The organism is bacterium, assembly GCA_035528375.1.
Taxonomy (GTDB): Bacteria; RBG-13-66-14; RBG-13-66-14; order RBG-13-66-14; family RBG-13-66-14; genus RBG-13-66-14.
In genome coordinates this window covers 1-57,671 of the sequence record DATKYS010000073.1, presented here as the reverse complement: position 1 = coordinate 57,671, position 57,671 = coordinate 1, and the positions used below count along the sequence as shown (strand labels likewise).

Annotated in this window: 47 protein-coding genes and 1 tRNA gene (1 of these 48 running past the window's edge); 25 read left to right on the top strand and 23 right to left on the bottom strand. The window is 64.9% G+C overall.

The features are described from left to right. The 11 genes from rpoB to VM054_05785 all read left to right on the top strand — a co-directional run. Nucleotides 1-891 carry the 3' portion of a DNA-directed RNA polymerase subunit beta gene (rpoB, locus tag VM054_05835; GenBank protein ID HUT98583.1) on the top strand. The gene continues 3,132 nt to the left of window position 1, outside the view, so only the last 891 of its 4,023 coding nucleotides appear in the window; its start codon lies off the left edge, out of view; it ends in the stop codon at nucleotides 889-891. Nucleotides 892-972: 81 nt separating this feature from the next. Next, nucleotides 973-5,205 carry a DNA-directed RNA polymerase subunit beta' gene (gene rpoC / locus VM054_05830; protein HUT98582.1) on the top strand — a complete coding sequence of 1,411 codons (4,233 nt, stop codon included), beginning with the start codon at nucleotides 973-975 and terminating at the stop codon, nucleotides 5,203-5,205. Nucleotides 5,206-5,301: 96 nt separating this feature from the next. After that, nucleotides 5,302-5,925: a ribosome biogenesis GTP-binding protein YihA/YsxC gene (yihA, locus tag VM054_05825; GenBank protein ID HUT98581.1), complete on the top strand. Its 624-nt coding sequence runs from the start codon at nucleotides 5,302-5,304 to the stop codon at nucleotides 5,923-5,925. Nucleotides 5,926-6,002: 77 nt separating this feature from the next. Further along, the gene (locus VM054_05820) at nucleotides 6,003-6,863 is read left to right on the top strand and encodes a right-handed parallel beta-helix repeat-containing protein (protein ID HUT98580.1); all 861 of its coding nucleotides are present in this window, start codon (nucleotides 6,003-6,005) and stop codon (nucleotides 6,861-6,863) included. Between the two features lie 168 nt (nucleotides 6,864-7,031). After that, nucleotides 7,032-7,613, top strand: coding sequence for a hypothetical protein (locus VM054_05815; protein ID HUT98579.1), 582 nt, complete (start codon nucleotides 7,032-7,034; stop codon nucleotides 7,611-7,613). Between the two features lie 378 nt (nucleotides 7,614-7,991). Continuing rightward, complete coding sequence (gene sucD / locus VM054_05810; GenBank protein ID HUT98578.1) at nucleotides 7,992-8,906, top strand: succinate--CoA ligase subunit alpha; 915 nt, start codon at nucleotides 7,992-7,994, stop codon at nucleotides 8,904-8,906. 30 nt (nucleotides 8,907-8,936) lie between these two features. Then, nucleotides 8,937-9,713 carry a citryl-CoA lyase gene (locus VM054_05805; protein HUT98577.1) on the top strand — a complete coding sequence of 259 codons (777 nt, stop codon included), beginning with the start codon at nucleotides 8,937-8,939 and terminating at the stop codon, nucleotides 9,711-9,713. Nucleotides 9,714-9,833: 120 nt separating this feature from the next. Further along, nucleotides 9,834-10,373: an HD domain-containing protein gene (locus VM054_05800; protein HUT98576.1), complete on the top strand. Its 540-nt coding sequence runs from the start codon at nucleotides 9,834-9,836 to the stop codon at nucleotides 10,371-10,373. 56 nt (nucleotides 10,374-10,429) lie between these two features. After that, nucleotides 10,430-13,132, top strand: a complete 2,703-nt coding sequence (locus VM054_05795) for a hypothetical protein (protein HUT98575.1) — start codon at nucleotides 10,430-10,432, stop codon at nucleotides 13,130-13,132. Between the two features lie 16 nt (nucleotides 13,133-13,148). Continuing rightward, nucleotides 13,149-14,417, top strand: coding sequence for an aconitase/3-isopropylmalate dehydratase large subunit family protein (locus VM054_05790; protein HUT98574.1), 1,269 nt, complete (start codon nucleotides 13,149-13,151; stop codon nucleotides 14,415-14,417). A 15-nt stretch (nucleotides 14,418-14,432) separates the two neighbouring features. After that, complete coding sequence (locus tag VM054_05785) at nucleotides 14,433-14,930, top strand: 3-isopropylmalate dehydratase small subunit (GenBank protein HUT98573.1); 498 nt, start codon at nucleotides 14,433-14,435, stop codon at nucleotides 14,928-14,930. Between the two features lie 363 nt (nucleotides 14,931-15,293). On the opposite strand, the gene VM054_05780 is transcribed toward VM054_05785, so the two are convergent. Then, complete coding sequence (locus tag VM054_05780) at nucleotides 15,294-15,497, bottom strand: hypothetical protein (GenBank protein ID HUT98572.1); 204 nt, start codon at nucleotides 15,495-15,497, stop codon at nucleotides 15,294-15,296. Between the two features lie 256 nt (nucleotides 15,498-15,753). Then, the gene (locus VM054_05775; GenBank protein HUT98571.1) at nucleotides 15,754-17,445 is read right to left on the bottom strand and encodes an NFACT RNA binding domain-containing protein; all 1,692 of its coding nucleotides are present in this window, start codon (nucleotides 17,443-17,445) and stop codon (nucleotides 15,754-15,756) included. Between the two features lie 125 nt (nucleotides 17,446-17,570). Here VM054_05775 and VM054_05770 point away from each other — a divergent pair, with 125 nt between their 5' ends. Together VM054_05770 and VM054_05765 are read left to right on the top strand one after the other, a co-directional pair. Further along, nucleotides 17,571-19,511, top strand: coding sequence for a sulfatase (locus VM054_05770; GenBank protein ID HUT98570.1), 1,941 nt, complete (start codon nucleotides 17,571-17,573; stop codon nucleotides 19,509-19,511). 131 nt (nucleotides 19,512-19,642) lie between these two features. After that, nucleotides 19,643-20,437, top strand: coding sequence for a nitrilase-related carbon-nitrogen hydrolase (locus VM054_05765; protein HUT98569.1), 795 nt, complete (start codon nucleotides 19,643-19,645; stop codon nucleotides 20,435-20,437). A 384-nt stretch (nucleotides 20,438-20,821) separates the two neighbouring features. Here the strand turns inward: VM054_05765 and VM054_05760 are convergent, their stop codons facing one another. The 18 genes from VM054_05760 to VM054_05675 all read right to left on the bottom strand — a co-directional run bounded on the left by VM054_05760 (nucleotide 20,822) and on the right by VM054_05675 (nucleotide 40,120). Then, the gene (locus VM054_05760; protein HUT98568.1) at nucleotides 20,822-21,619 is read right to left on the bottom strand and encodes a sulfite exporter TauE/SafE family protein; all 798 of its coding nucleotides are present in this window, start codon (nucleotides 21,617-21,619) and stop codon (nucleotides 20,822-20,824) included. A gap of 390 nt (nucleotides 21,620-22,009) precedes the next feature. Beyond that, nucleotides 22,010-22,714 (bottom strand): hypothetical protein, encoded by a 705-nt coding sequence (locus VM054_05755; protein HUT98567.1) that lies wholly within the window; start codon nucleotides 22,712-22,714, stop codon nucleotides 22,010-22,012. Continuing rightward, entirely contained in the window at nucleotides 22,711-23,043 is a 333-nt protein-coding gene (locus tag VM054_05750; GenBank protein HUT98566.1) for a hypothetical protein, read from the bottom strand. The genes VM054_05755 and VM054_05750 overlap by 4 nt, the downstream gene beginning before the upstream one ends. Before the next feature lie 105 nt (nucleotides 23,044-23,148). Continuing rightward, nucleotides 23,149-23,643, bottom strand: a complete 495-nt coding sequence (locus VM054_05745) for a hypothetical protein (GenBank protein ID HUT98565.1) — start codon at nucleotides 23,641-23,643, stop codon at nucleotides 23,149-23,151. Continuing rightward, nucleotides 23,633-24,490 carry a DUF4388 domain-containing protein gene (locus VM054_05740; protein HUT98564.1) on the bottom strand — a complete coding sequence of 286 codons (858 nt, stop codon included), beginning with the start codon at nucleotides 24,488-24,490 and terminating at the stop codon, nucleotides 23,633-23,635. The genes VM054_05745 and VM054_05740 overlap by 11 nt, the downstream gene beginning before the upstream one ends. A gap of 1 nt (nucleotide 24,491) precedes the next feature. Next, nucleotides 24,492-24,857: a hypothetical protein gene (locus tag VM054_05735; protein HUT98563.1), complete on the bottom strand. Its 366-nt coding sequence runs from the start codon at nucleotides 24,855-24,857 to the stop codon at nucleotides 24,492-24,494. Between the two features lie 255 nt (nucleotides 24,858-25,112). Continuing rightward, nucleotides 25,113-25,529 (bottom strand): Rrf2 family transcriptional regulator, encoded by a 417-nt coding sequence (locus VM054_05730; GenBank protein ID HUT98562.1) that lies wholly within the window; start codon nucleotides 25,527-25,529, stop codon nucleotides 25,113-25,115. 344 nt (nucleotides 25,530-25,873) lie between these two features. Continuing rightward, the gene (locus tag VM054_05725) at nucleotides 25,874-26,062 is read right to left on the bottom strand and encodes a hypothetical protein (protein ID HUT98561.1); all 189 of its coding nucleotides are present in this window, start codon (nucleotides 26,060-26,062) and stop codon (nucleotides 25,874-25,876) included. A gap of 33 nt (nucleotides 26,063-26,095) precedes the next feature. After that, entirely contained in the window at nucleotides 26,096-26,509 is a 414-nt protein-coding gene (locus tag VM054_05720) for a secondary thiamine-phosphate synthase enzyme YjbQ (protein ID HUT98560.1), read from the bottom strand. A gap of 6 nt (nucleotides 26,510-26,515) precedes the next feature. Next, nucleotides 26,516-27,733 (bottom strand): SpoIID/LytB domain-containing protein, encoded by a 1,218-nt coding sequence (locus VM054_05715; protein HUT98559.1) that lies wholly within the window; start codon nucleotides 27,731-27,733, stop codon nucleotides 26,516-26,518. Continuing rightward, nucleotides 27,730-28,680, bottom strand: a complete 951-nt coding sequence (locus tag VM054_05710) for an FAD-dependent oxidoreductase (GenBank protein ID HUT98558.1) — start codon at nucleotides 28,678-28,680, stop codon at nucleotides 27,730-27,732. The genes VM054_05715 and VM054_05710 overlap by 4 nt, the downstream gene beginning before the upstream one ends. Before the next feature lie 31 nt (nucleotides 28,681-28,711). Then, nucleotides 28,712-29,782, bottom strand: coding sequence for a UDP-N-acetylglucosamine 2-epimerase (non-hydrolyzing) (gene wecB, locus VM054_05705; GenBank protein HUT98557.1), 1,071 nt, complete (start codon nucleotides 29,780-29,782; stop codon nucleotides 28,712-28,714). A gap of 99 nt (nucleotides 29,783-29,881) precedes the next feature. Further along, entirely contained in the window at nucleotides 29,882-31,303 is a 1,422-nt protein-coding gene (locus VM054_05700; protein ID HUT98556.1) for a flippase, read from the bottom strand. A gap of 34 nt (nucleotides 31,304-31,337) precedes the next feature. Beyond that, nucleotides 31,338-31,841 carry a transcriptional regulator NrdR gene (nrdR, locus tag VM054_05695; GenBank protein HUT98555.1) on the bottom strand — a complete coding sequence of 168 codons (504 nt, stop codon included), beginning with the start codon at nucleotides 31,839-31,841 and terminating at the stop codon, nucleotides 31,338-31,340. 58 nt (nucleotides 31,842-31,899) lie between these two features. Then, entirely contained in the window at nucleotides 31,900-32,784 is an 885-nt protein-coding gene (locus VM054_05690) for a hypothetical protein (protein ID HUT98554.1), read from the bottom strand. Nucleotides 32,785-32,873: 89 nt separating this feature from the next. Then, nucleotides 32,874-34,664: a dihydroorotate dehydrogenase gene (locus VM054_05685; GenBank protein HUT98553.1), complete on the bottom strand. Its 1,791-nt coding sequence runs from the start codon at nucleotides 34,662-34,664 to the stop codon at nucleotides 32,874-32,876. Further along, nucleotides 34,661-35,947 (bottom strand): ABC transporter substrate-binding protein, encoded by a 1,287-nt coding sequence (locus VM054_05680; protein ID HUT98552.1) that lies wholly within the window; start codon nucleotides 35,945-35,947, stop codon nucleotides 34,661-34,663. Before VM054_05680 ends, VM054_05685 begins: the two co-directional genes overlap by 4 nt. A gap of 51 nt (nucleotides 35,948-35,998) precedes the next feature. After that, on the bottom strand, nucleotides 35,999-40,120 hold the full coding sequence (locus tag VM054_05675) for a DUF3857 domain-containing protein (protein ID HUT98551.1): 4,122 nt from the start codon (nucleotides 40,118-40,120) through the stop codon (nucleotides 35,999-36,001). 211 nt (nucleotides 40,121-40,331) lie between these two features. On the opposite strand from VM054_05675, the gene rpsP reads away from it, so the two are divergent. The 5 genes from rpsP to VM054_05650 all read left to right on the top strand — a co-directional run bounded on the left by rpsP (nucleotide 40,332) and on the right by VM054_05650 (nucleotide 45,882). Beyond that, nucleotides 40,332-40,574 (top strand): 30S ribosomal protein S16, encoded by a 243-nt coding sequence (gene rpsP, locus VM054_05670; GenBank protein HUT98550.1) that lies wholly within the window; start codon nucleotides 40,332-40,334, stop codon nucleotides 40,572-40,574. A gap of 261 nt (nucleotides 40,575-40,835) precedes the next feature. Further along, nucleotides 40,836-41,375 carry a ribosome maturation factor RimM gene (gene rimM, locus VM054_05665; GenBank protein HUT98549.1) on the top strand — a complete coding sequence of 180 codons (540 nt, stop codon included), beginning with the start codon at nucleotides 40,836-40,838 and terminating at the stop codon, nucleotides 41,373-41,375. Between the two features lie 17 nt (nucleotides 41,376-41,392). After that, the gene (locus VM054_05660; GenBank protein ID HUT98548.1) at nucleotides 41,393-43,240 is read left to right on the top strand and encodes a hypothetical protein; all 1,848 of its coding nucleotides are present in this window, start codon (nucleotides 41,393-41,395) and stop codon (nucleotides 43,238-43,240) included. 227 nt (nucleotides 43,241-43,467) lie between these two features. Next, nucleotides 43,468-44,976, top strand: coding sequence for a hypothetical protein (locus tag VM054_05655; GenBank protein HUT98547.1), 1,509 nt, complete (start codon nucleotides 43,468-43,470; stop codon nucleotides 44,974-44,976). 243 nt (nucleotides 44,977-45,219) lie between these two features. Next, a complete protein-coding gene (locus tag VM054_05650; protein ID HUT98546.1) occupies nucleotides 45,220-45,882 on the top strand; it encodes an HAD family phosphatase in 663 nt (220 codons plus the stop codon). 243 nt (nucleotides 45,883-46,125) lie between these two features. On the opposite strand, the gene VM054_05645 is transcribed toward VM054_05650, so the two are convergent. The 3 genes from VM054_05645 to VM054_05635 all read right to left on the bottom strand — a co-directional run bounded on the left by VM054_05645 (nucleotide 46,126) and on the right by VM054_05635 (nucleotide 48,823). After that, complete coding sequence (locus tag VM054_05645; GenBank protein HUT98545.1) at nucleotides 46,126-46,935, bottom strand: zinc-ribbon domain-containing protein; 810 nt, start codon at nucleotides 46,933-46,935, stop codon at nucleotides 46,126-46,128. 155 nt (nucleotides 46,936-47,090) lie between these two features. Beyond that, a tRNA-Pro gene (locus VM054_05640) sits at nucleotides 47,091-47,167 on the bottom strand. A gap of 477 nt (nucleotides 47,168-47,644) precedes the next feature. Next, complete coding sequence (locus VM054_05635; protein ID HUT98544.1) at nucleotides 47,645-48,823, bottom strand: aminotransferase class I/II-fold pyridoxal phosphate-dependent enzyme; 1,179 nt, start codon at nucleotides 48,821-48,823, stop codon at nucleotides 47,645-47,647. A 156-nt stretch (nucleotides 48,824-48,979) separates the two neighbouring features. On the opposite strand from VM054_05635, the gene VM054_05630 reads away from it, so the two are divergent. From VM054_05630 to rnc, 7 genes are all read left to right on the top strand, one after another. Beyond that, on the top strand, nucleotides 48,980-49,492 hold the full coding sequence (locus VM054_05630) for a hypothetical protein (GenBank protein HUT98543.1): 513 nt from the start codon (nucleotides 48,980-48,982) through the stop codon (nucleotides 49,490-49,492). A 431-nt stretch (nucleotides 49,493-49,923) separates the two neighbouring features. After that, nucleotides 49,924-51,495 (top strand): ribonuclease Y, encoded by a 1,572-nt coding sequence (gene rny, locus VM054_05625; GenBank protein ID HUT98542.1) that lies wholly within the window; start codon nucleotides 49,924-49,926, stop codon nucleotides 51,493-51,495. A 24-nt stretch (nucleotides 51,496-51,519) separates the two neighbouring features. Then, nucleotides 51,520-52,791 carry an ABC transporter permease gene (locus VM054_05620; GenBank protein ID HUT98541.1) on the top strand — a complete coding sequence of 424 codons (1,272 nt, stop codon included), beginning with the start codon at nucleotides 51,520-51,522 and terminating at the stop codon, nucleotides 52,789-52,791. Nucleotides 52,792-52,832: 41 nt separating this feature from the next. Continuing rightward, nucleotides 52,833-55,592, top strand: coding sequence for a BamA/TamA family outer membrane protein (locus VM054_05615; GenBank protein HUT98540.1), 2,760 nt, complete (start codon nucleotides 52,833-52,835; stop codon nucleotides 55,590-55,592). Nucleotides 55,593-55,788: 196 nt separating this feature from the next. Beyond that, nucleotides 55,789-55,923 (top strand): 50S ribosomal protein L34, encoded by a 135-nt coding sequence (rpmH, locus tag VM054_05610; GenBank protein HUT98539.1) that lies wholly within the window; start codon nucleotides 55,789-55,791, stop codon nucleotides 55,921-55,923. Between the two features lie 86 nt (nucleotides 55,924-56,009). Next, on the top strand, nucleotides 56,010-56,372 hold the full coding sequence (gene rnpA, locus VM054_05605) for a ribonuclease P protein component (protein ID HUT98538.1): 363 nt from the start codon (nucleotides 56,010-56,012) through the stop codon (nucleotides 56,370-56,372). After that, nucleotides 56,362-57,057 (top strand): ribonuclease III, encoded by a 696-nt coding sequence (rnc, locus tag VM054_05600; GenBank protein ID HUT98537.1) that lies wholly within the window; start codon nucleotides 56,362-56,364, stop codon nucleotides 57,055-57,057. Before rnpA ends, rnc begins: the two co-directional genes overlap by 11 nt. Nucleotides 57,058-57,671 lie beyond the last annotated feature (614 nt).

Sequence of the window (57,671 nt, the reverse complement as noted above, 5' to 3'; positions counted from 1 at the left end):
AAGGCCCAGGACATCGTGGACGAGCTCATCGAGGTGGACGTTGACTTCGCCGAGCGCATCGTGGACACCCTGGACCGATACGAGGAGATGAAGGCCAGGGTGGACCTGCAAACCAAGATAAAGATTGACCGCATCGAGCGCGGCGACGAGCTTCCCCCTGGCATCTACTCCATCGTCAAGGTGTACGTGGCCCGCAAGAGCCGCCTCTCGGTGGGCGACAAGATGGCCGGGCGCCACGGAAACAAGGGCGTCGTCTCCATCGTCGTGCCCCAGGAGGACATGCCCTACATGCCCGACGGGACGCCCATTCAGATGGTGCTGAACCCCCTGGGCGTGCCGAGCCGGATGAACGTGGGACAGATTATGGAGACCCACCTCGGCTGGGCGTCGCGCGAGCTCGAGCGCTACGTGGCCACGCCCGTCTTCGAGGGGGCCACCGAGGAAGAGGTGAAGGAGTTGCTCCGGGAGGCCGGGCTGCCCGAGGACGGCAAGAGCGTCCTCTACGACGGCAAGACCGGGGAGCCCTTCGATTCCCCCGTCACCGTGGGCTACATGTACATGATGAAGCTCTCCCACCTGGCCGAGGAGAAAATCCACGCGCGGTCCATCGGCCCGTACTCCCTCGTCACCCAGCAGCCGCTGGGCGGCCGGGCGCAGATGGGCGGGCAGCGGTTCGGCGAGATGGAGGTCTGGGCCATCGAGGCCTACGGCGCCGCCCACACCCTGCGGGAGCTTCTCACCGTCAAGTCCGACGACGTGCCGGGCCGGTCGAAGATGTACGAGGCCATCGTCAAGGGCGAGAACACGCCGGAGCCCGGCATACCCGAGAGCTTCAACGTGCTGCGGCGCGAATTGATGGGGCTCTGCCTGGACATGCAGCTGGAGGAGTGACGGTTCCAAACCGCAAAGTTGACGTGGTACTCAACCTGACGAAAATGTTTTTAATCGCCTGACGAGCCAGAAGAGGGATTGATGAGCTACACGGCCATATCGCCCTTTCAACCGGCGAAGACGAACCGTTTCAACAAGATCCGCATCACCATGGCCTCGCCGGAGACCATCCGCTCCTGGTCCAACGGAGAGGTGAAGAAGGCGGAGACCATCAACTACCGCACCCTGCGCGCGGAGAAGGACGGTCTCTTCTGCGAGCGCATCTTCGGGCCCACCCGCGACTGGGAGTGCTTCTGCGGCAAGTACAAGCGGGTGAAGAACAAGGGGGTCATCTGCGACCGCTGCGGCGTCGAGGTGACGCTGGCCAAGGTCCGGCGGGAGCGGCTGGGGCACATCGAGCTCGAGGTGCCGGTGGCCCACATCTGGTACGTCAAGGGCACCCCGAGCCGGGTGGCCACGCTCTTGAACATCTCCACCCGGGACCTGGAGCGGGTGCTCTACTACGAGAGCTACATCGTCACCGACCCGGGCTCGACGCCCCTTTCGTACAAGCAACTTCTGACCGAGGAGCAGTACCAGAAAGCGCGGGCGGCCTTCAGCTACGACTTCGAGGCCGACATGGGGGCCGGGGTCATCCGGGAAATGCTCACCGCCATAGACCTCGAGGACCTGGTGACCGACCTCAGGGCTGAGCTGGAGGCGGCTTCCTCGAAGCAGGCGAGGCACAGCATCCTCAAGCGGCTGGGCATCGCCGAGGCCTTCCGCAAGAGCGGCAACCGGCCCGAGTGGATGATCCTCGACGTCATCCCGGTGATTCCGCCCGAGCTGCGGCCCCTGGTCCCCCTGGACGGGGGGCGCTTCGCCACCAGCGACCTGAACGACCTCTACCGCTCGGTGATCCACCGCAACAACCGTCTGCGTCGCCTGAAGGAGCTGTCGGCTCCGGCGGTCATCCTGCGCAACGAGAAGCGGATGCTGCAGGAAGCCGTGGACGCGCTCTTCGACAACGGCCGTCGCGGGCGCGCCGTGCGCGGCTCCGGCAACCGGCCCCTCAAGTCCCTCTCCCACACGGTCAAGGGCAAGATGGGCCGGTTCCGCCAGAACCTCTTGGGCAAGCGGGTGGACTACTCAGGCCGCTCGGTGATCGTGGTCGGCCCGGAGCTCAAACTCCACCAGTGCGGCATCCCCAAGCGTATGGCCCTGGAGCTCTTCCGCCCCTTCGTCATCATGCGCCTCGAGCAGGCGGGTATCGTCCACACCGTCAAGAGCGCCCGAAAGCTCCTGGACCAAGTCTCGCCCGAGGTGTGGGACATCCTGGAGGAGATCATCCAGGACCACCCGGTGATGCTCAACCGCGCGCCGACCCTGCACCGCCTCGGCATCCAGTCCTTCCAGCCGGTGCTGGTCGAGGGGGAGGCCATCCGCATCCACCCCCTGGTTTGCACCGCGTTCAACGCCGACTTCGACGGCGACCAGATGGCGGTCCACGTGCCGCTCTCCGTGGAAAGCCAGCTCGAGTCGCGCCTGTTGATGCTCGCCACGCACAACATCCTCTCCCCGGCCAACGGCTCGGCCTTGGCCACGCCTACCAAGGACATGGTCCTGGGCGTGTATTACATGACGAAGCCGAAGCTGGAACGCACCCCGCCGGAGAAGTGCCGCCGATTCCCGAACATAGACGCGGTCAGGCTCGGCTACGACCTGGGAATGCTGGACCTCCACGAGGACGTTCTGGTCCGGCGCGACCCCGACTGGCAGGTTCTCCCGGAGGACCTCTCGGGCGAGGGCCGAGTCTACACCACCGTGGGCATCGTGCTCTTCAACCAGCTCCTGCCGCCCCGGATGCGCTGGGAGTCGCAGCTGATGAAGAAGAGCGCCGTAACGAAGCTCGTCGGCGAATGCTACAAGCATTACGGCGAGGACCTGACCGTCGAGCTGCTGGACAACCTCAAGTGGGCCGGATTCCGGTTCGCCACCCAGTCGGGTCTCACCGTGGGGATTGACGACATGGTCATCCCCGAAGAGAAGCCCGTCATCATTCACAAGACCGAGGAGGCGGTGAAGCGGGTGACCCGGGACTACAAAAGGGGCGAGATTTCAAACGGTGAACGCTACAACATGGTCATTGACGCCTGGACCGACGCCACGGACCACGTTGCCGACCAGATGTTCCTCACCCTGTCGCGGAACCACGGGGGCTACAACCCCATCTTCATGATGGCCGACTCGGGGGCGCGGGGCAGTCGCCAGCAGATACGACAGCTAGCCGGGATGCGCGGCCTGATGGCCAAACCCCAGAAGAAGGTCACCGGCTCCATCGGCGAGATCATCGAGGAGCCGATTCTGGCCAACTTCCGCGACGGCCTGTCGGTTCTGGAGTACTTCATCTCCACCCACGGCGCCCGGAAAGGGCTGGCCGACACGGCCCTGAAGACCGCCGACGCCGGCTACCTCACCCGCCGGCTGGTGGACGTGGCCCAGGACACCATCGTCACCCTCCACGACTGCGAGACGATCCGGGGGATAGACATCGAGGCCCTCCACGAGGGCGACGAAATCATCGAGCCCCTGTCGGACCGCATCCTCGGGCGGGTGGTGCTCGACGACATCTACCACCCGGTGACCAACGAGGTCCTCGCGCACTCCGGCGAGCTGATCGGCGAGGAAAAATCGCTCATCATCGAGGATTCCGGCTTGGAGCGCGTGAAGATTCGTTCGGTGTTGACCTGCGAGGCGGAGCACGGGGTGTGCGCCCTGTGCTACGGGGCGAACCTGGCCACGGGTAAGCTGGTGGACATCGGGGAGGCGGTGGGCGTCATCTCCGCCCAGAGCATCGGCGAGCCGGGCACCCAGCTCACCCTGCGCACCTTCCACATCGGCGGCACCGCGAGTCGGATCATCCAGCAGACCCACGCCGAGGCTCGCCGCCCCGGCCGCGTCGAGCTGCACAACCTGGACACCATCGTCAACCAGGAGGGCCACCGCCTGGCCAACAGCCGCAACGGCCACATCGTCCTCTACGACGACGAGGGCAACGAGCTCATAAAGTACGACGTGCCCTACGGGGCCGAGGTCCGGGCCGGGCACGACCAGAAAGTCAAGCGGGGTGACATCCTCCTGGCCTGGGAGCCTTACACCAGCCCGATTCTTTCCACCATCGAGGGTATGGTGGAGTTCGTGGACATCCTGGACGGCGTGACCATGGCCGAGGAGCTCGACGAGTCCTCGGAACGCATCCAGCGCGTCATCACCGAATACAAGGACAAGAAGCTCCACCCCCAGATTTTAGTCCACGGCGAGAATGACAAGGAGGAGGTTTACTCGGTGCCCATCGGCGCCTACCTCCTGTCCCACCACGACGAGGAGGTCAAGGCCGGCGACGTGCTGGCCAAGATCCCGCTGGAGTGGGGCAAGACCTCGGACATCACCGGCGGCCTGCCCCGGGTCGTCGAGCTCCTCGAGGCCCGCAAGCCCAAGAATCCCGCCACCATCACCGAGATAGACGGCCGCGTCTCCTTCGGCCAGCCCAAGAAGGGCAAGCGTTCGATCAAGGTTGCCAACGAGGTTGAAGAGCGGGAGTACCTCGTGCCCTTCGGCAAACACGTCATCGTTTTCGAGGGTGACGAGGTTCAGGCCGGCGATCCCCTGACCGAGGGGGACATCAACCCCCACGACCTTTTGGCGGTGAAGGGCTCGACCATCGTGCAGGAGTACCTGGTCAACCAGATCCAGGAGGTTTACCGGCTCCAGGGAGTCTCCATCAACGACAAGCACATGGAGGTCATCGTCCGCAAGATGCTCCGCCGGGTGCAGATAGACGACATCGGTGACACGCGCTTCCTTCCGGGCGAGCTGGTGGACCGCCACGCCTACCGGGACGAGAACCGGGCCGTCATCGAGGAGGGGGGGAGACCGGCCACCGCCCATCCCGTGCTTCAGGGAATCACCAAGGCCAGCCTGTCCACGGTGAGCTTCCTGTCGGCCTCCAGCTTCCAGGACACGACCCGCGTCCTGGCCGAGGCCGCCGTGGCGGGTAAGCGGGACTTCCTCCGCGGTCTGAAGGAGAACGTGCTCGTGGGGCGGCTGATTCCCGCCGGCACCGGCCTGCACTCCGAGGCAGTCTACGAAACCGCGGCGGAGGTCAAGTACACCGCCGAGCCGCAGGAAGAGGTGGAGAAGGCGCCCGGAGGAACGGCCCTCCAATTCGAGGTTTTCGACGGGTCCGCCGATGAGCCCGACGAGGAGGAGACCGAAGTCGAAAAGGAGGAGGGCGAACCGGTGATTCCCGAAGAGGAGCTCGAGGAGCACGATTAAATTGCGCGGGCCCGGGGATTGGATGGGCGTCTGATTTGACTTTTTCTCCACCGAAAAGGTGGCCTGGGATTAGCCGACCGCGGGCCGGGGGACGGGATGGCTGAATACCGCGTGCTCCGGGCCGAGTTCGTCACGAGCGCGGCCTCGCCGGACGGCCTCCCGGAACCCGTGGTGCCGGAAATAGCGCTCCTCGGTCGCTCCAACGTGGGCAAGTCCAGCCTCATCAACAACCTCGTGGGCCGGAAGCGTCTGGCCTACACCAGCTCCACGCCGGGCAAGACCCGGCTTTTGAATTTCTACCAGGTCCAGTTGCGCACGGGGCGGGGCTTTACCGACCTGCGCCTGGTGGATACGCCGGGCTACGGCTACGCTCGGGCGCCGAAGTCCGAAGAGGAGCGCTTCGACGAGCTGGCGTGCGCCATTCTGGCCGCCTCCCGGCCGTCACGCGCCGGCGCGGTGCAGATCGTTGACGCCCGCCACCCCGGTCTGGAGAGCGACGTCGCCGCCCGGGAGTGGCTGGGAGCCCTGGGGGTTCCCGCCGTCGTGGCGGCGACCAAGGCCGACAAGCTTTCCCGCAACCGCCTCCGGCAAGCCCTGGCCGAACACCGCCGCGCGCTCGGGGAGATGCCCATCCCCTTCTCGGCGGTTACCGGCGCAGGGCGCCAGGAGCTGTGGTCGGCGGTCCTCGAGATGCTCCGGCGCCACGGGGGGCTTGACTGAGAGCTCGGGAAGTGCTACATTGAACGGGCTTTCCACAACCTGCTCGCCCCCGATGGGGGTGAAGGGTGGTGTTAGTCATGCCCAAAGCGTTTTGGACCGTTCTCTTCGGGCTCGCCCTCGCCGGGGCGACGTCGGCCGGGTTCACGGCCATCCTCCAGGAGGATATCACCGAGGATACCGTCTGGGACATCTCCGGTTCCCCGTACGTGGTCTACGGCAACCTGTACGTCACCAACGGGGCCACGCTGCGCATCGAGGACGGCGTCACCGTGCGCTTCGACAAGGTGAGCCACGACGGCGGCCGCTGGGACGGCGCCGAGATCATCGTCATCCACGGCTCTCTGATCGCCGAGGGAACCCCCGGCTGGCCCATCGTCTTCACCTCAAACGAACAGATACCGTTCCCCGGTGACTGGGGCGCCATCGTGGTCGAGGGCGACAACCCGGTGATTTTAGAGAACTGCCGCCTCGAATACGCCAAAGAGGGCCTCCTTCTGTGGAATATGACCGTCAGCTCCTCCATGTCGTCGTCCATAACCGGGCTCGAGATAACCAACTGCTCGGTCCACGGCATCGGCATCGTGGGCGGCACCCCGCCGGACATCTTCGGCTGCACCATCGTGGGCAACGGCTCCGGGCTGCCCTACCAGGGCGGGATCAACCTCATGGACTGCGCGGCCACCATCAACCAGAACAACCTCTTCGACAACTACCCCTACAACCTGGTGAACGATTCCATCTACAACATTGACGCCACCGAGAACTGGTGGGATTCCGTGGACGAGATGGAGATTGCCCAGAATATCTTCGACTACCACGACCGCAGCGTCCTGGGCGAGGTGGATTTCGTCCCCTTCCTGACCGAGCCCGCGGGGGACGGCGGCGGCGTGGCCTGGCAGACCTGGGGCCTCATCAAGTCCGCCTACGAGGATTACTGATCCGCGCTTTAAGGATGTTTAAGGCGGTCCACCGGGCCGCCTTTTTCCGCGAAAAAAACCGCAGTCGCATTCGACGCCTTTTTAAGGCGGTCCACCGGGTCGCCCTTTTGGGCTCTTGACAGCCGGCACCGGTCCCGCTACCATACCCTCTGCGGATAAGGAGGACCCTTGCGCTCACGTTGGTCCATAGTGGTCGCGGCGTCGGTGCTTCTGGCGGCACTCTGCGCGTGCGAGTCGGAGGAGCCGGAGACGGAGCGGACGACGGACACGGTCGAACCGGTCCTCGAGTTCAGCACCATGTACCTCCAGTCGGCCTCCGCCCTCCTCCGGGAGCGGACGGGGGAGTACACCGACGGCATGGACGCCCTCGCCGGGCTGGACACGGAGCTCGCCGCCCACGGGGTCGCCCCGGCCGGCCCTCCCTTCATCCGCTACCTCGGGAAGGGGGACGACGGCCGCGCCCGGTACCAGGTCGGGGTGTGCGTGTCGTCCGAGGTCAACCCCTGGGGGGACCTCTCGACCCAGAATCTCCCCGAGCGGCTGGTGGCCTACCTGGAAACCAGCGGCCCCTGGTCCGAAACACGCGCCTGGGAGCACGAGGAGCTCGCCGCCTGGGCCGAGAAGGCCGGCTTCGAGATTACCGGCACCGCCTGCGACTACTTCCTGAACTGGGGCACCGAGGGCCTGCCCGATAGCCTCATGGCCGAGGTGACCCTGCCCATCCAGGTCCCCGAGGAGCCGGAGGAGTAGCGGCCGGTCGCCGGGCGCGTCTGGTCGGGCGTCTTTTAATGTTGCCTGCGGTATTGCGGATCGCATCCGCTGCGATATTCCAGGCACGTCCGGTCGGGCGTTTTTTTAATGCCCACCGGTCCCCCCGGTGCAGGGGTGAGGGAGGGCTTGCAAGGATAACTCACTGCGGAGACGTCGGAGGGGGCGTCTTTTTTAACAGCATCGTTTTTTGATGCACGGGAGGGTTTGGAGACCCCGCTGACGGCCGTTGAACGACGATGACCTGCAAGACCCGGCTGCCACACGTGTCATGGGCTCCTCGGGTGGGACCGGGCCGGTTGACTTGAAAGCCCGCCTCTGCTACCTTCACCGCCGTCAATTTCAACCAGGGGGAGCCCCGTGGCCATCCTCATAGACGAGAACTCCCGCGTCCTGGTCCAGGGCATCACCGGCAAGACCGGCCGCTTCCACGCCTCCCGGATGCTCTCCTACGGCACCCGCGTCGTCGCCGGCACCTCCCCCGGCAAGGGCGGCCAGGAGGTCGAAGGGGTACCGGTCTTCGACACCGTGGCCGATGCGGTGGAGGCCACCGGGGCCGACGTGAGCGTCCTGTTCCTCCCGGCCCGCTACGTTTTGGATTCCGCCGTGGAGGCCTGCCGCGCCGGCATGAGACTGGTCGTCGTCGTCCCCGAGCACATCCCGGTCCACGACATGCTCCGCCTGCGCGAGGAGAGCGAGAAGAGCGGCACCCGGGTCCTCGGGGGCAACACGGCGGGGGTCATCTCCCCGGGCCGCTGCAACGTGGGCATCATCCCTCCGCTGGCCTTCGAGCGGGGCCGCGTCGGCACACTTTCCCGCTCCGGCTCCATCACCTACTACATCGCCGACACGCTGACCCGGTCGGGCTACGGCGAATCAACCTGCGTGGGGATGGGCGGCGATCCGGTTCTGGGCTCGACTTACAACGACCTCCTGCCGCTCTTCGACGCCGACGACGGGACCGACGCCGTGGTCATCACCGGTGAGATAGGCGGGATTTACGAGGAGCTGGCCGCCCCGGCCGTCCGGGCGATGAAGAAGCCGGTGGTGGCCATGATCGGCGGCGTCTTCGCCCCGCCCGGAAAACGCATGGGCCACGCCGGAGCCATCGTCGAGGGGCGCATGGGCACGGCCGATAGCAAACTTGAGGCTCTCGAGGGCGCCGGGGCCCGCATCGCCAAAACCTTCGCCGACATCCCGCGTATTCTCTCCGAGCTCGGCATCGAGCCCGCCAACGAGCCCCACGTCATCGAGGGCGGCCGCGTCGGCGGCTAAAGTGTTCCGTCAACACCGATCGGAGGTCGCGTGGGTGAGAAGTGGATCACCAAAATCACCCGGGTGGAGCCGAACCGCTTGACGCTGAGGGGGTACGCCCTCGACGAGCTCATCGGGGCGGTCCCCTTCACCTCGGTGGCCTTCCTGGCCGTGATGGGCCGGCTGCCCGTCGAGGCGGAGGCCCGGCTCTTCGACGCCGTACTGGCCAGCTCGGTGGACCACGGCGTCACGCCGCCCTCGACCCAGGTGGCCCGCACCATGGCCTCCACCGGCGTCCCGCTGGTGCAGGCGGCGGCGGGCGGGATCGCCACCATCTCCGACTACCACGGCGGCGCCATCGAGAACGCCATGCGCGCCTTCTCCGGCATACCCGAGGACGCGGGGGAAATCGTGGAGGCGGCCAAGGCGGCGGTGAAGGCGGCCCGCGACTCCAAGCGCGTCCTCTTCGGCTTCGGCCACCGCTACCACAACAAAGACCCGCGCACACAGCGCATTTTGTCCCTGGCCCGGGAGCACGGATTCCACGGCCGCTACTGCGCCTACGCCCTCGCCCTGGCCGACGCGCTCTCCGAGGACGTGGGGCACAAGATGCCCCTGAACGTGGACGGCGCCATCGCCGCCGTTCTCTGCGAGCTGGGCTTCCCGCCCGAGGTCGGAAACCTCGTCTTCGCCCTGGCCCGGTTCCCCGGCCTCATCGCCCACGTCCACGAGGAGCGCACCGCCTTCAAGCCCATGCGCAAGATAGTCGTCGAGGATTGCGAGTACGGCGGCCAGGCCGGCAAGACCCTCCGCTCCGATGGAGGGTAGATCGTCAACCTCGATCCGATTCTCAAACCGTCCCCCGGGGGCGGTTTTTTTCGGGGGGTTCCACTCAGGCCCCGGAGGTGATACCATCCTCACGTATCGGGCCCCCCCAAAAGGAGCGACATGGTCGAGAAGCTTTTAGAGGCGATCCCCGAGTTCAAGCTCATCGAGGACATAGGCCTGCGTGAGATGTGCATCGAGTGCTGGCTGCGCGGGATTGACCTGGGTGAGTGGACCTTCGAGGAGGCCCTGGAAATACCCTTCACCCTCCAGATCGAGACGCAGGTGACCCTCGTCGAGCACACCCGGGGGGTGACGCTTCTGGCCGACGCCATGGCCGGGGTCATCAACCAGTTGGACCAGGACGACCTCAAGGTGAACCACCAGTACGTCATCGCCGGGGCGCTCCTGCACGACGTGGGGAAGCTCCTGGAGTTCGGCAAGGGCGACGGGGGGTTCGTTAAGAGCCGCATCGGCCGCTACCTGCGACACCCCATCACCGGGGTCTGGCTGGCGATGACGGTTGGGCTGCCGGTGAAAATCGCCCACATGATAGGCTCCCACGCCTTCGAGGGGGACAGGACCCCCCGCACCGCCGAGGCGATAATCATCCACCAGGCCGACTTCACCTGGTTCAACGCGCTGAAGAAAGAGTTCAAGTAGGGCAAGATAACACCTACTTGTTTTTAAAACTACTTTTAAGTAGCTAGGGGTGTAGTATGAAAAAGCAGTTAGAAGACCTTAAAAAATATCTATTAAGTGATAAAACCGAGGATGCGACAAATCATCTTGTATATCCTTTATTTACAAGTATTTTCCGTACTATTCGTAAAGAATCAGATGCAGAAAATTTAGATATTTATATCGAATCGCGATTAGGTATTGAGTTGAAAACTGAATATGACGATTGGCTTCCCGGTTTTTATCAAGTGCTTCATTACCGTAAAAAGGGTATGAATTTCTCAGCCGTTTGTGTAATTGCACATAAGTTTATAGGTTTATGGAAGCTGTCCTCAATCCCGCAATTTGCACTTGATTTAGCTGATAAAGCCAGCGCTCATAAAGCGGCTAATGAAGTAGGTAGAAGTAACGCGAGAAAGACAAGTAAGGGTCAAATTGTGGAAATTATTAGTTCAGCCGCTATTTGTCTTAGAAAGGAGGACTTCGAAGGATTATTTAGCGGTGATGTAAACATCCGAATTGCTGAGTTTGCCGATTCACTAAAGCACTTAGATTCGGTGCGGCTCCAAATAAATCCTCAAAACTTCATTCAAATAATTGAACTTTTAAAGGCTTACTTTGATGATCCTTTAAAGGCGATTCATTGCTTCTACACGATAGTCAAATTCTGGGACGTCACCTCAATTGTCGCAGACCCTGCACCTAATAAACTGGCTTACCTCAATATTCAAAGTGGCAGGAGGCGGAGTGAAGAGTTCTTTGTAAATCCTAGACATCATGATGAATTCCGCAAGTTTGTCGAGAAATATTACATCTTTACTAACGAGGGTTCAGGGTTGACTGTTGATTATTACTTCAGTCGTTTTGATGAAGTCATAACCAGATTAGAACCCGAATACACGAAGCAACATGGCGTGTTCTTCACCGATCATAACCTAAGCAGATTCGCGCTTTGGTTTGAACATCATTACTTTGAAAAGAAGTTGAGCGAGAAGTATATAGTGCTTGACCCAGCGGGTGGCTCTGGTAATCTTGTAACAAGCTGGCGTAATCATCTAAAACACAAAATAGTTTCAGAGATAAATCCTGATTTATTAAGAATTATTGAGCGAAGGATGAAGGCGGACGAAGATCAAATAAAAATTGGCTTCACTATCGTCCCTAAAACTGCACTAGGGGAAGGACTAAACTTCCTTGATAAAACAGCTTTTGATTATTTGACTTATATTAAAAATGAATTGAATGAGAATAACTTAAAGCTTGATAAACCAATTGCATTTCTACTAAATCCGCCTTACAAGAGCACGGATGAAAATGAAAGATACCGCAAGACTACCGGCGCAGATTATGTAATTGACGAATCCATTCTAGAGCTAACGGGCAAGGACGCGGGGAATGAGAGATACCTCGCCTTCCTTGGACAAATACTTAACATCTGCAAGTTACAGGTCGCTGAAAGGCCAGACATAAAACCACTATTGATGATTTTTACGCCTACTTCTTGGCTCATCCCTCGGCCAACTTACATACCATTCCGAAGAGAGTTTGACAAGCATTTCAAGTTTGAAAAGGGTTTTATGGTGACAAGTAGAGAATTCTTCAAGATAGGCGGTAAATGGCCAATTACCTTTACAATATGGAGCTACAATTATAAAAATAATGGCAATAATAATGTGGTAAAGTTGAAAGACTATACGAAAATGAAAAAGGATGCTTTATGTATTAACTGGCAGGGCTCGTTAAACGAGATAAACTTGGCTTTACAAAAGGTTGTGCGAGGTAGTAAGACGATTAAATTAACTCAGGACAGACTCTCTATTAAAGAGTGGTGTGGTCAGAAGATGTATGATTTTAAAAGAAGTAGAACTAAAGCAGAGCAACAACTTGATGTGGTGGGTGGCTTGCCCCTTGAAGATCCGAGAAGAAAGAATAAAAAAACCTACGGGATTACAAGCTCTCAATACATAGGTTTTATGGATGATGAGACTCCGGTTCGTATCAAGCCAAAAGACGATGGCCGTTTTACACAAAATCACGAAGAACACGTTTGGTTCAGACTAGATAGTGATTTTAAGGGTATGAATAGAACTAGATTACTTAATGGTCCTCCAGATAATAGGGGTTACTGTGCCTATGATTTAGATTCATCTAAGAAATTATTTACATGGTTTGCTATGACAAAGGCACTAATTGTTCATGGGTATCCACTTTGGGCGAACCAGTACGACATCTGGATGCCCAACATTACAGAGAAATTTAATAAGTACTTCTATTCATTGTGTTTTACTTTCGGTTTGGCTGAAAGCAGCTGTGTCGTTACGAAGTTTGAGGCAGATAATCCGATTAATGGTGCACCAGAAGTATTTGTTGACAACCCACTCTGTCCTACAAATCCTGATTCTTTTTGGTCCAAGACACTAGACAACCAGGTGGTGAAAAGACCGATTATGGCGAGGGAATTAGTGGATTCAATTAGAAAATTGTACGAAGTATGGAAAACTAAGTACTGTGTAAATAGCTTTGTTCCATCTGTTGGTTTAGATGATGAGCCTTATTTCAAGTACTTCAATTACCCAGACTTCATTACGCCTTTTTCAGGCATAGTTCAAATTAAAAAATATGCAGAGGTAAATCGTGCGGATGATATAGATAAACAAATTAAAGAAATAAACGAAAAGAAAAAGACAGTGTTACAAGAAATTTATCGTTTGCTTACTGAAGAATTTAAGTACTTTGACTAAAGAAAGTTAGGTGTTAATGGCGGGGAAGACCGTAATCGAGAAGATTCTCTCGCGGGCGGCGGGGCGGGACGTGGAGCCGCTGGACCGCGTCTGGGTGGACGTGGACCTGGCGGTGGTGCGCGACTTCGGCGGCCCCAACGTCGTCCTCGAGTACGAGGAGCACTTCGGCGACACGCCACCGGCGGACCCCTCCCGCATCGCCATGACCTTCGACTACCAGGCCCCGGCCAAGGTCACCAAGGTCGCCGAGAACCAGGGCATCTGCCGGAAATTCGCCAAGAAGCACGGTATCGAGTCGCTCTACGACGTCAACCGCGGTATCGGCCAGCACGTGCTCCTGGAGGACGGCCGCATCTACCCCGGCCAGGTGGTCATCGGCACCGACAGCCACATGAACCTTTTGGGCGCGGTGAACTGCTTCGCCACGGGGTGCGGGACGACGGACGTGGTCGCCGCCTGGAAGACCGGCCGCCTGTGGTTCAAGTGCCCCCCCACCCTCAAGGTCGTCGTCACCGGCAAATACTCCTACCCCACCGGCGCCAAGGACCTCACCCTCTTTCTCATCAACAAGCTCGGCACGGACCTTCCCAACTACCGGGCCGTCGAGTTCTCCGGCGAGGCCATAGACGAGCTGGACCTCGCCGGCCGGCTGACCCTGGCCAGCCTGATGACCGAGATAAACGCCAAGATAGCCTTCTTCCCGCCGTCGCCGCGGGTGGACGCCTGGCTGGAGGGGCGGCTGGGGCGCAAGGTGGAGCCGCTGGCGCCGGACCCCGACGCCGGTTACCGGGCCAGGCTGGGCTACTCGGTGGACGGGCTTCGTCCCCTGGTGGCCCTCCCCCACTACCCGACCAACGCGCTGCCGGCGGGAGCCGCCGGTGTGGCCGGGAAGCGCATCACGAGCGCCTTCATCGGAAGCTGCACCAACGGGCGGATCGAGGACTTCCGCGCCGGAGCCGAGGCGCTCACCCGCGCCGGCGGGAAGGTCCACCCCGACGTGATGCTCACCGTGGTCCCCTCCACGGCCGAGGTGGCCCTGGCGATGCTGGAGGAGGGGCTCTACGACACTTACATGCGCGCCGGGGCCATGGTGACCAACCCCGGCTGCTCGTTGTGCACCATCGGCCACCACGGGGTGCTGGCCCCGGGGGACGTGCTCGTTTCCACCTCGAACCGCAACTTCGAGGGCAAGCTGGGGCGGGGGGCGGAAATTTACCTGGCGAGCCCGGCCACGGCGGCGGCCAGCGCCGCCCGCGGCGTCATCACCGATCCCTCGATCCTTTAAAAACCGGGAGACCCGATGAAATTCAGGGGCAAGGTCTGGGTCGTCGGCGACGACATTGACACCGACCAGATCTACCACGGTCAGTACCTGCCGCTGACCGATCCTTCCGAAATGGCCGCCCACGCCCTGGAGTTCGTCCCCGGCAAGGAGGGCTTCGTCGCCCAGGTCGAGGACGGAGACATCCTCGTCACGGGAAAGAACTTCGGCTGCGGCAGCTCCCGGGAGCACGCCGTCCTCTGCCTCAAGCACGCCGGCGTGGCCTGCATCGTCGCCGAGAGCTTCTCGCGGATTTTTTACCGCAACGCGGTGAACCTGGGTTACCCGGTCCTCGAGTGCCCCGGGATAGTCTCCGCCGTGACCGAGGGGGACGAGATCGAGGTGGACACGGACTCGGGCGAGGTAACCGACCTGGTCACCGGGAAGGGTGTGACGGGCGTGCCGCTCTCCGACGTGGAGGCGGAGATCAGCCGGGCGGGCGGCCTGTTGGAGTACATAAAAACGGAGCAGCCGTAACGGCCGTCCTGCGCGGTTTACCTTTCCCGCCGTGAGGACTGCAGGGCGCGGACGAGGATGAGGGCTGTTTAGAAAAAACGGCGGGGACTAAAGTCCCCGCCCTACATTTAGGTGCATGGCGGTGGATAAATAATCCCGGGCGGGTGTGGACACCCGCCCCTACGCCTGAACGACGCGCGACCCACCCGTAGGGGCGACCGTCCACGGTCGCCCGAGGGTGGGCCTGAAGGCCCGCCCCTACGTCATCGCAGCGAAGCACGGGCCGGGGTGAGTGAAACGGCGGCCCGCAGAGGACTCGTCCTACGGGGCCGCCCTACATCAGAGCGGCTAGGTACGGGACGGGGTGAGGGCTCTACCGCTTCGTCACACTATCGCCCTGATCCGGGTGCCCGCCGGGCCGGTGTTTTCCCAGATCAGCTTCTTCGGCTTCTGATTGTTGATGGTGAACTGATCTGGCTTGAGGTCCCGCTCGACCATGATTCTCGGCACGATTAGCGTGAATTCGTTCTTGGACGTCTTCCTGCAGTGGACGACCTCACCCTGAAACGTCGCTCGACTCTCGTTCATACTCCCCTCCGTATAAGCGATCGCCGCCACGAGTAAATTTGTTAATGGACTCGAGGCTGTGTGCGACGAGCTAAGTCCTTGTAACGCCACCCCTTCCGCAAAATAAAAAGGATTGGAGCAGAATCTGCTTTCTATCTGCCCATAAATATTATATACGCGTTGGAAGAAATATTCCAACGCGGAAGCGGGAGCCAGGCATTTAGTCTACTCTAAGCTGCACCGATGGGGATAATCGCTCCACCCGAACCCGCGGGCCCTAAGTGCCGCCGTCCATGTAAATGACCTTCTCCCGCTCGTAGAACACCGACCCGGGGGCCCCCCGGCGGTGGCGGACGTACCTCCGCTCGGTGTAAACGACGGGCACGTGGGCGGCGGTGCGCATGGCGGAGTTTTTAAGTGCCAGCCCGGCCGCCTCCTCGATGACGTCGGGGGGGAGGGGGGCCTCGCGGTCCGGTCGGCGCACGACCACGTGGGCGCCGGAGCCCTGCTGGACGTGGAACCAGACGTCGCCCGGGCGGGCCAACTGGAAGGTCACGAACTGGTTCGCGTGCCCGTCGCGTCCCCAGTAGAGGGTGAATCCCCCGGGCAGCTCCCGACGGCCTACTTTGGCCGGGAGGGCGCGTCCGCCTTTCTCCGTAGGTCTCTCCGACTCGACGTACCGCGCGTAGAGGTCCGCGAGGGCCCCGAGGGGGGCGTCGGGGGCCAACGCCGCCGCGAGCTCGCCGTACTCGGCGTCGAGGGACGCGATCAGGTCGTCCAGCATGCCGGCGTGTTCCCGGGCGCGCCGGTTCCGCTTCGCCCGTTCGAAAAGCCGCTGGGCGTTGACCAGGCGGCTGGCCTCCGGATCCAGGGGGACGGTGCGGCCCTCGGGCAGGGTGAGGTCGGCGGGGGCGGCCCCACGGACGTCACTGGAGGCCAGGAGCTGTTGACCGGCGTGCATGAGATCGTCGGCGCCGGCCGCCTTGTCCAGGGCGTCCGCCTTGTCCCGGGCGGCCTTCCGCCGACGACCGGAGATGCGGTCCAACTCACCCCGGAGCCGGGCGGCGAGGGTCGCGCGGCGGTGCTCCCGCTCGAAACGGGCGACCAGGAACGTCTCGTCCTCCTCCGTCGCCGGGCGCGACTCGCCCAGGCCGAGGAGCGACAGGGAGGAGACGACCCCCGAGGCGGGGTAGAACCGCACCTCGTCCGCCGAGGCGATGAGCCGGTCCCCCTCCGCGGCCAGGAGGTCGAGTGCCTCCGCGTTGAGCTGGTCGAAAACCACGTCGGGCGCCAGGGAGAGCCGCCGGAAGAGCTCGGTGACCGCCGTGGAGGAGACGCCGTCCACGCCGACGACAAGCTCCCCGGCCAGGCTCCGCTTGCGCCGGGGAGTAATTTCCCCGCTGCGCCGCCCCGCAACGTACTCCCCCACCGTCCCGACCCCTCCCGAAACCGGTTGGAACGGCTCCCCGTAGCGGGGACCGGACCGCAAGGCGTAGATGACCCTCTGCTCCGCTTCGAGGACGAGGTTCGCCCGGCGTCCGGTGAGGCTGAAATGGAGCGCCAGGGAGGCGGGGTCGCCCAGCTCGTCGCTCCCCCGGAGATACAGGCGGAACAGGCGATCCCGCCCGTGCTGCTGCGCCGCGCTGACCACCGCCCCTGCCAGGCGGCGGCGCAGAAAACCGGCCTCCTGTTTCCGACGCACACTCCTGGGCTTGGCCCACCGCAGCCCCGCCTTTTTCCAGAGGAACACGCCGGACCGGGCCCCGGGGTTGACGAAGACCAGCTCCCGCTCCTCCCCGCCCCCGCCCAGGACGAACACCACCGCCGCACCGGCGCGCAGTTCGTCCTCCAGCTCCGCGTTGGTCGAGCGGTCGGCGGCGTCCAGGATGAGGGCGTCTATCACCTTCGCCCCCTCGAGGAGGGGCCGCCAGCGGGAGAGGTAGGAGGAAAGGGTGAGGCCGTCGTACATTGGGTGGAATTTTAGCACAGCCGCGGGAGCGGCGCCATTTATAGGATCTCGCCGGACCCGTCATCGGGAATTACATCTGCTATAATTCGGGCGCGATGGCAACGCCTATCCAAGGACCGTGAGAAGTGGACTTCCGGACGACTTTGGCAAAAATCTGGCGCCTGACCCTCTTCGGCGTTTTGGTAAGTTACGCCTACACGGCTTACTACTTCCTCGCCCAGCTCATCCTGGGCGGCGGGAACGTCGTCTGGGGCCTCATCGGTGACGGCTTCCACCAGACGCTGCTCTTCATCATCGGGGCTCTCTTTTACTTCCCCGTCATCGGCGCCGCGGCGTCCCTGGTCGTCGCGCTCATCGCCACCCTCGTGACCGAGAACGTCAGGCCGCTGTCCGATGCCTGGCGGGAGCGCATCGGCCTCATCGCCGCGGCGGCGGTGACGACCGGCGTGCTGGGGTTGCCCGTGGAGGTGGGGACGCTCTTCACCCATCTCCGCACCCTTCTCGGTTTCGTGGTGGGCCTGGTCGTAGGCGCGGCCCTGGTCCTGGTGGCGATAAAATGGTCCAGGATCGAGCACTGGATCAGGCGCGCCGCCGGGTGGCTCCTGGGCGCCGCGATCCTCCTCTTCGTCGTCTTCTACCTCTTCGACCTCGGGAACTTCACCTACGGCGAAGAGCCCGCGACCTCGCCGGGGCCCAACATCCTCGTCATCATCTCCGACGCCCACCGGGCCGACATCGCCTCCACCTTCGGCGGCGAAGTGCCCACGCCCAACCTCGACCGCCTGGCCGCGGCGGGTGTACGCTTCGACCGGTGCTACTCGACCTCCAACTGGACCCTCCCCGCCGTCGCCTCGATCTACACCGGGACCTCCCACGTCGTCCACGGCGTGAACGGTTTCCGTCCGCTCCCCAACGCCCTTCCGAACCTGCAGGGTCTCTTGTCCCGCGAGGGGTATCGCTGCTGGGCTCTGTTTTGCAACACGGCCGTCCTCCCCTGCACCAACCTCTACGCGGGCTTCGACGGCTACGTCAACTACGACATCTTCCGCACCCCGATGCTGGGCATCCTGTCCTCCTCCACCGGCCCCCTCTACGCCTGGCTCTCCTACAATCTGGGCCAGCTCATCCTGCGATGCGACATGCAGCAAACGAAGGTCGTCACCCCGGAGTTGGCGGTGGAGCTCAGTTCCAGGCTCACGCCCGGAGGCGGGACCTTCGCCTACGTCCATCTCTTCGACCCCCACGTGCCCTACGTCCCGCCGGACCGCTTCGTGCCCGACTGGGTTTACGAGGGACCGATGGGGAGGTTTCTCGGCAACGATTTCGCCGGCGTGATAAGGGAACAGGGTCCCGACGTCATCCAGGGCGACGACCGCCGGAGGATTATCGAGCTCTACCGGGGCGAGGTGCGCTACGAGGACGAGATAATCGGCCGGATGCTGGACGCCCTGGGGGAGGGCGGGGCGCTCGCGAACACCGCGATCTTCTTCGCGGCTGACCACGGCGAGGAGCTCTGGGACCACGGCGGCTGGGGTCACGGTCGGACCATGTACGAAGAGGTGGTGCGGGTGCCGCTCATCGTCCGTTGGCCCGGGGTCTTCCCCGAGGGGGTGGTCCGCGACGACCGGGTGAGCATCGCCGACATCTTCCCCACCGTCCTGGACGCGCTCGGCGTGGAGTACGACAAAGGGCCCCTCGTCGGGTGCTCGCTGCTCCTCCCCCCCGATCCCGAGCGGGTGGTCTTCGCCGAACATAGCGACGAGAAGAATCTCGTGCAGATAAAACGGCCCTCCCACCAGATAACCGTCCACGCGCCGGAGGGATCGCTCATCCTGGACCGCGACACCGGCGACGTCTTCTACTTCACGCACGAGGATACGACCCAGCGGGACGAAGCGGGGGATGAGCACCCCGAGAGCCGCGACCGTCTCCTGGGGCTGATCGAGGAGTACGACGCGGAGCAGGCCGAGCTGCGCGACACGTACAACCCGGGGGCGGCCGGTCTGAGCCACGAGGAAACGGCGGCCCAGCTCGAGAACCTGCGCGCCGTCGGCTACCTGCAGTGAGCGGCACGATTCCCCGCCGGGCTACTCACCCCAACCTGGATGAGTAACCAGGCGTCGCTCGCGGCGGTAATCGTTCGAATAACCAAAGACTCTCGTCGCGGAACAGTGTGGAGCTTCAAGCTCCCTTTACGATGAAGCTGACCGTCGGCTATCTCCAGTTCGAACCCCGCCCCGGTGACCCGGAGCTCAACCGGCGGCGGATGGTCGAGCTCCTCACCCCCCACCGGGCCGACCTCGTCGTCCTGCCGGAGCTGGCCACCTCGGGTTACTGCCTGGAGGCGGCGGCGATGCGGGCCGCGGCCGAGCCGCTGGACGGGCCGACCGCCGGGGTTCTCCGCGAACTGGCCCGCCGGACCGGCGCCCATTACGTCGTCGGGCTGCCCGAGCTGGACGGCGGAAGGCTCTTCAACAGCGCCCTTCTCGTCGGGCCCGACGGTCCCAAGGCCGGCTACCGGAAGCTGCACCTCTTCGGCTTCGAGCCGGAGATTTTCACCCCGGGGGACGGGGAGCCCGAGCCGGTCGAACTCTTGGGAACCAAAATCGGCCTGATGATCTGCTTCGACTGGATTTACCCTGAAACGGCGCGGATTCTCACCCTGCGTGGGGCGACGGTCCTCTGCCACCCGGCGAACCTCGTGCTGCCCCACTGCCCCGACGCCATGGTCACCCGCTGCCTGGAGAACCGGGTTTACGCCGTGACGGCCGACCGGGTGGGCGTGGAGGAGTGGCGGGGCGAACCGATGCGGTTCATCGGTCGGAGTCAGGTGGTCACCCCGGCGGGGGAGGTACTGGGGCGGGCCGATGAGGACGGGGAAAGGTTCTTCAGCGTGGAGATGGACACCGCCCTGGCCGAGGACAAGATCGTGCGGGGGAACGACCTCTTCGCCGGGCGACGGCGGGAATTGTACGGGAAGCTGTGCAAGTGAAAAGCGGCCCCGCTGCGGGCCTTTTTTTTACCGTAGGGGCGGGTGTCCACACCCGCCCGTGATTATTTATCCACCGCCGGGTGCCTAAATGTAGGGGGGGATATTAGTCCCCGCCGCTTTTTCTAAGGCAGCCCTCACCCTCAGTCCCGCGCTTCGCAGGCCTCCCACGGGGAGAGGGAGGCCGCTTCACCGCTCACCCCGGCCTGTGATGTTGCGATGACGTAGGGCGGCCCCGTGGGATGCATCCCCCGCGGGCCGCCGCGAATTGCGGTGAAGTAGGGGCCGACCGACGGCGCGCCGTTCAGGTCGGCCCGCGGGCGACCGTGGACGGTCGCCACTACGGGTAGGTCGTGCGTCGTTCAGGCGCAGGGGCGGGTTGACCGGCTAGCCGGCGAACAGCTTATCCAGACCCTTCCACAGGTTGTAGCTGCTGGTGATGAAGATCAGGCAGCCGACCAGAATCAGCATCACCTTTGGGGGGATCTTTTTGCAGACCCAGGCGGCGAAGGGGGCGGCTATCACCCCGCCGCCCAGGAGTCCGACGATGACGGGCCAGAACTCGGTGAAACCGACTATGGACAGAAAGGTCACCGCCTGGGAGACGGTGACGAAGAACTCGGCGGTGTTGACGGAGCCGATGGCGTATCGCGGCTCGTGGCCGCCGCTGACGAGGGTGGTGGTGACGATGGGCCCCCAGCCGCCGCCCCCGATGGCGTCGAAGAAGCCGCCGACGGCCCCCAGGACGGCCAGGACGGGGTTCGAGAAGTGCTTGGCCTCCTTCTCCGTTTCCGCCTCACGGCGCCCGTTGCGCGCCTTCAAGAGGATGCGCACCGCCATCACCAAGAGGTACACGCTGACCACCGGCTTGACGTAATCCCCGGGGAATTCGGTCAACAGGTAGGCGCCGACCACCCCGCTGGCCGCCCCGGTGAAGACCAACCCCAGAAACAGGCGCTTGTCAACGTTCTTGAAGGCCAGGTGCGAGATGCCCGAGACCAGGGTCGTCCCGGTCTCGGCGTACTTCACGCAGCTGGTGGCGATCTTGGGCTGCAACCCCAGGGCCATCAACAGGCTGTTGGAGCTGACGCCGTAGGCCATCCCCAGGCTGCCGTCTATCAGTTGGGCGATGATGCCGACACCGGCGAAAACCAGAATCTGTTCCCAGATGGGCAGTTCCAGCATGGCGCCACCTCGGATCGGGGAAGGGGTTGCTTATTCCGCGGCTTACGGGCGGTCTCCCTGTGTCGGGGGGAAGCGGCCCGCTACGGCCGGAGTGGAAAGATACCCGGTAAAACCTTCTGTTAATGGGGTGAATTACCCGAGTAACTCCATGGGTTAGATGGATTATAGGCTGAAAAAAACAATAATGCAATAAAACGGTATAGTTAGTCGGGAATATATAAAATACGGGCTATCAAACGATTATCACATGTCGTTTCAGTTTAAAGGGGGCGGGTTCACCCTCCGGTTCAAAAAAATTCTCGTCTCACGAACCGCGGGTAACGCCGGGGGGGAGGAAAAAAGGCGGACCGACCGTCCGCCCTACGTCACCGCCTGAATTTTCGGAAATCCCTAGACGTCCTTCTGCTTGGTGAGTAGCTGGTACTCGCCGTTCCTTATCTTCAGCGAGCAGACCACGTCCCCGTAGATGGAGTCGCTGATGTCCGCCGGTGAGAGGAAGGTCTTGCTCTTCATATCGTCGGTGAAGCGGACTTTACACGCCCGCCACCAGGCGGCGCCGACCAGCTCCGAGCAATGCCACTTCCCGTGGTCGTCGAGCCAGTTGCGATTCTGGAAGAGGGTGCGGAGCCAGTCGGGGACGCGGCTCACGCCGTCGGCGCGGAAGAGAAAGGCGAGGTTGGCCCAGAGGTCGTAGGGCTTGCCGATCTGCTTCCGGGCGAACTCGACCACGGCGGCGGTCTCCTCCCGCCCGATTATCCGCTCCGGGTCGGCATGCCGCGGTCGCAGCCAGGTCAGGGTGACGTTGGTCTTTTTGAGGTAGAAGTCCCAGATGTTGTCGGCAAAGACCTGGGTGGCGTAGGCGTGGATGAATCGCCAGGCGTGGTCGTAAACGAGGGCGTGGTAGTAGAACGAATGGGTGACCAGGGTCACGACGGCGCCCATCACCTCGGCGATGTCGTCCACGTTCTCGTCGGTCACCAGGACCACGTCGCCGCGGTGGACCTCCGCCCACTTGAGCGGGCCCAGAAAGAGTATCTCCCGCCACTCGTCCAGTTCCGAAAGGGCGGGCGTCTCGGGCAGGGGGGCCATCCTCATGGGTGGAGACCTCCCGTGGGATCCGAGGGCCAGACGTCAATCTCCACGTGGTGCATCCCGTCGTCGTACTCCCCCTCGATCTTGAAGGGGCAGGATTCTCCGGGCTCCAGGGCGCGGTCGGTGATGTGGTAGATGCCCTGGCGCATCGGGGGATGGTCGTGATCCTTGTAGTGCATGACCATCCGCAGTTGCAGGTGGGGCAGTGTGCAGGCCAGCCGGTTGACCACCCGCCCCCGGACGACGAAAAAATCCCCCAGCACGTCGAGCTTCTGGGAGTCTATTTCTATCTCGCAGGCGTCGGGACCCCATTCGTCGCAAAAGTGAGGCAAGGTTTCCTCCCGCCGGTCCAGCCGGTTTCGGTCTCACTCCCACCGTCAATCGGCCCCGTGTCAAACGCCGGGCGGCAGACTCTCCGCGTCCCTCCAGCAGGGGGTCTAGACCTCCCGGGGGCGGCTCAGAATCATCTTCAACAGGGAAATTATCGCCGGGCGCAGCTGCCCCTCGGGCAGGGGCACCACCTGGTCGTCCACGCTCAGGCGGAGGAGTTGGCGCACGGTGAGACGGTCCACGGCGTTGGGCTCGTCGTAGTTGGTCAGGGCGAGTATGCGGGGGGCGGCGCTGATGAGCTCCCAGAAATCGAGGCCGGCCCGGATGCTGGGAAAACGGTTGTGGTCGAGGCAGTCCACCGCCACGATGTACCCGGCCAGCCCCTCGGCCAGAAGATCGAACAGGGAGGGCAGGTCGGAGTTGCTCGGCGCGGCGACCAGCTCCAGCTCCCCGCCCGCCACGCGGTAGTAGCGGCCCAGAAAGCCGTAGATGGTCGTCAGCTCGGAAATCTGGCCCTGGGTCGGTCGGAAGGACTCCAGGAGCGTGAGGGCCAGTTCCGGCTTGTCGGCCAGCACCAGTACCGTTACCGGTTTACCCGGCATTCTCCTCCCCCTCGAGGGTGCGCTTTAAATTCTCCAGGGTCTCGGTGTCGGGGCTGGCGGCCTGGATGGCGGCGGTGCGCTGCACGGGCGGGGGCGAGGCGCCGATGCCTATCTCCACCAACCGCTTCCCCAGGAGGTTGAAGAGGGCCCGGGCGGTGCTGAAGCGGGTGAGGTTGCCGGCCATGGTAATCTCGTCCAGGTTCCGCCGCCCGTCTATGAGGGAGAGCACCTTCCACTCCTCCGGCGGCAGGTCGAGCTCCTTCAGGTTCACGACGCCGTCGGCGAGGAGGGGGACCTGCCGGAAGCTAAACAGGCCGATTCCCAGGTGGGACATGTCCTCGACCCGGGCCATGCCGCGCAGTACGACCTCGTCTATGCGCAACTTGACCACCACCTTCGAGCCGGGCGGCTCGTAGCCGGCGACCTTGTAGACGAAGGTTCCGTCGGATTCCAGGGATGTGCGGTAGACCGTTTCCGCGAGCTGATCGGCCAGGGCTTCCTCGATGTCGGCCTGGGTGACGATCCCCAGTTCCAGGAGGAGTTCGCCGAGCATCCGACGCCCCCCGCCCTGGCTTTTTGCCGGGACATTACTCGCTTCGCTTCGTTTCTGGCTGTGGAGGGCTTCGTCGAGCCGCTCCTGGGTCAAGAAGCCGCGCCCGAGGAGCATCTTCCCCAGCGGCTCCCGGTCGGCCACGCTTTCGGCGTAGATGATCCGCCCCGCGTCTATGTATATCTCCGTGCGCCCCTTGGTGCTCTCCACGCTCAGCCAGCCGGAGCGGTAGTAGCGGCTGAATATCTCCAGGAGGTCGAGGAGGGGGAGCTCCGCCAGGGTGCCTTGTAGAGCCATCTTATCCGCCTTCTTTTTCGGCGTCTTCGGGCCGCCGGCGATCGGCCGCCCGGTCGCAGTAGAGAAAGAGCTGCGCGAGGGCCAGGGCGGTGGGGACCGTCGGGGGTTTGACCCCCTCGAGGATGAAACGGCCGTCCCCGGTCAGCGCGAGAGTCATACTTCCCAACGAGAAGCGGTCGTAGCGCTCGGCGCGCTCGACCGGGGAGAAACCGACGGTCTTCAGCCAGCGTTTCAGCGTGCGCCAGTGGGGCCGGACCGGTTCTTCGGGGACGATTTCGAAATCGCCCTCCCGCCCGTCGGAGAATAGCTCCCTGGTTTCGACCTCGAGGGGGGCGGCGCCCCACTGGAGGGTGTTATTGTTCGCCAAGGTTCACACCCGCGAGTTTTAGAGGTTTTTTATTATTGTAGATGGAATACAAGCGGCGGTCAAGGGAGGGCGCCCTTTTTGCCGGGGGTATTAGTTCGCTTCGCTCCGTTTCGACTCCGACGGATGAGCCGGGCTGTCACCGCCGTCCGACCGGGGTGCTAAAAAGGGCCGGACCATTTTCGGTCGCAGCCCCTTAACGCGGGACGATTTACGCGCATCCTTCGGCGGGGAACGGTCAGGCCCGAGCGGTCCGGATCAACCCGTCTCGCGCTTTAACAGGTCGGCGAAGGTGGTGGATTCGAGCCGATTGGCCAGGTCCTGGCGCACCATCTGCCAGAGCCAGCGCAGGCCGCAGGTGTCCTCACGGGCGCAGGCTTGGTACGCCGTCTCGCTGGCGCAGGCCACCGGTGCCAGGTGGCCGTCGAGGGTCCGGATGACGTCGGCCACGTTCACTTCATCGGGCTGGCGGACGAGGGTGTAGCCGCCCCCCGGACCGCGGCGGCTGTGGATGAACCCCGCCCGGCGCAGCGAGAGGAGTATCTGTTCCAGGTAACGCTCCGGTATCTCCTGGCGGGTGCTTATCTCGTCGGCCGACAGGCGGCCGCAGCCGTGGTTGCGGGCGAGTTCCAGCATGGCCCGACAACCGTACTCACTGCGCGTCGAAACGTGCATGCCTTCCCCGTTTCTCGTATGTTTACAGACGAGCCCGTAAAAACGATTCTCCCCGGCGGCGCAAGCGGAGCTTCAACCGCGCCGCTTCCGGGTGGCGGACGCCCGATTCGCGGCACACCGGGTATTCAGACCCGCGCTAACGGATAAATTCCAATAGGGATACTAGGCTATTCGGGACCCACTGTCAAGCGGGAAAGGGGGATTTTTTGCCGGGGGCATTACTTCGGTTCGCCGGGGGCGTAGCTCGCTACGCTAGGTTCGCTCCGTTTTACCGGAGATCCCGCGCATCCCGGTAAGCCCGCTATCCGGTCGGGGACGACCGGCCTGAAATTTTTACCGGGGACCTACTCCTCGTCGCCGAAGTACCCGTACTCCTCGAAGAGAAGATTCACCTCCTGGAGGAAGTACTTGTAGGTCTTGATGTAGTCATCCGGTTTCTCGTCGGGTTTGGTGTGCTTCTCGTAGAAGGCGATGGTCAGCGAGCAGGCGATGTCGAAGGGCATGGGTTTCTCCCGTGGAATGCGGCGGGTCATTCCGCCCACCGGTTTTTCATCACGACGCCGGCCTCAACCGGCGATGCAGAAGCTCACCCGGCGCGTCCGGGGCCGGTTGTCGAAATCCAGAAGGACCGGCTGCTGCCAGGTCCCCAGCCGCGGCTTCCCGCCGACCACGGCGAAGCTCACCGAGGGGCCCGCCAGGCTCGCCCGGACGTGGGCGTAGCCGTTACCGTCGCCCCAGCGCGTGTCGTGGGCGTACACCGGACCCCGGGGGACGAGCGCCTGCAGCACACGTTTTAAATCCTCCACCAGCCCCGGCTCGTACTCCACCGTGGTGACGGCGTAGGTAGAGCCCGTGGCGGCGATGGTGCAGACACCGTCGCTCGTCCCCGATTCGGAGAGGAAGCGCTCCAGGAGCGGCGTGAGGTCTATGACGTCGCCCTCGCCCCTGGTCGGAACCTCGTAGGTCTTCTCGAAGAACATGGCTCGTCAGCTCGTCGGCCGGGGCTCCATGGGCCACAGGGCGTCCCACTGGGCGATTCCGGCCCCGGGGTAGTAGTGGTTGATGATTTCCTTGTAGGTGAAACCGGCCTCGGCCATCCCCCGGCTGCCCCACTGGCAGAGCCCCACGCCGTGGCCGTAGCCGTGGCCCGAGAGTATGAGCCCGCCCTCGGTGACGCGGGCGATGTCGAAGTACGTGCTCTTCAGCTCGCCGTAGCCCACGAGGCGGCGGAACTCGTCGCCCGGCAGCTCCAGCTCATCCCCCGAGGCCAAGGTGAACACCACGTACCGGACCCGGCCGGTGCGGGCGTTTGTCCGCAGGCGCAGGCCCGTCGGGCTTTCGGTGGTGTAGCCCGCCGCGGCGAGGGCGTGGGCCAGGCGGTCGAAATCCAGGGTGTACTCCCAGTCGTGACTGGGGCAGGCGGTGCACCATTCGCACTCGACCCCGGAGAAGAACGGCCGCCGCTCGACGTTGGGCCAGATATCGTCTATGGCCGCGGTGTGGCCCCCGCAGCAGGAGCTGAAGAAGGTGGTCACGATCCGGCCGCCGTAGGCCAGGACCTCGCCGGTGGTGGCGGCCACCGCCTCGTCGGTGCGCGGGTCCTCGGCGTAGTACCCGCCGTAGACCTGGGACGAGGTGTCGGCGCGCAGGTGGAATGGGGCGTCGGGGTCGTCGCTCATGCGCGCCAGGGCGTAGCTCCGGCTCACCACGGCCTGGGACTTGAGCGCCTCGGGCGGCCAGTTCGCGTAGGTCTCCTTGGGCAGAACGCCCCGCAGATAATCCTCCACCTCTATCCGGTTTATCGCCTGCACCGTCCCCGTCGTGGTGGAGCGGACGGTGAGGGAACCGCGGTAGGGCGAGCCCTTGACCGTGATCCGGGGCGGCCCGTCCCCCTCCACCCGGGGCTCGATCCGCACCCACGTGCAGCGCTGCCACTCGCCGTTGACGGCCAGCACGCCGTACTCGTTGCGCTTGAACACCAGGTCCCAGCCCGCGGGAACGGTGTAGAGCGGCTCGTCGGAGTCGTCGGTTATCACCGCGCCCGAGGGGCAGTTCACCACCAACAGCCCGTCGGTCTCCTGCAACAGGACCCGGAGCTCGGTGGGCGCCGGTTTCAGCGTGCCGCCGTGCCCCACCTCACCGTCGGGTCGGCAGGCGATGAATATCGCACAAAAGATAAGGCCCGCTGTGAGGCAGCGTCTCATTCCCCGGCCTCCGAGGGCAGCGCGCAGTTCTCGTCCAGCCAGCAGCGGGAGGATTCCGCCGCGATGGCTCCGTGCCCCACGGCCACCGCCACCTGGCGCAGGGGGGTCACCGTCACGTCGCCGGCGGCCAGGATGCGCGGGTTCGAGGTGAACATCCGCTCGTTCACGAAGACGTAGCCCCCCGGGTCCAGCTTGCACAGCCCCTTGACCAGCTCCGAGTTGGGGACCATCCCCAGGGCGCTGAAGACGCCGGTCACCGCGAGGGCCTCCGTCTGGCCGGTCTCCACGTTCTTGATTTCCAGCCCCTCCACGCCGTCGGCGCCGAGGATTTTTTCGGGGACGAAGGGGAGGTGGAGCGTGATGTTCTTCGCGGCGTGCACCCTCTGCTGGAGCACCGGGACGCCGCGGAATTCCGTCCGGCGGTGGATCAGGTGCACCGTCCGGCACATGCGGGTGAGGTAGAGCGCCTCCTCGAGGGCGGTGTCCCCGCCGCCGACCACGGCTACCTCCTGGTCGCGGAAGAAGTTGCCGTCGCAGGTGGCGCAGTAGGAGAGGCCGCGGCCGAAGAACTTCGCCGCCCCCTCCAACGGGAACGTCCGGTAGTGCGCCCCCGTGGCCAGGATGACCACCCGGGCCCGGTGCTCCTCGTCGTAGTCGTCGGTCAGAAGGAAGAACTGCCCCCGGTCCTCCAGCTTCTCGATGTGGGCCTGCTCCACCTCGATGCCCAGCCCCTGGGCCTGCTCGGTCAGCCGCGCCGAGAACTCCATCCCGTTGATGGGCCCCGGCACGCCGGGGTAGTTTTCCAAAGTGGACGTGGTGGCTATCTGCCCCCCGGCGACGCCATCGGCGAAGAAGATGAAGTCCACCCCGCCGCGGATGGCGTAGATGGCCGCGGTGTACCCGGCGGGCCCGCCGCCGATGATGGCCAGCTCGTGGACCTTGCTCACGTTGACCTTCCCCTGATGGTGCGGTGTACGATTATTGCACCTGCGGGCGGTAGCCGGTCACCGCCCCGGTTACGCGCTCCGCGGCGTCGCCTTCGCCGAAGACCCGTGGCCGCTCTCCTGTGGGCGAGAAATTTTTGAGGGCCGCGGGGAGCCCCTCCGGCTCGATTAACTTGTTCCACCCGGCCCGCACCGTCTCCACCCACTCGCTCTGCGGCATGAGGGTCAGGCAGGGCGTGCCGTGGAAGTAGGCCTCCTTCTGCAGGCCGCCGGAGTCCGTTACCGCCAGGCGCGCACCCGCCAGGAGCGCCTGCATCTCCAGGTAGCCCACCGGCTCGCGGAGCATTTCCGCGTATTTTTCGAGGAGCCCCGCCGCGTCCAGGTTCTTGCGCGTCCGGGGGTGGAGCGGCAGGAACACGGGCTCGTAGTGTTTTAACAGGGCGTCGAGAATGGACCGGAGCCTCGCCGGGTCGTCGCTGTTCCGCGGGCGGTGGAAAGTCGCCAGGACGAAGCCGCCATCGCGCAGACCGAAATCCTCCAGCAGCTTGGGCTTCATCCCCTCAAAGATCGGTCGCTTGGCCAGCCACAGGTCGTACATCACGTCGCCGGTGAGGACTACGCCCCCGGTCAGCCCCTCGGCGGCCAGGTTCTCCACCGCGGTCCGGGTGGCGGCCAGGAGCAGGTCGCTGGCGTGGTCGGTCAGGATTCTATTTATTTCCTCGGGCATGGAGCGGTCGCCGGAGCGCATCCCGGCCTCCACGTGGGCCAGGGGGATGCGGAGCTTGGCCGCGGCCAGCGCCCCGGCCAACGTCGAGTTCGTGTCGCCGTAGACCAGCGCCATGTCCGGCGAGTGCCGCAACAGCACGTCCTCTATGGCCACCAGCATCTGCCCCGTCTGGCGCCCGTGCGTGGCGCTGCCGATGCCCAGGTTGTAGTACGGCTCCGGCAGCCCCAGCTCGGAGAAGAAGACATCGGAGAGGCGGATGTCATAGTGCTGGCCGGTGTGGATGAGAAGCTCCTCGACCCCCCGGAGGGCGAATGCGCGGCTCACCACGGCGGCCTTGATGAACTGGGGCCGGGCGCCAACGACGGTGGCTACGAGCATCCCACCCCCTCCTTGGGGGTTCTTCTTTTTTCGACCGGCCGCGGATTATGCCGACCCGATTTTACCATCCCCGCCGTCGTCGTGGCGACCGTCCCCGGCTCAACCCCGCCCGCGCCGCAGAGCCTCCCGAATCCCACGGATGTCCTCGCCCTTCACCGCCCCGGTGACGAAGAGGAGCAGGACGTAAATCGGCAGGAGGGCCAGGGACCACCACAGAGACAAGAAGGCGCAGGCCGCCCCGTACGCCGCCCCGGCGGCCAGGGTGCCCAACAGAGGTCGGCCCAGTTGGGACAGATTGATGTAGCGCCGGGCGAAGACGACGAAGAGCACGAGGACCAGCGCCTCGGAGATCACAGTGGTCCAGGCCGCGCCTACGTGCTCCCACCGGGGGATGGCGTACAGGTTGGCCGCCACGTTCACCAGACCGCTGACCAGGGCCCCCGCGGCGAAGAGCTTCTCACGGCCCGTGGACTTCAACAGCACCGACAGGGGGTAGCTGGCGAAGACCAGGGGGAGTGAGAGGCCCAGGACTCTCAGGGAATCCGCCGAGGGGCCGTAGCCCGGACCGAGGGCGATGGCGGAAATCCCCTCGGCGTGGAAGAAAATCAGTATCGCGGCCGGGAGCGCCAGACCCACCAGCAGCCGGATGGTGACCGAGGCCGTGCGGGACAGCCGCTCGTCGTCGCCCTTCATCTCCGCGAGCGCCGGGAAGAGCGCCGCGGAAAGCGCCAGGGGCGCGAAGAGCAGGATGTTTACGAGCTTCACCGACGCCCCGTACCACCCCACCACCTCGTCCGACCCGAGCATGTACTTGAGCATGGTGACGTCCACCAGCTTGTACACGATGATGAAGACGGAGGCGAGGGCGAAGGGGAAGCCGGCCTTGAGGAGGCCCCACCAGCGTCTCGGGTCGGGCCGCACGCCGCCGAAGCGCTTCCGGGCCCACAGCAGGCTCATCAGGGAGGAGAGCGCCGTGGCGGCGGCGGTGGCGACGATGAGCCCCAGGGGGCCGTAGCCCGCGAGCACCGCCGTGTAGCCCAGCCCGAGGGTCAGCGCGTCGCCCGCCAGGTTCACGATGAAAAGGGAGCGGAAGTCCTGGGTGCCTTTGAAAACCCCCAGGGCGCTCTCCCTGCTCCCGGCGAATATTACGGCGGAGAGCCCCGCCCAGAGAATCATCGGCAGCTCGGCGGGCTGTGTCGCCCCGCCGACCAGGGCCAGGACCCCGAGGACCAGCACGCCCGCCAGGAGCTTCATCGAGAGGACGTCGGCCAGGTAGGCCCCCGCGCGCTCCCGGTCCCGCGCCACGTCGCGCACGGTCAGCTCGGCCAGCCCCAGGTCGTTGCCCAGGGCCCACAGGGTGACGAAGCCGATGGCGAAGATGTAGCGCCCGTACCCGGCGTCGCCGAAGACGCGCACGGCGACGAGCTGCAGCGCGAAGGCCAGCAGCTTGCGCACGACCTCCGAGCCCAGGACGAACCCGGTGTTCACACCCACGCGGCGGATGAGCCTTCCCTCGACCATGCGTAAAAGGGGCGCCCGGAGCGCCCACCTCTCGTCAGAAGAGGGTCTGTCCCTCCTCGGCCTTCTTCTTGGCGCGCCGCCGGCGCCGGTCCTCGCGCAGGCGCCGGAGCACGTCGGTGAACTGGTCGGTGTCGGCGAACTGGTGGTAAACGCTGGCGAAGCGAACGTAGGCCACGCCGTCCAGATCGGCCAGCTCGTGTATCAAAAGCTCGCCTATCTCGCTCGACTCCACCTCGTCGCCCAGGCGGTTGCGGAGCTCGGTCTCGACCCGGGCCACCACCGTTTCGAGCTGGTCGTGGCTGATGGGTCGCTTTTCGCAGGCCTTCTCCAGGCCGGTCATGATCTTCGCCCGATCGAAGCGCTCCCGCCTCCCGTCGCGCTTGACCACCTTCAGCTCCGGCTCCTCGACCTTCTCGTAGGTGGTGAATCGGCGGCCGCAGTGCAGGCATTCCCGCCGGCGGCGCACCAGCTCGCCACCCTTGGAGGGGCGGGTGTCGGTCACCTTGTCTGAATCTTCACCGCAGTAGGGGCATCTCATACCGCACCTTCAATTCACCGCATTATCTGAGCAGAGTATATTTTTCTTAAAAAGCTTATTATTGGCTGCTGCTCTGATTCATCATTGATGGCTTATACAATGGTAACGTACTCATTATGGGCAAGTAAATAGGTTTACACAAAGTGTTAGGCTGTATTAATCCATAAAACATTTCTCCCGAAGAATTATCACGTATACCAAATCCATATCTATTTAACAGATTGTATAGAGAAGGACGCATTTTATAATTTAATTTATAATCATCTGGCCACTTTATAAGCGAATACTTTAATTGTAAAATAACATCCTCTATCCCCATATTCCATAGCTTCCTCATTCCATATGCCGAGAGGCTAATATTTGAATAATGCCCTTCAAATCTAGTGTTTATAAACCGTCTAAGGTATTTTGGCTGATTAATAGAAACTAAGAATAATAACCTCAATAGAGATAATTTTGAAAGGGCGGTGCTTTGTGATAGGTTACGTAATACATCCACAATTCTAGAAAAGTAGGATTTTCTTAATACATAGGCTTTACCCACATTAATATCATTCGGGAATACTGTAATTATTTTCATTTTCTTTGGTATCATACCTGCAAATGGTGCTGCACTTCTTGCGAGGTTTTCTTTTCCTAGATAAAAACCCCAAAATTCGAGTCTTGCTAAATTAAATTTTAAAAATAAACACTCGCTTCGCGAAAACTGGTTATTATCACCACTTTGTGCGAGTAATACCTGTGGCCATTGACTTGTTGCTTTATTCTCCAGGATCCTGTAAGTCTCCGGCGGATCTCCATAAAATGTCCCTCTATAAGTATATATATTGTCAACCATAGTATTCCATTTTGATGCGATAAGATGTTTTCTGTTTGTATAGAAGGCATAGCCTAAAGCAACAACTATGCCTATAATACTTATTATAAAATCTGCAATTTCCATGATGACCATACCTAAATAAAGAACCAACCTCTTTTTAATGAAATACTGTGCTTTATAAATTTTTATTTATGAAATATTAACTTTTGGCTTTAAGCGAACATAGAGCCGGTCAGCTCGCCGATGTGGGCCATCCCGCGCCGGGCGAGGAGGCGGCGCAGGTTTTGGGCGATTCCGCGGGCGGCGTCAGGTTTATAAAAATTCACGGTGCCGAGGCTGACGGCGTTCGCCCCGGCGATCAAATGTTCCGCGGCGTCGTGCCAGTCCTCGATGCCGCCGGTGCCGATGATGGGCGCGTCGGGGAAGGCGGCGCGCACCTGGGCGATCATCCGTACCGCGACGGGGCGGACGGCCGGCCCGGAGAGCCCGCCCGCCCCGCGGGCCAGCACCGGCCTCGAGCGGCCCACGTCCACGACCATTCCCAGAACGGTGTTGATGAGCGTCAATCCGTCGGCGCCCCCCTCCAGGGCGGCCCCGGCGGGGAGGGTCACGTCGGTCACGTTGGGGGTCAGCTTCACGAAGAGCGGCAGCCCGCCCGCGGCTTCCTTCACCCTCCTCGTCAAATCACGGAGTATGGTCGGCTCGGTGCCGAACTGGAGCCCGCCCCGGCTCACGTTGGGGCAGCTCACGTTGAGCTCCAGCGCGCAGATTCCTTCGACGGCGGCCAGCCGACCGGCCACCTCCACGTACTCCTCCTCGGTGGACCCGCCGACGTTGACCATCACCGGGAGGCCCAGCCCGAGAACCTCCGGCAACACCTCGGCCAGAAAGCGTTCCAGGCCGACGTTGACCAGACCGATGGAGTTGAGCATCCCGGCCGGGGTCTCGACGATCCTCGGCGGGGGGTTGCCCTCCCGGGGTTCCCGGGTCACCGTCTTGGTGACTACGGCGCCGACGCCCTCCAGGCCGCCCAGGCGGTCGAGCTCGGGGCCGTAGCCGGCGGTGCCCGAGGCGACGAGAATCGGCGTGGCCAGCGTCAGTGGGCCGAGCCGCGTTTTCAGGGAAGATTCGGGCGCCGGGGGCGTGGATTCGACTTCCAGTCGGATCGGCCGGGGCGTGGACGGGAGCGGCCAGGCCAGCTCGCGGGCGTCGAAGAGCGGGCCGTCCTGGCAGACCAGAAGGTAGCCGCCGCCCGCCGCGGGGACGGCGCAACCCCGGCAGAGCCCGGTTCCGCAGGCCATGAGCGCCTCGAGGAGCACCCAACACTCGACGTCGTGGGCTCGGCAGAGCTCCGCGACGCACTCCAACATCGCCTCGGGCCCGCAGGCCACGACCAGTGGCTTTTCTTTTTCGAAGAGGATTTCCTTTAGCCGCGCTTCGAGGGCGGCGGTCACCAAGCCGCAGAGACCCTCGTCGCCGTCCTCCGAGGCGGAAATGCAGGTGATACCCGCGGGCGCGGCGTCCACGTATCCCCGCACCTCTTTGCCGGTGGCGGCGCCCGCCAGGAGCTCGACGGTCGCGGCTTCGGCGCGGTAGACCTCGGCGAAGCGGTAGAGCGGCGGGGTGCCGATGCCTCCCCCGACGAGAAGCAATCGCCGGCCCCGGGCGTCGAGCCGCCGGGCCTTCCCGCACGGCGCGAGCAGGTCGAGGGAGTCCCCGGGCCCGCGCTCCGCCAGCCAGGACGTTCCCGGCCCGACCGTGCGCACCACCAGCGAGAGCGATCCGTCGGGTCCCATCCCGGACACGGAGAAGGGGCGCCGCAGGAGAACCCCGGCCCGCCGGCAGTCCACCTCGACGAACTGGCCGGGCACGGCGTCCACGGGCGGGTCGGTCCGGAGCACCAGTTCCGCCACCCCGGTCGAGAGCACCCGCCGGGAGACGACCTCGGCCCGGACGATCCGCGGGGTGCGCGGTCCGGCGGGACGCGCCTCCTTTTTTTTCATTCCGTTTCCACGGGCTGAACCGCCTGCGCGGGCTGAACCGCCTCGGATACGACCTCCTCCACGGGGGGCGGAATCGGCGGAGCTGTCGCGAGCTCCACGTTGACCCCGGTGGCCGCGGGCGTCGTGCGCTCGACGAAGACCCACTCCGGCGCCGTGTCCAGTTCGTAGTCGCCGGCCACGCCCGAGTGTGTGCCGAAACCGGCGATGGCCTGCGCCACGGGGCCGGCTGCGGCGGTGTCGGCCTCGATTATCGCGCGCAGGACGATGCGCGCCGCGTCGTAGCTCGCCGCGGCGACGGGACCCGGAACGTGACCGATGTTGTTGCGGAAAGTCTCCACGAAGGCGGTCGTCTTGGCGTTGGGCGATTCCGAGGAGAAGCCGCCCACGAAGTACCCCTGGTCCAAAACGTAGTAATCGGGCAGCTCGAGACGCCGCGGTTTGGCGGTGGCCAGGGCCACGAAGGGCGGGTTGTACGTCAGCTCGGCGCAGGACTTCAACAGGCCCAGGAGGTCCTCGGTGGAACCGTTGAGGATGACTCCCGAGACGCCTTCGGCGAGCATCCGGTACGCCGCTGAATCGTAGTCGTAGCCGGAGAGGGAGAGCTCCAGGTCGAGGTACTCCACCCCGGAACGGCTCGCCGTCGTGCGACTTACGGCGTCCAGCGCCCGCACGAAGTCGTCGTGGTACACGCGGAAGAGATTCCCCTCCCCGGACACCAGGGCGAGGGTATCCATTCGGGCCCACTCGACGGCCACCGTCACCGCCTCGGGTATCAACAGGCGGCTCTCCACGCTCAGGTTGTACACGAAGGACGATCCTACGTCGGCCGACGCGCCCATGAAGTCGGAGCTGAAGAAGACGGCGGTTCCGAGCTCGTCGGAAAGACGCGCCGCCAGACGCACCGTGTCGGGGTCGGGGTCGGTGACGATGACGGCCGCCGCACCGTCCGTCTCCACGAGACGGCGGAACAGGCGCTCGAAGCGCGCGATGTCCCCGCCCGTGTCGTAGTGGATGATCTCCAGCGGAACGTCGGAGTCGGTGAAGCGCGACTTCACGAAGGCGTTCACCAGGAGCTGCGCGCCGTGGACGCCCTCCAGGCCGTAGTACGACCGGTCGCCGGTCTCGGGGCCCAGGACGCCCAGGTACGCACCATCGTGGTGGCCGCAGCCGGAGCCCAGAAATAAAAGGAACGCGCAGAGGAGCAGGGTCGGAACGAAACGCGTCCCACGGCTCAGCCGAAAGGCTAGCCTGGGAGCCGTTCGTTCTTGGCGGGCGCATCTCATAAGGTCATCCCTCTTCTGCAGTGGGTATGGTTGAATAACGCGGCACGCACGTCAGTCCCCGTCGTCCGCCTTGACGAACACGATGACCTGCGACTGGACACGGTCGTAGGCGGCTAAAAAGGACCGGAACGCCGGGTAATCGGCGATTGACACCTCATCGGCGTCTATGCGGAGCTCGTCGGTGACGGTGAGCGTAGGTTGCACCTCGCCGCCCGAGGTATTACCTACATAATCGTACGTCACGGACATGCTCGCCAGTGGGTCGCCCTCTCCCGTGGTGAGGGTCTCGCTGCGGCTCTCGGGGAGGGAAACAGGCCGGTATCCCGGCGGAAGCGCGTAAACCGTGCGGGTGTTCTGCAGCCAGCGGTAGTCGAAACGCAGCGGCAGCGTCCGCTCCGTGAGCGAACCGTAGCGCTGGGCCAGGAGGTCCTGGTGGACGTGCGTGGCGAAGACGAGGGTGTCTCCTTCGCGGCGCGCGAGGCCCGGAACCCGCAGATCGTAGGAGTAGTGAACGTTGTCGTCGGTGTCGGTGACGTCGGAGATGTCCACCGAGTAAACGTCGGTCCCCGGGTAGCGCCGGTTCCAGTAGACCTCGAGGTCCGTCTCCTGCATTTCGGTCTGCTGGTTGTCCGCGCGGCGCTCGGGGCTGAGCTTCGCGCCGTAGTCCAGCTCCCGGTGCCCGACCGCGTTACCCGAGGGCGCAAGGACGAAGCGGGTGCGGCTGAAGATGAAGTTGTCGTCGGCGGAGTAGAAGGGCGTAGGAGCGAAGTATCCCCCGTCGGGGGTGCTGACGTAGGCCTCCACGCCCTGGTCGCCGGACGGCAGCTCCCACCAGGTGTTGAAGTCCGTCGTGCCGTCCAGGAACAAAAGCGAGCCGAACTCGTCCCCGGAAAGGGTGAGCTTGGTGTGCACGTCGGCGAGGTCGAAGCCCTCCTGGAAGGGGACGGCGCAGATCATGTGGTTGAAGAGCCCCAGGGCGGCCTGGTCCCACTTTATCGCGCCCCGGTCCCGGGTGCGGACGAGCACCGGGTACGCCTCTATCCCCAGGGCGCGGTAGAGGCTGACCATGAGCGCCGCCGAGGCCTTGCAGTCGCCGTAGCCCGTGTGCACCGTGCTCTCCGGCTCGATGGGCTTCCAACCGCCGATGCCCAGCAGGATGGCGACGTAGCGCAGCTTCCGGGTCACGTAGTCGTAGACGGCTTTGATCTTCTCGAAGGTCGTCCCGGCGCCGGCCTCGTTGACGATACTGTCGGCCAGCTCGCGGATACTGGGGGTGGGGGTCAGGGTGTCCTTGGAAAGCTGCCACCACCAGCGGCCCAGGGCGCGCCAGCCGTCGAAGCTCGAAACGACGGCAAAGGGGAGGACCTCGATCAGCGGCACGGCGGACGCCTCCTCGACTATCCGCGGGATGTCGGTCAGGGTCCAGCGCCAGACGCGCCGGAGGGGAAAGTCCTCCACATCGGGCGCCGGGGCCGAGTTCCAACCGTGGTAGTGCAAAAGGTCCTTCGGGGCGAGGACCACGTACTCGGCGATGTGCGTCGGCTGGTAGTTCCCGAAGACGAAGGTGTCGGAGAAGTGCCCCTGGTAGATGTTCTCGCCCACGTCGTCAATCTGGTACTCGATGTCAATCACCGCCCCCGGCTCGATGCCCGGCAGCGGCGTATAGCGCGTCACGGAGCCCGAATACATGCGCGCTTCGGGGTCCGAGGCCGAGTACTCCTTCCAGTCCGACGCCTCCAGCTCCGTCCCGTCTTGCCGAATGACCCGTACATGCCGGACCTCGTAGGTCTCCTCGTTCGGCACGTACGAGAAGTACGCCCAGCCGAAATCCTCCAGCGCGTCCTCGGTCTTGAGCTTTATCACCCGGTGCACGACCCGGCTCGCGGTGCCGTCGCTGTTCACCTTCACGATTTCCTGGTCCAGGAGAACCTCGGCGTTGGCGTCGGGATCCAGGGGCGTGAGCCGCGCTTCGAAGGCGTCGGCGAGGGAGTAAGCGTCGTAGGCGTAGGGCTCGTCGAACGGCTCGCCGTCGTTTTCCGCAGGCTCCGCCGACCGGGCGGTCGCGGCCAGGGTCCTTCGGTAATCGGTGACCCAGGTGAGGTTTGGCTGTATTTCGAGGGCCCTCGCCCATTCCTCCTCGGCCTCCGGCGTGTTGCCGTTCTCGTAATCGGCGCAGGCCTTCTGCGCCAGGAGCTCGGCCTCCTCGGGGCAGATTGCCAGCGCCTCATCCAGGACGCGCGCCGCCTGAGCGTAGTCCCCACCATCGCCGAGGAGCCGGGCCTCATTTTGGTACAGCCAGAGCGAATAGGGCGCGAGCGGCCTCGCCCCTTCGAGGAGCGCCTCCGCCCGAACGGTGCGCCCGGCGTCCACGAGGAGGTCCGCCAGGCGCCCCAGGGTGGATTCGTCCGCCGCATTCCGCTCGAGGCCGCCCTGGAATATCGCGACGCGCTCGTCCACGCCGAGGCGGCCCTGGCTGTACGCGGCCAGTTCCTCCTCCAGGGGGCCGTAATCTGGGTGGAGCTCGGCCATTCGGTCGAGCGTCCGCTTACGCTCGAGCTGGTATTCCCGGAGCCCGAGACCAAGCGCCTCGAGGTGGAGGAGCTGGAGGCAGTCGGGGTTCTCCAGGAGCCCCCGCTCGGCGTAAGCGAGACCATCGTCGGGACGCTGGAGCCCGGAGTAGGCATCGGCCAGACCGATGCAGCTCTCGACGTGGTGCTCATCCGCGTCGAGCGCCTCGAGCCAGGCGAGCTTGGCCGGGTTGAAGTTCTCCTCGTAGAGGGCGTAGGAATGGGCGACGGGCGCCCAGGGGAGGTTTACGGATGAGTCGGCCCTCCGGAAAGACCGGGAGAGGGTAAAAGCCCGGCTGAATAGCTCGCGGTGGAGGTGTGAGTCCTGGTCGGCCCTGCGCTCCCGGGCCTCCAGGTGACCGAGGTAGTAGAGGGCGAGGACGTTGTCGTGGTCGCTGAGCTCCTGCAGGCTGGCGTAGGGGTCGGGCGCGGGCGCGAAGGTCTCCGGACCCCGCACCGGACGACGCCAGCCCGAGGGCGGCGCGGAGCGGTGCTCCAGTGGGAGCGGCTCACCGGCGCGGTCCGTGGTCCGCAGGTAAACCTCCCAGCCCCCCGCGTCGCAGCAGGTCTTCATCAAAATCTCGTGCCAGCCGGGCTCGAGGACCACCCCGACCCGGTCGGTGTCGGGATGGGCCCAGCTCCGGTAGCCCTCGAAGGACAGGACATCGGCCCCGTCCACCCACAGCCTGAACGCGCCCACGGCCCCCAGGCTCAGGATGACCTCGGTGCGCTCCGCGACCCGGACCCAGGTCGCCAGATAGCCGCAGACCTGGTTGTTCGGCCGGGTGACCGCGGAGAGCTGGAGCGGTCCGTAGAAGGGGCGGAACGACTCCCCGTCCCCCCAGCCCGTCGGGAGCCCCGGGTCCAGAGCCAGGGCGAAGGCCGGTTGGGGGAAATCGCGCCAGCCCACCTCGACCCGCTTCCCGGCGTAGCGGGCGGTGAGGTCCACCCGCCCGTCCACCTCGGGCCCGTAGAGGGTGTCGAAGCCCGCCTCGCCGGTGTTGTCGAAGGGGCCCAGGTAGCTGAAGAAGCGGAGGAAGCCCAGGTCGTGCGTCAGCCGGGTCGCCTCCACCGCCCCGTCGGGGCAGCCCGCGGCCCGGTGAATGTCTACCAGGATGGTCCGCGCCTCGGTGCGCAGGGCGGGGTCGGCCGAGGCCATGTCCGCCAGGGAGCGGCAGAGCGTCTCCAGCTCCGCATCCCCTCCCGGGAACTCCCCGGCCGTCTCGGTGAGCCGCCGGAGGTAGACCAGGCTCTCCGGCCTGTCCGGCTGCAACTCGATCAGGCGGGCTAGATCGCGGAATGACTCGGCGTACTCCCCCAGCCCCTGGTGGAGCAGGCCCCGGAGCTCACAGAGGGCGCAGGCCGCCGGACCGTCGGCGGGGGACGGGCCGGTGTCCAGCCGGGCCAGGAGCTCCCGGGTGTCCGTCCCGCCGAGGTAGTCGCACCAGGCGGCGAGGGCGTACTCATCTGCGGAAAGGGAGGCGTCGAGGGGCGGCGGGCCGTCCAGGCTTGGGTAGACGCTGGCGGCCTCGAGGGCGACGGCGCTCGCCCCGACCAGAGTCGGAACGAGAACCACCACGAAGAGGGCGCGCCCGAGGTTTCTCATCACCCCTATTCCCCTGAAAGACGCAGGTGATGATAGCGGTCCGGGGCCGCATAAGTCAACTCCACCGCTCCGCCGAAAGGGCCGTGACCCGGTTATTCCGAGCCTTCCCTTGACCCCGGGCCGTCTCTATCGTATGATACACCGCTCGACCGGCGCACCTACCACGCCGGTGAGTGAAAACGCCCTGTCGCGAGCCGGAGAAGGAGAACCCTTGGCCCTAACGATACGACTCAAACGCTACGGAGCCACCAACCGACCCACGTACCGCGTCGTCGTCGCCGAACGGAGCGCCAAACGGGACGGCAAGGTCGTCGAGGAGATCGGACACTACAACCCCCGCACCGAGCCGAGCACGATGGAGGTAAACTCCGAGGCCGCCCGCCGGTGGATGGAGAAGGGTGCCCTGCCCTCCGGGGCCGTGCGCAACATATTCAAGAAGCTGGGGATAGTCTGAGCCGGCGACGCGAGGGGGGCCCAAGCGGAGTGTGGCGACAATCCGCGCCATTGGCATTTTAACCGGCGACGCGAGGGGGACGCATCCACAGGGGATTTTTAACGGGACCAGCGCCGGTTTGAACCGGTGACGCGAGAGGGGACCCGCCGCCCGACACCGACCGCGCGTCCCGTCAACCGTGTCGCCGCGCGGACTCTTATCGGACGATTTCCGGGGCCCACAACAGGCCCCGTTTATTTTAATATCCACCGGGGTGGAAGCTTGGAGCCGGAAGACGAACTGATCCTGCTCGGTCGCCTGGGCCGTCCGTGGGGCCTGCGGGGCGAGCTGGCGTTCCGGCCGGAAAATTCCGGCGGCCTGCCCTTTCACGAAAAAATCACCCGCGTCCTTTTGGGTGGCGAGCCCTTCACCGTGGAATCCTGGAGGACCGACGGCTCCGGCAGGCTGTACCTGCGCCTCGCCGGTGTCGAGACCCCCGAGGGGGCCGGGGTCTTCGCCGGCCGCTCGGTGTACGTTTCCCCCGACGAGCTCCCGGTCCACGGGTCCCCCGGGGAGAACGGCGCGGGCGTCTGGTACGTATACCGGTTGGTGGGTCTCGCCGCGCGTTACGCCGACGGGGGGGAGGCGGGGCGGATCGTGGGCGTCGAGCCCGGCGCGGGGGGAGCCGCCGACGTGCTGGTCATCGAGACGCCGGGGGGCGGGGAGCTCCTGGTTCCCTTCGTCCGTGCGGTCGTCCTCGCGGTGGACCCCGACGGAGGGAGGGTCGTCATCCGGCGCATGGAGGAGGAAGAGGTTCCGTGATCGGTCGGTGCCGTTCGGTGTTTCTGGTCCTCTGCGCGCTGGTGGCGAGCGGTCTCGCCGACCCGGCCACCGATTTCTACGCCGAGAAGGCCCGCCAGCTCATCTACGCCGACGCCTCCCTGGGCACCCCGTCGGAGTACGAGGCCCTGGTATCGGCGCTGCGGGCCTCCCGGTTCGCCGACGCCGCCGCGCAGCTCCAGGCCATCCTCGACCACGGTTTCCCCACCCTGCGCCAGCGCTTCGCCCTGGCCTTCTGCCTGGCCGCCGCCGGGAACCACTCCGCCGCCCTGGAACGCTTCACCGCCGAGACGGCCGTCCCGCCCGACCTCCAGCTCGGCCTGGCCGAGGCCTTCTGTCTGCACATGCTGGGGCGCACCGCGGAGGCCGCCGCGGTCTTCATCGAGGTCGCCGAGGAGAGCCCCTACCCCCAGGAGAGGTTCCAGGCGGCCTGGAACGGTCTGGTGGATTACCACGACGCCGCTCTGTCCCTGGTGCTGTCCCACGAAGACCCCCCCGTCCCCGACCTGGTTTACGAATACCGCGACGCCTACGACGCCGTTTCCGGGAACTTCCCCTTCGGCGACCCGGTCACCCCCCGGGAGAGGGCGGTGGCGGACCTGGCCGAGGTTCTTGTTCCCTACGGCCTCTACGAGCCGGCGAAGGACCTCTGGCTGGAGGCCTATGAGAGCGACGCCCTGCCCGATTACGGCGGCGAGGGTGTCATCAGCCGGGCCTACGCGGCGGTGAAGCTGGCCGATCTGGAACGCATCCGGGGGCGCTACTCCGACGCGAGCGCCTGGTACGACCGCGCCCTGGAAATCGCCCACCCCGAGGGGCCGATCAGGCCCTACGCCGAGGCCCAGCTCGAGGCCCTTCAGCTCATCCAGAGCGGCGAAATTGCCGAGGCCGTTTACCGCGGGTCGCCCGTCTCCGAGGAGGAGAGCCGGGAGGGTCGCCGGCGGATCAACGAGCTCCTCGCCTCCGGCGAAACCGGTCCCAACCTCCTCGCCGCCGCCGAGACGGCCTTCATCCGTATGGTGGACGTGGAGCTCGGTCTGGAGCTCTTGGAGCAGGCCCGGGAGGCCGGGGCCAACCCATCGCGGGTGGCGGCCATGGCCGGCGCCGTGGGCACCGCCCTGGAGAGGACGGATCGGCTCGAGCCCGCCGTGCGCGCGTACGAGCTGGCCTGGAGGGCGGGCCTCAACTCCGACCGTTTCGTGACCTACCTCCAGGCCCGGATGAACCTGGCCAAACAGAAGGGCGAGCTCGAGGAGGCGGTCTGGGACGCCATAGACCTTCTGAACATGGGGCTCGGGGAGGACCACCTCCTGGCCTTCGGGATTGTGCTCTGCGACCTCGGTCGCGAGCTGTCCAACGCGGACTACCTCTGGCGGGCGGTGGAGCTGGGGCACCGGATGACGAGCCCGGAGCGGCTCCCCCTCCTCCTGGCCGCCGCCGACGCCTTCAGCCTCTACACCAAAAACCCCGTGGACTACGAGCACCTCATGCACGTGCGCAACCGGGCCGTGGTGGCCATGGCCGAGGCCTACAACATCGCCGACGACATCCAGCGGATCGAGGTCCGCGTCCTCTCAGGACGGGTTTACGCCGACTACTTCCGGGCGGCCTACGCCGACGACCCCACGGGTGCCGAGACGAGCCGCGAGAACGCCCGGAAGGTCTGGTCCATCGCCCGCGGGGACGCCCTGGAGATCGGGGACACGGACACCGTGGAGCGCATAGACGCCCTCGTGGCGGAGCTGGCCGGCGTCTCCCCCTTGCCCGGCGCGCCCTTGACAACGCCCGTCCGGGCCGATAAGATACACCAAGCTCGCTTTGGGAAAGACCTAACCCCAAAGAAGTGAAGGAATTCCCTTCCTTCACCCTCGCGGCGGCGCGGATCGGGGGAACCCGAGCCGGCCGAACGACGTATTTTACCAACGGTCGGGGGAAAATTTCCCGTTGCGGCCCCCGCAGCCGTTAGTGACCCGACGACGGGGAGGGCGTCATCCCCGGGGGTGACGCGCCCGGAATAATGCTTTCGACCGTCCGGCACGACTCCCTAGCCCGGAACGGTTTCGAGGAGGTTCTGATGGGGAAGTGGATCGTAATCCTCGCGGTCGCGCTCCTGACGATCGCCGTATCCGCCCAGGAAACCGAAGGCCCGCTGGCCATATCCGTCGGGACCGACGCCGCCGCCCCCCGGATGACCAAGTGGCTCGTCTTCGACCTCGACATGGCCTACCACTCCAACTACGAGGAATACACGGGGCCGGACGGCATCCCCGCCAAGCGGCTGGTCAAGTGGATCGGCGCCGGCATCGCCATCGCCATCAACTACGACCTGATGCAGTGCTCCAACATCTGGATGGTGGAGCGGAGCGAGCTCTTGAAGAACTTCCAGGACCTCTACATGATCCGCTACAGCCTAGACCCGGACAGCGCCCAGGGCGAGGCCAAGCTCGACCTTGTCTCCCTCGACCCCAACTACGCCAAGGACCTCAACCGGGCCTTCAACGCCGACTACATGATAGTGGGTTCCTTCGACAAGCCATCGGTGGAGGAGGTTTCCGTCAAGCTCCGGGTGCTCAACGCCGACGAGCCCTTCGCAGAGGTGGCCGTCTTCGAGCGCACCGGTCTCTACGAGGAGCTGCCCACCCTGTGCCGCGATCTCTCCCACGACATCATGGATGAGTTCGCCCTCTACGAGCGTCCGGGTACCGAGAGCTACTGGGCCGAGCCCATAACCAACAACCTGGATGCCTTCCAGTGGCTCGGAAGGGCCATCTCCGCCGGGCACTCGGGCAAGATGATCTCCTTCTTCGACGAGGCGATGTCCGTTGACCCCAACTTCTACATCACCCTGGTCGAATACGCCAAGGTCCTGTACTTCGAGAAGAACTTCGAGGAGGCCTTCGATCTCCTGGACAAGGCGACCGCCCTCAAACCCGGCGTGCAGCTCGGCTGGCTCCGCCGCGGCAACGCCTACTTCTTCGCCGCCAGCCAGATAGACCAGAACATCGAGTACCTGAACGACCCGGACAAGGCCCCCGAGGGCTGGACCCTGGGCGCCGAGGATTACATCAAGTACTCCACCGACCCCGCCCTCGTCGAGGAGTACTTCGACAAGGCCCTGGAGTACTACAATAAATCCGTGGAGGTGGACCCGGGCTTCGTCTCCGGCTGGGTGAGCGTAGCCGAGACCAACGAGCGGCTCTCCACCCTATACACCAGGCGGGCCGAGGGGTCGGTGGACCCCACGGAGGTCGGCAACTTCACGGCGCTCTCCGAGGCGTACACCGACCGGGCCCTCGAGACCTGGAACCACATCCTGACGATCACCGACCTATCCGACCGGGCGTACCAGAAGGTGGCGCTCTCCATGTGGGAGGTGGACAACGCCAAGGCCCTCCAGTATTTTCTCCGGTCGGTTCAGATCAACCCCCGCAGCCAGGTGTCCGTGATAAACGGCGCCATCCTGGCCGACGGCCTGAAGGACTACGCGGCGCTCAAGGTTTTCGTGGACGCCTACTTCAGCTGGGCCGACGAGACCAACAGGTACTGGGACCGCTTCGTGGATTATTCCATGGAAGTGAACTGACGGTCCGGAGTCGCCGGGGCATTACTTCGCTCAGCTTCGTTTCGAGGGGGCTCCCCGTGGGAGCCCTTTTTTTTAAGGCGTTTTACCGGGGCGTAACTCGCTTCGCTTCTCGGCGGCGCCGACTTTTTCCGGGGGGATGCGTTTTCTGATATAATGCTTTCCTAATTAAGGCAGTTGGCCCATCATCTCCGCGACGCGACCGGGAGGGGCGAGCACACCGCGGTAGGGGGGGATACGGATAAAATGATCGAGGCCGTCATCTTCGACCTGGACGGCGTCCTGGTGGACTCCGAACCGCTCCAGTTCGAGGCCTACACCGAGATTCTGGCCGGCTACGGTCATACCCTCACCCGCGAGGATTTCATCGAGAACTGGATCGGTCAGGGGAGGCTGCCGGAGCACCTCAGAAGGTACGGCATCGAAACCCCCGTCGAAGATATCCGGCAGGCGAAGAACGAACTCTACCTCCGACTCATCCGCGAGAAGATGAAACTGCGCCCCGGCATCGAGGGGCTGGTCCGCCGACTGAGCCGGGAGATGCCGGTGGCCCTGGCCTCCAGCGCCCATCCCGACTCGGTGAACGCCGTGCTGGACCGCTTCGGGCTCCGTCCCTACTTTACGGTCGTCCTCACGTCGGCCGACGTGTCCAACAACAAGCCCGACCCGGAAATATACCTGCGGGCGTCCGAGATGCTCGGGGTGCCTCCGGCTGGCTGCCTGGTCTTCGAGGATTCCCGCCCCGGCGTCCTGGCGGCCAAGAGGGCCGGGATGATGGTCATCGCCCTGCCCCATGATTTGACCCTCCACCAGGACCTATCGGCGGCCGACCTCGTCATCTGCGACCTGCGGAACCTCCGCCTCCGCCTCGGCCGGCGGCGCAACCCCCGGGACGAAGACGAGGGGTGAGCGGAGAACGGGCGTCCCCGCTCCCGCCTCGAGCGGGATTTTTTTTAGCCCCTGCGATTTAAGAAAAGGGGGGTTCACCCCTCGTGAAACATTCCGGGGTGGGGCGGGACGGCGCTCCCGCTTCCCCCCGACCGTCCTCCGGAACGCCGCCCCGGGCCGTCGTTAAATACTAATCGCGCTCGACCGCGAACGTTGATTTAAAAAAAGAGAGCCGAGGGGCTCCCTTCGTTTTACCGCGGCGGCTCAGCGCCCCGGCTCGATGCCCAGCAGGCGCAGGACGGTGGCGCCGGCGAAGCCCAGCACACCCAACAGGCCGGTGATGCTGGAGATGATGAGGAACACCTGGGGCAGGTCGTACGCCAGGAAGCCCAGGCTCAGCAGGGTTCCGACACCCGAGACGATCGTGAACGCCGCGAACACTAACAGGGCGAAGGGGACGACCTTGGAGGAGATCGCTTCGAGCTTGTTATCGGTGAAAATCGTCGAAATCTTCAACAGCACGAACCCGACGCCGCCGAGAACGGCCCCGATCAGGACCTGAAAGATGAACCAGCCCAAGCCGCCCATGCCGCCGGTGATGAGCATCAGTATCCCGGCAAGGGCTATCCCGCCGCCTACCAACATCACCTCCAGGTCGTTCAAGAGGCCCTTCAACTGCTCCTTGAAGATGAACCCAAGGGCGACCATACCTCCTCCGAAGAGGATGCCGAGTACGGGCTTCGCCGCTCCGTACCCGTAAACGCGCGTCGCCAGCGATGAGAGGAAAGCCTGTACCGGTCCGCCGAAGTTTGTGAAGGCGATGAAGAGCAACCCGAGCAACCCGAGTGAAAACACGATTCGGGCCCATCCGCCCTCGTCCAGCCGCGAGATCGCCGGGGCGGGTTCGGCCTCCGTCCGTGGCGGTTGTGCGGCGGACCGTTCGGGCGCCGTGGCCGTCGGCTGCGCTTGCCCGGTGGAATCCGCCGGGGTCGGCGCCTGGACCACCTGTTGACCGCATTGGGGACAGAAGTTCGCGCCCTCGGCAATCTCGGCACCGCAATTCGGACAGAACATATCCCTTCCTCTTTCGAAAGAGTCCCCCCGCATTCCCGGGGATTTTTAAAAAGCTTCCCTTTCGGCGGAATTTTATGATTAAACGGCGGCGCGGTCAACGTCCATCGGTCCCGCTCCTCCGCTTTCCTGCAAAGCGGGGGCCTTCTAGGCCCCCCTGGTCGGGGTGAGAGGATTCGAACCTCCGACCACCTGAACCCCATTCAGGTGCGCTACCAGACTGCGCTACACCCCGCAAGCTTGAAGCTTGACACTGTCCCGCGACGGGAGCTTTTTGTCGTTCGAAATGTCAGCGCCGCGAGCGACGCCGGTTTACTTATTAGGTTTCAGAGCTTGAAGCTCCACACTTAGCCGCGACGGGAGCTTTTTGTCGTTCGAAATGTCAGCGCCGCGAGCGACGCCGATCTACGTACACAGGTTTTAATTGAGCTTGAAGCTTGACACTGTCCCGCGACGGGAGTCTTTGGTTATTCGAGCGTTTATAGCCGCGAGCGACGCCGGTTTACTTTTACAGTTTTCTTAGCTGTAGGGGCGGGGCCCCGCCCGCGGGCGACCGCAGAGGACTCGTCCTACGGGTCGCCCCTACATCATCGCAGTTGGGGGTGATGGGCGGCTTCCAAATCGAGCCATTTTTCACCCGCACACCCCGACCGCCCACCCGCGGCGAGGGCGCATTATAGCAAACGGCCGGGGTCCAGTCCAGACGCGGGCGTCAAGCCAGGGCCTGCTCCAGGTCCGCGAGCAGGTCGTCGGCGTCTTCCAACCCCGCGGCGATGCGGACCAGCCCCGGCGTGATGCCGTACCGGGCCTGCTCCTCGGGGCTCATGGTGGAGTGCGTCATGCTCGCCGGGTGCTCGATGAGCGTGGCGCAGTCGCCCAGTGAGACGGCGACGGTCATCAGTTTTACGGAGTTGATGAGCCTGGCGCCCGCCTCCACGCCGCCGGCCACGTCGAAGCTCAGTATCCCCCCCGGGCCGAGCATCTGCTTTTTGCCGACCTCGTACTGCGGGTGCGATTCCAGGCCGGGGTAGCGCACCCGCTCCACCTTGGGGTGGCCGTCGAGGAAGCGGGCCAGCGCGATGGCATTGGCCTGGGACCGCTCGACGCGCAGATGAAGCGTCTTCAGCCCGCGCAGAAGGAGCCAGGACTGGAAGGGGGCGATGACCCCGCCGATGTCGGTGCGCCAGTCCCGCGACTCGTCCATGAATTCCCGGGGTCCGCAGTACGCCCCGGCCACCGCGTCCCCGTGGCCCCCGACGTATTTGGTGCAGCTGTGGAGCGCGATGTCGGCGCCGTACTCCAGCGGCCGCTGGAGGTACGGGGTGGAGAAGGTGTTGTCCACCACGAGGAGGACGTCCCGGGAGTGGGCCAGCTCCGCCACGGCGGCGATGTCGGTGACGGCCAGGGTGGGGTTGGCCGGCGTCTCGACGAAGACCAGCCGCGTGTCCGGACGCATCGCCCGCTCGATGTTCCCCGTATCGGTGGTGTCAACGAAGCTAACCTCGATGCCAAGCTTCGGCAACAGGTGCTCGAAGAGGGCGAAGGTGCCGCCGTACACCGCGTTCCCCGAAACGACGTGGCCCCCGTGGGCCACGTGACATAACAGGTTGTGGATGGCGGCCATGCCGGAGGCGAAGGCCAGCCCTTCGTCGGCGCCCTCCAGGTAGGCCAACTTTTTCTCGAAGACCTTGACGGTGGGGTTGTCCAGCCGGCTGTAAATGTAGCCGTCCTCCTCACCGGCGAAGCAGGCGGCGCCGTGCTCGGCCGACTTGAAGGCGAAGGTGGACACCTGGTAGATGGGGGTGCTCACGGCGCCGGTGGCGGGGTCGTGCTCGTCGCCGCCGTGGACGAATCGGGTGCCCCTGCCGGGGCGCATGGGGGGGTCTGCCATTCGTTGCCTCCCGTAACTCGCGGGTCCCTGTTTGAAACCGCAGCCTGAGACCGGAACGGGGTGATTATAGGTTCTGCCCCCCGCGTTGTAAATGTCGGGTTTACCATTTCGGCGGTTAACTGGTATAATCCCCCCGAACCCCTCCCCCGGTGACCGATGCCCGAGGAAACGCACCCCGGTGGCCTGGACGAGCAGTTGCGGAGCTGGTTCGCCTACCAGGACCGGCGTCGCGAGCTGCGCGCCGCGGCTCGGCGGTTCCGGGCGGCCTACCTCGCCGGCCGGACCCGGGAAGAGGGGACCATCTCCCCCCACCTCGTGTACCTTCTCGGCTTCCTGAAACGCAGCCGGGCTCTGGCCCGTCTGTCCTACGTCGGCGGGGACGGTCTGGTGCGCCGGCAGCGGCTGGTGGAGCTCTACGAGCTGGATTCGCCCCATTTCTGGGTTTACGACCTGGGCGGACCCGGGGCCGATGCCGGGCGCTCCCGCGGCGGCCGCCTGGTGCGCGTGGCCGGGTGGCGGACCATCCTGCTCAGGCCGCTGGTCTTCCAGACCTTCCGCCCCCGCAAGGACGTCATCGAGCGGATCGCCCGACTCCGGGGCCGGGAGGCAAAGCGGAGGGTCCGGCGCCTGATGCACAGCCTGGACCGCCGTCGGCGGGGGATTTTCTGACCCGGAGTTTTCTAGGGGCACCGTCCGACCGCGGGCGGTTTTTTTTACGTTCAAAGCGGGGGCCGTCTTAGATAAGGGGCGCATCCACAATAACTTGTTGACTACACGGACCGGATGTTGTTATACTCCGCCAGAGTTGCACATTCGCCGTAGCCGACGGGGCTGACGGACGGGCATCTCGCTTTCGGAACCTCGATCCCTTTGCCGGGTTAATCGCTTCTTTTCGTGTCACCGACCGGGAAATCTAGAAGAGCCGTGAAAAACTTAAAACGCGTCAAGGTAAAGGTCCGGAAAACCCCCACGGTTCTCGAGCCATTCCCCGGGTTTCGCGACACGAATCGGTGACCCCGCCCCGGCGGCCCGCCCAGCCAGCCCCGTCTCAATTTTTCCTCCAACGAGCGCCTCGGGCGTTTGAGACGGGGTGATCCCCAGTGGGCATCTTCTCCCCCCCCTACCTTTACATATCCCTGGTCGTGGTCCTGGTCCTCGGTGCGGGGCTGGGCTATTGGCTGCGCCGCATTTTCGCCAAACGCAGGCTCGCCTCCGCCGAGGAGGCCGCCGAGAAGCTCCTGGTGAACGCCCGGAACGAGGCCAAGTCCATCGTTCGGGAAGCCAAACTCGAGGCCCGGGACGAGGCTTCGGCCATCAAGCTCCAGTTCGAGAAGCAGGCCGACGAGCGTCGGGGCGAGCTCCAGCGCATCGAGAAATGGCTCTCCTCCAAGGAGGGCCAGCTCGAGAAACGGGAGTCGGAGTTAGATGAGCGACTGGAGGAGGTGAAGGCCCGGGGGAAGAAGCTCGAGGAGCTCGAGGTCACCCTGACCACCCGGGATGAGCATCTGGTCAAGCTCATTGACGAGCAGACGCGCCTGTTGGAGCACCTGAGCGGGATAACGGCCGAGGAGGCCAAGGCGATGCTGTTGGAGAACCTGCGCGCCGAGGTGGAGCACGAGTCGGTCAGGCTGTTGAAGGAGATGCGCGAGGAGGCCCAGGCCCGGGCCGAGGACGAGGCCCGCAAGATCATCACCAACGCCGTCCAGCGCATCGCCAGCGATCAGGTGTCCGAAATCACGGTCAGCGTGGTCCAGCTCCCCTCCGACGAGATGAAGGGGAGGGTCATCGGACGCGAGGGCCGCAACATCCGCGCCTTCGAGATGGCCACCGGCGTGGACGTGGTCGTGGACGACACCCCCGAGGCGGTGATCCTGTCCGCCTTCGATCCGGTGAAGCGCGAGATAGCCCGACAGACGATGGAGAAACTGATCCAGGACGGCCGCATCCACCCGGGGCGCATCGAGGACATCGTCGCCAAGGTGTCGGCGAAAATGAAGACCACCCTCCGCGAGTCCGGCGAGCAGGCGGCCCTGGACACCCACGTGCAGGGGCTGCACCTCGAGCTGGTGAACCTCCTCGGCCGGCTGCGCTACCGGACGAGCTTCGGTCAGAACGTCCTGCAGCATTCCCTGGAGGTCTCATACCTCGCCGGTATGATGGCGGCTGAGCTGGGTCTCGACGAGAAGCTGGCCCGGCGCGCGGGGCTTCTGCACGACATCGGCAAGGCCGTGGATCACGAGGTGGAGGGGACTCACGCGCAGATCGGGGCCGACCTCACCCGGCGGTTCAACGAAAAGCCGCCCGTGATCAACGCCGTCGAGGCGCACCACGACGCCGTCGAGGCCGCCACGCCCGAGGCGGTGCTTGTGATGGCCGCCGACGCCCTCTCGGCCGCCCGGCCCGGCGCCCGCCGAGAGACCCTCGACCTCTACATCAAGCGGCTCACCAAGCTCGAGGAGATCGCCGACTCCTTCCCCGGCGTCGAGCGCTCCTACGCCATCCAGGCCGGGCGGGAGATACGGATCATCGTCAATCCCGCGGATTCGGACGACCTCCAGGCCGACGAGATTTCCCACCTGGTGGCCCGCCGCGTCGAGAAGGAAATGGAGTATCCCGGCAAGATCAAGGTAACGGTCATCCGGGAGCACCGGGCGACCGACTACGCCTCGTAAGACGAACCATCCAGGACCCCCAGGGTGAAGCTCGGAAACTCGCTTCGGTTGATTCTGGCCAACCTCCGCCGCCACCGACGGCGCAGCGTCCTGTCCTCCATGGGGATAGCCCTGGGTATAGCCGCCCTGGTGTTTTTGGTCGGCCTGGGCCAGGGGGTGCGCCGGGAGGTCATCGAGGGCATCCTGGCCAAGCTCCCCTTGAACGAGGTCATCGTGACCCAGGGCCCGGGGCTCCTGGGCGAGCCGGCGCCGCTGGACGACGCGGCGGTCGAGCTCCTGGGGAGCCGCCCCGGCGTCACCGCCGTCTACCCCGCCCTCACCGCCGTCTTCCCCTGCTCCCTGCGGGGGGTGACCATCGGCCCCTTCTCCCTGCCCACCTTCCGCACCGACATGGGGGTTGACGGCTGGGACCCGCGGATGATCGAGGTCTCGGCGGCGGAATACCGCAATGTCACTCTCTCACCCGGCGAGATACCCGTCATCCTCTCCCCCCAGCTCCTCGATTTCTACAACGAGGGCTTCGCCCCGGCCAACGGCCTCCGGCGCCTGACCGCCGACCAGGCCCTCGGCACGCGCCTGGGCATCTTCCTGGGGCGGTCCAGCTTCGAGCGCGGGGCCTACGTCGAGCGCACCGGCGTGGTGGTCGGCTTCTCGCCCAAGGCGGTGGTGCTCGGGGTGACGATTCCCCTGGAGGAGGTCGAGAAGGCCGCGCGGCTCACCGGGCGGACCGGGCCGGAGGGCTACACCCGGGCCTACGTGGTCTGCGCCGACACCCGGGTCGCCGCCGAGCTGGGGGCCTTCGCCCAGGACTCGGGCTTCGGCGTCGAGAACAGCCGCGAGGCCGTCGAGAAGGCCGGCCTGACCATTGACACCGTCACCGCCGTCCTGGCCATCGTCGCCGTGATCATCCTCTTGATCGCCGCCTTCAGCATCTTCAACAACTTCAGCCTCCTGGTCAGCGAGCGCAGCGTCGAGATAGGCGTCCTGCGCTGTGTGGGCTGCACGCGGGGGGACATCCGCGGCCTCTTCGCCGGCGAGGCGGGTATAATCGGCCTGGCGAACGGCGTCGTCGGCGTGCTCCTGGGCTGGGGGTCCACCGCGGTGGCCAACGCGCTCCTGGTGGAGTACCTGCCCGAGTTCACCTTCAAGCCGAAGAACTTCTTCTACCTCCCCTGGTGGCTTTTCGTGAGCGGCGTTCTCCTGGCGCTTCTGGTGGCGGTCGTTTCCGCCTGGCTGCCGGCGCGGAGGGCCAGCCGCATACCGCCCGCCGAGGCGCTCCGCAAGCTGGAGGCCTAGGCCCTGCCGCCGCGGAGATTTTCCGCTCTACCGGGCGCACAATGAGACTCACCCTCCGCCACATCCTGCCGGTACTCCTCGTCCCCCTCGCCGCCTCGGCCTATTCCACCTTCGGCCAGAACAAGGTGGCCTACCGCGACCTGGACTGGCAGGTCCTGGCTACCGAGCATTTCGACGTCCACTTCTACCCCGAGGAAGAGGAACTGGCCGGTATAACCGCGGAGCTGGCCGAGAGGTACTATGACGAATTGGCGCTCTCGTTCGGCTGCACCGTGCCGTGGCGCGTCCCCGTCTTCGTCTACGCCGACCGGACCAGCTTCCGGCAGACGCGCATCTACGCCGGGTTCCTGCCCGAGTCCGTGGGCGGCTTCACCGAGTACATGAAGGGGCGGGTGGCCCTGCCCAACGGGGGCGACCTGGCCGACTTCGCCCACACCCTCCACCACGAGCTGGTCCATGTCTTCGTTTACGCCCTGCTGCGCTCCTCGGTGGAGGGGCGCGGCGTCGCCAGTTACGCCCGACCCTCCCTCTGGTTCGAGGAGGGGCTGGCCGAGTACCTCAGCCAGGGCGCCAATACCGAGATGGAGATTTACGTGCGGGACCTGGTGCTCGAGGAGAAGGTCGTCCCGCTCACCGAACTGGAGTACTACGGCCCGGTGTTTCTCTTGTACAAGGAGGGCCAGTCCGCCGTGGCTTACATCGCGAATACCTACGGCGAGGACGCCCTCTTCGATCTCGTCCGCAAGTCCTACACCAGCGAGTACTTCAGCGTGGTCCTCCGGGACGCGCTGGGGGTGGACCTCGAGGAGCTCGACCGGGACTGGCGGAATTGGCTGAAGCGGCGCTACTACCCCGAGGTCGCCGACCGGCTGTTCCTGGACGAGGCGGGGGAGCGCCGCACCGGCGAGGTGGAGATGGCGCTGGCTCCCGCCTATGCCGAGAAGGACGGCGTACCGGGTTTCGTCTACCTCTCCGACTACCTGGGCTACCAGGGTCTCTTCTGGGCGCCGCTCGAGGGGGACCTCGACTACACGAGCCTCCTCATCGCCGAACGGGACCCCGCCTACGAGAGCCTGCTCATGTTCGCCACCTCCCTGGACGCCGACCCCGCCGGGCGGGTGGCCTTCGTCGCCGGCCGTCAGGGGCGGGACGAGCTCTGCGTGTACGACCTGAGCTCCGGCGGCGTGACGGATCGGTACACCGTGGGGGACACCGTGGCCCTCTCGGACCCCTCCTGGGACGGGGGGAGAATCATCCTCGTGGGATTGGACGCGAGCGGCGCCTCGGACCTCTACGTGGTGAACGCGTCGAACGGCTCGGTGGAGCGGCTGACCCGGGACTTCGCCTACGAGTCGGACCCCGTCTTCACCCCCGACGGGGAGGCGGTGGTCTTCGCCTCGAACTCCGGGGGCGTTATCATCTCCGGCGACCGGAACCTCTTCCGGCTGGAGCCGGATACGGGAACGGTGGTTCCCCTGACCGAGGGGCCCTGGAAGGACTCCGGCCCCTTCTTCGATCCCGGGGGCCGGCTGTGCTTCACCTCGGACCGCGGGGGGGCCGCCGACCTCTACCGCCTGGAGACCGACGGCTCGGTCACGCGCCTGACACGCCTCTTCACCGGGGCCTGGAACGCCTCCTTCACCCCCGACGGACGCGTCCTGTGCGAGGGGCTCCAGGGGTACCGGTTCGGCGTCTACCTCCTCGACGGGCTCGAGGAGTGCGCCGCGGTGGAGGAGCCGGCGGTCGCCGTGGAGGAGGAGCTCCCCAGCCTGGCCACCCGGGAGGAGATAGGCGAGGTCCACCCCTACAAGACGGAGTTCACCCTGGACGTCGTCCGCTCCGAGGTCGCCTACGACCCCGAGTTCGGCACCGGCTTCGGCACGGCCCTCGGGCTGACCGACCTCACCGGCGACCAGCAGATGATCTTCCAGCTCTACTCGGTGGGTGAGAGCTTCGACAACTTCTTCGACTACCTCAACGTCGCCGCGACCTACGTCAACCGGAGCCGCCGTCTGGGGTGGGGCGTCGGGGCCTTCCACTACGTGGACGACTACACCGACTACACCACGCTCATCCCCTACTACGAGAGGCGGTACGGGGTCGTCGGACTTTTCAACTATCCATTCAGCCGCTACGTCCGCCTGGAGGCGAGCGTCGTCGCCCGGGGGAGCGAGCTCTACGACTACATAGACGAGACCTGGACCAACCGCCCCCTCGCCTCGGGCTACCTGGGCTTCGTTTTCGACAACACCCTGTGGGACCTGATCGGGCCGGTGGACGGCGCGCGGGTGAACCTGTCGGCGGGCCAGACTTTCGATCTCTCCACCGGGAGCGCGGCCTACGACTCCTTCTGGGGCGACCTGCGCTACTACCTGCGCACGAGCCGGCGCACGACCCTGGCCACCCGGGTCGTCGGGCGCTTGTCCGACGGTCCCGACGCGCGCCGCACCTACTTCGGCGGCTCGCTCTCCATGCGCGGCTATCCCTTCGGCTACTTCAACGGCACCCGCCTCGTCATGGGCAACCTCGAGTGGCGCTTCCCGGTGCTGGACTACCTGGCCCTGGGGCTGCCGGCGGGCACCATCGCCTTCACCCACGTCGAGGGCGCGCTCTTCTTCGACGCGGGAACCGCCTGGGATTCGGGCGAGGACGTTCCCGGTCTCGAGGGGGACTTCGGGGTGGGGCTGCGCCTGGGGCTCGGGCCCTTCGTCGCGTTGCGCTTCGATTTCGCCTGGCTCACCGATTTTTACGAGGTTCAGCGGGAGGCGGAGTTCGGGTTTTACATCGGCTGGAATTATTAATGGAAGCGGCGGGGTTAGGAATCCCCGCCCTACGGCCGACGAAAGCCGGACGTAGGGGCCGACCGGCGGCGCGCCGTTCAGGTCGGCCCGCGGGCGGGTCTAAAGACCCGCCCCTACATCATCGCAAACGGGTTGACAAACCGTCCAGCGTTGGGTTAACCTTTGCGCCCGCGGGATACAACACCGGGGAGCACGGATGATACGCACCTACCAGCCCAGCCGAATCAAGCGCAAGCGGGACCACGGTTTCCGCAAGCGTATGCGCACCAAGGGCGGCCGCCTGGTCATCGCCCGCCGCCGCGCCCGGGGCCGAAAACGGCTCACCCACTAGTCCGGCGTCCCGATGCAACGTATACCGAGAGAGGTTCCCGCGAGGGGCCTTTTTCACACCCGCCCCGGATGAGTTACAATAGAGCGATGCGCCACCCGCACCCGCGCTCGTCGAGGCTGACCTCCGCCCGGGACTTCCGTCGGCTGTTCAGGTCGGGGAGGCGCCTGCAATCGGGCCCGCTCCGCCTCGTCTGGCTGACCGAGGGGGTCGAGGGGCTGCGCTACACGACGGTGGCGGGGCGCAAGGTGGGGAATGCCGTGGTGCGCAACCGCGTCCGCCGCCGCCTGCGCGAGCTGTTCCGCGTCAATAGGCACCTTTTTAACGTACCCGCCCATCTGGCGCTGGTGGCCGGACCGGGGGCGGGGGAGCTGCCCGGGAACGAGCTGCGCCGCCTGGCGCTGGATCTGTGGGACCGGGCCGGTCTCCTGGGGAGTGAAGATGGACCCTGAATTCACCGAGTTGAGACGGAGGGTGCGCGAGTTGTCGGGCCTGAACCTCCGCCGGACCGACCTCCTCGCCGAGGCCTTCACCCAATCCTCCTGGCGCAACGAGAACCCGGAGTACACGCGCGATTACCAGCGCCTGGAGTTCCTCGGCGACGCGGTGATTGACCTGGTGGTGGCCCGGGAGCTGTACGAGAGCCTACCCGGGGGCAACGAGGGGGACCTCACCCAGGAGCGGGCCTCCCACGTCAAGGGCGAAAACCTCGCCCGGATGGGGCGGGAGCTGGGGCTCGGCGAGTTCGTGCGGCTGGGCAAGGGTGAGGAGCAGTCGGGAGGCGCCGAGCGCAGCGGTCTCCTCGAGGACCTCTTCGAGGCGCTCGTGGGCGCGATTTTCCTCGAGCACGGCTACACCATTGTGGCCGACTTCATCCGCCGGATACTTCTGGGCGTGACCGAAGACGACCTCTTGACCACGGATAACCCCAAGGGGAAGCTGCAGGAGCTCTGCCACCGGCGGAATTTCACCCAGCCGGGTTACGAGTGGGAGGTGAGCGGGCCGGACCACGAGCGGTGCTACCGGGCGCGGGTCATAGTGGATGGCGTGGTGCGCGGCGAGGGGGAGGCCGGTTCGAGGCGCCTGGCGGAGGCGAGGGCCGCGGCCCGCGCGCTGGAGCTCTTGGGGGAGGATTAGGGGACGTGATGAAACCCTACTCCGCGCCTCGGCGATTGCGCTGACGTAGGGGCGGACCTTTAGGTCCGCCCGCGGGCGACCGTGGAGGACTCGTCCTACCGGTCGCCCCTACGGGGCGGATGCGCGGGATAAGGATGTAGGGGCAGGTGTCCACACCCGCCCGTGTGATTCACCACCGCCCGATGCTTGAACGTAGGGCGGGGATTTGCCAGGGGCATAGCTCGCTTCGCTCGGTTCCTATCCCCGCCGCTTTTTTCTAAGGCAGCCCTCACCCAGGTCCGTGCCTCGATGCTTGCGCTGACGTAGGGGCGGACCTTTAGGTCCGCCCGCGGGCGACCGTGGAGGACGCGTCCTACCGGTCGCCCCCTACGAGGTTGTACCGTAGGGGCAGGTGTCCACACCCGCCCTTTTAATAAATAACCCCTCATCCAGAGGGGTGAGGGGATAATGGGGGACCCGATGAACGTCAGGATGCCTTGGGGACCTCCGCCGCCGCCGCGGGCAGCCGCCGGACGAAGCTCGACTGCGGGCAGGCCCGCAGGGCGTCGGCGAAATCGTGCCCCGGATGGTCGAAGTCCAGCACCGGCAGGGCATCGTCCATCTCGATCCCGCCC

Coding starts and splice junctions, on each gene's coding strand:
- rpoC (HUT98582.1), top strand. CDS start 973: ATGAGCTACACGGCCATATCGCCCTTTCAACCGGCGAAGACGAACCGT.
- yihA (HUT98581.1), top strand. CDS start 5,302: ATGGCTGAATACCGCGTGCTCCGGGCCGAGTTCGTCACGAGCGCGGCC.
- VM054_05820 (HUT98580.1), top strand. CDS start 6,003: ATGCCCAAAGCGTTTTGGACCGTTCTCTTCGGGCTCGCCCTCGCCGGG.
- VM054_05800 (HUT98576.1), top strand. CDS start 9,834: ATGGTCGAGAAGCTTTTAGAGGCGATCCCCGAGTTCAAGCTCATCGAG.
- VM054_05795 (HUT98575.1), top strand. CDS start 10,430: ATGAAAAAGCAGTTAGAAGACCTTAAAAAATATCTATTAAGTGATAAA.
- VM054_05790 (HUT98574.1), top strand. CDS start 13,149: ATGGCGGGGAAGACCGTAATCGAGAAGATTCTCTCGCGGGCGGCGGGG.
- VM054_05785 (HUT98573.1), top strand. CDS start 14,433: ATGAAATTCAGGGGCAAGGTCTGGGTCGTCGGCGACGACATTGACACC.
- VM054_05780 (HUT98572.1), bottom strand. CDS start 15,497: ATGAACGAGAGTCGAGCGACGTTTCAGGGTGAGGTCGTCCACTGCAGG.
- VM054_05775 (HUT98571.1), bottom strand. CDS start 17,445: ATGTACGACGGCCTCACCCTTTCCTCCTACCTCTCCCGCTGGCGGCCC.
- VM054_05765 (HUT98569.1), top strand. CDS start 19,643: ATGAAGCTGACCGTCGGCTATCTCCAGTTCGAACCCCGCCCCGGTGAC.
- VM054_05760 (HUT98568.1), bottom strand. CDS start 21,619: ATGCTGGAACTGCCCATCTGGGAACAGATTCTGGTTTTCGCCGGTGTC.
- VM054_05755 (HUT98567.1), bottom strand. CDS start 22,714: ATGAGGATGGCCCCCCTGCCCGAGACGCCCGCCCTTTCGGAACTGGAC.
- VM054_05745 (HUT98565.1), bottom strand. CDS start 23,643: ATGCCGGGTAAACCGGTAACGGTACTGGTGCTGGCCGACAAGCCGGAA.
- VM054_05740 (HUT98564.1), bottom strand. CDS start 24,490: ATGGCTCTACAAGGCACCCTGGCGGAGCTCCCCCTCCTCGACCTCCTG.
- VM054_05730 (HUT98562.1), bottom strand. CDS start 25,529: ATGCACGTTTCGACGCGCAGTGAGTACGGTTGTCGGGCCATGCTGGAA.
- VM054_05725 (HUT98561.1), bottom strand. CDS start 26,062: ATGACCCGCCGCATTCCACGGGAGAAACCCATGCCCTTCGACATCGCC.
- VM054_05720 (HUT98560.1), bottom strand. CDS start 26,509: ATGTTCTTCGAGAAGACCTACGAGGTTCCGACCAGGGGCGAGGGCGAC.
- VM054_05715 (HUT98559.1), bottom strand. CDS start 27,733: ATGAGACGCTGCCTCACAGCGGGCCTTATCTTTTGTGCGATATTCATC.
- wecB (HUT98557.1), bottom strand. CDS start 29,782: ATGCTCGTAGCCACCGTCGTTGGCGCCCGGCCCCAGTTCATCAAGGCC.
- VM054_05700 (HUT98556.1), bottom strand. CDS start 31,303: ATGGTCGAGGGAAGGCTCATCCGCCGCGTGGGTGTGAACACCGGGTTC.
- nrdR (HUT98555.1), bottom strand. CDS start 31,841: ATGAGATGCCCCTACTGCGGTGAAGATTCAGACAAGGTGACCGACACC.
- VM054_05690 (HUT98554.1), bottom strand. CDS start 32,784: ATGGAAATTGCAGATTTTATAATAAGTATTATAGGCATAGTTGTTGCT.
- VM054_05685 (HUT98553.1), bottom strand. CDS start 34,664: ATGAAAAAAAAGGAGGCGCGTCCCGCCGGACCGCGCACCCCGCGGATC.
- VM054_05680 (HUT98552.1), bottom strand. CDS start 35,947: ATGAGATGCGCCCGCCAAGAACGAACGGCTCCCAGGCTAGCCTTTCGG.
- VM054_05675 (HUT98551.1), bottom strand. CDS start 40,120: ATGAGAAACCTCGGGCGCGCCCTCTTCGTGGTGGTTCTCGTTCCGACT.
- VM054_05655 (HUT98547.1), top strand. CDS start 43,468: ATGGGGAAGTGGATCGTAATCCTCGCGGTCGCGCTCCTGACGATCGCC.
- VM054_05650 (HUT98546.1), top strand. CDS start 45,220: ATGATCGAGGCCGTCATCTTCGACCTGGACGGCGTCCTGGTGGACTCC.
- VM054_05645 (HUT98545.1), bottom strand. CDS start 46,935: ATGTTCTGTCCGAATTGCGGTGCCGAGATTGCCGAGGGCGCGAACTTC.
- VM054_05635 (HUT98544.1), bottom strand. CDS start 48,823: ATGGCAGACCCCCCCATGCGCCCCGGCAGGGGCACCCGATTCGTCCAC.
- VM054_05630 (HUT98543.1), top strand. CDS start 48,980: ATGCCCGAGGAAACGCACCCCGGTGGCCTGGACGAGCAGTTGCGGAGC.
- VM054_05615 (HUT98540.1), top strand. CDS start 52,833: ATGAGACTCACCCTCCGCCACATCCTGCCGGTACTCCTCGTCCCCCTC.
- rpmH (HUT98539.1), top strand. CDS start 55,789: ATGATACGCACCTACCAGCCCAGCCGAATCAAGCGCAAGCGGGACCAC.
- rnpA (HUT98538.1), top strand. CDS start 56,010: ATGCGCCACCCGCACCCGCGCTCGTCGAGGCTGACCTCCGCCCGGGAC.
- rnc (HUT98537.1), top strand. CDS start 56,362: ATGGACCCTGAATTCACCGAGTTGAGACGGAGGGTGCGCGAGTTGTCG.